Source organism: Ralstonia sp. A12 (assembly GCF_000801955.1).
In the GTDB taxonomy this organism is placed as follows: domain Bacteria; phylum Pseudomonadota; class Gammaproteobacteria; order Burkholderiales; family Burkholderiaceae; genus Ralstonia.
Genome location: NZ_JSZO01000032.1, coordinates 1 through 57022, shown reverse-complemented (window position 1 = coordinate 57022; position 57022 = coordinate 1). Strand labels below are relative to the sequence as shown.

The window sequence follows — 57022 nt, the reverse complement described above, 5'->3', positions numbered from 1 at the left end:
CTTGCATCGATGGCAACAATGAAACTGTCCTTGGTGACGAGGATGAGCCGATCCTGCCAAATCGCAATCGAGCGCGTGATAAGACTACCGAGCACTTTTTCGGGGGAAAGCGCTCGGCGATACTCCCAAAGGAGATGACCATTGGTCGCGTCGAGCGCTTGAATGATATCGTCTCCGGTAGCGAAGTACATGACACCATTGTGAACAAGTGGCGTTGACTCCATCAGACCGCCGTCGCCAAACTCCCGAGACCATACCATCCGAAGTTTTCCGACATTGCCGCGGTTAATCTGAGCAAGTGGGCTGTAGCCCCATGAATCTAGTGTGCGCCGCCACATCAGCCAGTCGCCACGAGGCGGGTGCTGCAGCATCTCGTCCGTCACTGGCGCAAACTCGGTGAACGGCCTTTTCGAAAAGGCGGAATTTGCGATGGCCGTCAGCATGACCAACAAAACCGCTCGCAGTACAAGAGTTTTCATGTTGTGCATTTTTCTCCAAGCTCCGAGCCGCACGAGAAATCGTGGCGGTTTGTTTAAATTAACATTAGCCCGTCAATGGCATAGCAGCGAATCTGAAAGTAATGACTAACAACTGTTAGTATTTTTCTCAATGATTGTCTTAAGAACGCAGCACCGTCCGCAACCTAGTGATTCGTTCGATGCTAAGACATGTAGCGACTTATCTTTAAACACCGCCTTCTGACCTAGTCCACGTGGAGGCTAAGTGCGTAAGGCTTACTGACACCCAACATCACCCCAGCGCACATCAATAGTTCAGGCTCATTCAAATTTATTATTTACATATGACTGCAAGATAAAACTAGACTAAGAGGAGCCTGCCCGCTGCTTTGAACCGAGCAAAATTTTCAATTTTCCTCATCTGCGGCATGGCAGTAGTCGCGCGATCGGGGGCGTGTCGGCGTCTTCATGCTGGACCGAGCCAGTCCGGCCAGCGTTCGCCGGGTGGGCGATCGAGCGGCCCCTGCCCCGCGTCGCGCCAAACGAAGTGGTTGATGTCTAGCAGGTCGCACGCGAGGGCGGCCAATCCTGCGCCGACAGGGTCAGTTCGACTGGCGCTGCGCGCGTCGGATGTCGCCTTCGATCTTCAGTAACAGGGGCACGCGCGATAGCCAGCCGCATTGCCGTACGACTGGTGGGACGCCTGGAACCGCGGGTGGCATCTTGCGCAGGTTCCGGTCAGCGATCAGCCTCAACCAGCGATCTTGGCCATCGGGCACGCAGCAGTGCACCTCGACCGGCGGGTGGCGGTCCAGGCGCAGCACCGGCAGTCAGTGCTCGAACAGCTCCGCGCGGACTTTGAACGTGACAACCGGGATAGCAATGCTGCAACGTGGCGCGCGAAAAAGGGGGCCCAACAGAAATTCAAGGTTACTCAATCACCACTAGCGGCGTACGCTCACACCCGACGCCACAGTGAATAAGTGGAAAGTACCCGCCCAAGACCATTGGGTTGGAAGAAATCTGGAGCGCCTGCGGCGCCAGCCGCAAGGCCGGCGCCCAGACTGCCAATTAGCTCGGCCGCTTACAGGCCGCCACGCGGTTCACGGAAATCGTACCTCCACCGTCGCTGTGGGCCCACACCACATCACCAGCGGAGGTGGTAACCATGTCCTCGAACGTGTCGATCGGCAGGTTCGTCGTCACGGGCCCTTCCACCGTCTTGCCCGTGGAATCCGCTACTGCAAGCACCAGCTTGCCGCCGGATTTCCAGCCCATCAGCAGCTTATCGGTGCCATAGGCGGCCATGTATGGGCGGAACGGATACGTACTGTCGATTGACTTCGCCGCCGCAATGGTCCGCAGCGGGTGCATGACCGAGCCGCTATTAGGTAGCTTCGCCAGCTTGAGCGACAGCGTGCCATTGACCAGCTCGATGTAGTTCAACCAGAAGCCGCCGCTCACAGGAACCAGGCCGCCCAGCGCCCTCTGCGACGGATCGGTGTCGTTCAGCCATTGCATGGTGTCTCGCACACCTGCGGGCGTGGCCATGTGGGCATATTGCATCGCGTTGGGATACGCATCCCCATGGCAGACGGCTGCCCATTGCGCGCCGTTGTAGCCGGCACGCACCGACCAGCTATGGCTGCAGCCCCAATCCCAGCCGCCCGACATCAGCACGCCCGACGTAGCGTTCACGAACTTGAGCGTATCGCCGGCATGAATGTCCACTTCACCCGTCACATTCGGCCGGGCCGTCGACATGGCGGAGCGGTAGTACACCTCGATGGTCTTGCCATCCGTGGCCAGCCGCGCGGAGTGGCCGTACCACCAGATGAACTGCGCGCCCACGCTGTCCACATTGGATTTGTTCGTTAGTGTGGTGCGGGCCACCTGACTGCCGTTGGCGCGCAGGAGCACCAAGTCCATCTTGCCGCAGATAGCGTTGCCTGTCGTGCTAGTGCTGTAGCAATACTTGGGGGAATAAATGTCGGGGTCATTGGCCACCACGGCTAGCGCGAGCCCGCCATTGGCCGTAGTCAAGGCGGCTTGCACCTGCAGGCCATCCACGCTGGGCAGCGACCGTGCAAGCACGTCATTGGCCGTCAGAGTCGACAGGCGGACGCTGTTGGTGACCGTGTCCGTCCAGGCCAGTACGGAGGTGCCGTCGGCACGCGGCGCGATCACCGTCGGCGTGTATTCGTCGCTGGGTGACACACTGCCGCCCACTGCCACGCTGGTCGTCTTGACGCGCTGGGCCAGCGTATCGCACGTAGTCGTCGCGGCCGTGGTGGCCGACCAAGTCACCCCCGAGCACATCAGCGCCGCAACACTTGCCAGCAACGAAACAGCCGTCTTCTTCATGAGTCATTCCTTTTTTCGGACAAGAGACTGTGCAAGCTAGTCCACCGGCGGCCCAAATACCCTCAACTTTTTTCAAGCATGGTTGAATCGTCCGTCGTCGAGTGTTTTTCCTTGCCCAAGTGGAAACGCGGCGAACGCCACCTACTCCGTCTTGGCATTGTCAGTAAGCGTACTTGGCCGACTGAAGTCGAGCTTTACGCTGTGCTCATGGGTCCATCGGCCCATGGCCCTCGAGATGAACTGACTGTCGTTGTTCGCCTGGATGCCTCGCTTCTGATGAATGTCGGCGACCTGGACACGGCAGCGCGTTACCAGCTTCCGCTTTCCATTGTTGTGTTGAACGATGATGGATTGGGCCAGAAGCGACATGCGCCCTCCGCCAAGCATCTGCCATCCGAACTCGCGACGCTCGCCGCTCCAAATTTTCGAGTATTCGCGAGAGCCGCCGGCGACGCCGGCGTGCATTGCACACGCGCCACCGACCTCTAACTTGCCGTCACGGCACTTGCCGCGCGGAACGCGCACTCCGGTCTGCATCTGCTTCAGATCGACATTCGAGAACCCGTATTGGCAGGTGGAAGGCGCTGATCGAACGAGCCCTGGGCGCAGAGCAGGGACATCACCTGGGCTACCCGCCCTGACCCTGAGCAGCTAACGGACCGGCAGCGATTGTGTTTGGATCGTTCTCGAAGCGCTAGCGTGGTGGAGCCCGCACTGGATGAACGTCGTCCCTCGCTCGGAATTCAAAGCTGACTCCAATCCCGGGCCAGAAATTTGCGCAAACCAACAGGCATAGCTCCACCGGCATGGTGCAGCGAGAATTGTTGAGCATCTCGCCAACCCTCGCTCCCTACAATTGTTCTTGAGCGGTGCGCCTTGAGGCACTGCTGCGCAGTTCGCATCCTATTCGAGCCACCAGATGATTGATCAAAACCAACTCGATGCGCTGAACACGTCAATCAGCGAGAGCCTAGCCAATGTCTCCAAGCTCGGCGCCCGCGTTGTTGTATTGAGCCGCTTTATTGCCGCGGCCTTTCCATATATGCCCACCAACGAATGCGCCGCTATCGAGCAGGCGTTCCGGCGCGAGATCAACGACGCCATGGCGATAACGAGTGACAATCCTGTTTCAGGCGTCTACGAGGCCACGCTGCTGTATGAGGTGAACCTGCTGATCGCCGCATTGAGAGCGCGCTCGAAGATGCTGCAGTAATCAGTCGCTGCTGCTCCAGACATTACGCCGGCTGAGAGCCAAAGCGTTGCTGAATCAACGCCGGCGGATATCGGTAATTCCAACGCAGTTCGGTGCCGGCCGCCACGCACTCGGTCGCAAAGAATGCGCGGATGGAGAACCGCCGCCCGCAACGCGATCCCCCTGGAAACACTGCGGCCTCCATGTTGTATCCGGATGCCGCCTGGCGGTCAGGTCGATCGCCTTCGTAGGCGAACACCGTGTTGGCCATCGCCAGGATGTTCTCTCCGTCGATCCACGACTCGACGCTACCCGCCGAGGCGGACAACACAAACGCATCGTCGATACACGTGTAGTACGTGGCGGGCGTCATCAGTCGGCCACCATAGACGCCCACACATTCGCCAGCAGCAATCTCCCGAACGGCAAACACTCCACGCTCGCCCACCAGCGCCTGCTCGCGTGCATCTCGCAGGTCGCCAAGCCCTAACGGTCGGCATAGCAGCGTATCGTGGTACAGCGCACCGCGCGTGTCAGGTGTAGCCTCGGCGCGTAGATAGGGCCATACGGTCTCGGCCTGATAGCGGCGCGGACTTCCAGCCAGCTGCCCGCCGCCTTCCAGCGTTGCAATGACGATTGGCTGGTTCAGTTCGTTTCGAAACGGATAGCGTCGATCGATGTCGGGCGAATACGGCAGCCTCGCAATGGCGTGCGTATGCTTGAAGGCGAATGACTGCTCGTGAAACGCTCGCACACACCGCATTACCACCTCGTCGTCTCGCTCGCCAGCGGCGAACGCCAGAATCTCGGCTCTGAGTGTTTGCGCAACTTGATAGAAGACCTCGTGCCGGGCGGCAATGCCCACCACCTTCCCCGCCTGCTGGATGGACAGGCGAATGCGCTCAATGAGGGCGTCGGCAGAAAGTGCTGGTGATAACGACATAGGCAACCTGGCAGGCTTGGCGAGTCATGTACCGGGAAACCATAGTTGCTCACGCCAATGCACGGTTGACATGCGTGCGAAGCGAACAACCGCAAACCGAATCCCATCGTTTGCAGCACCTCATCCTCAATAAAGCTCATCAAATCTGCCACATCATAGATGCACTGCGACGTGACCTGTCAGGTGCCACAGCAAAACGCGTCACCCTCCCTTCGTTGGGGGAATGGCACGGTTTGTGCATCCTCGACCTTCGTTTGACGACGCTAAAAAAAGGGGGCGGTGATATGAACGAAGCAGAACGTGGGCGCGCAATAGCCTCCTCGGACGACATGTGCCTGCACGGCGCGATTGACGGCGTTTCCCGGCGGCAGTTTGTGGTCGGACTAGGCGCGGCGCTCCTGGCCGGCTGCGGGGCAGGCAGCGGTGATGCGGCGACAACAATTACACCGCAGACCTCGGGGGGCACAAGCAGCTTGCCAGCGACGTTGACCACGCCAACGTCTGGCGCCGCCACGGTGCCGAGCTTCACACATCCGGGCCTGCTGCATACCGAAGCGGATTTTTCGCGTATGCGCATCAAGGTCGCAGCCAACGCATCGCCCTGGGTCGACGGCTGGAACGTGCTTATCACCAACGGCCACACCAGCCTGTCGCGCAATCCGAACCCGCAAACGGCCATCTACCGCGGCCACGACGGGGCTCATGCCGAGAACTACACCATCCTCTACAACGACGTCGCTGCGGCCTATGCCTGCGCGCTGCGCTGGAAGGTCTCGGGCGACACTGCCTATGCAGACAAGGCCGTGCAGTACCTCGACGCGTGGTCGTCCACGCTCACCACGCTCGGCGGCGATTCCAACGTCGACCTCGCCGCCGGCATCTACGGATATGAGTTCGCCAATGCCGGCGAAATCATGCGCAGCTACCGTGGCTGGAGCGCCAGCGGCCTGACCGCGTTCCAGACGATGATGCGCAAGGTCTTCTACCCCATCAATCACGACTTCCTCAATCGCCACAACAACACGGAAATCACGCACTACTGGGCCAACTGGGACTTGTGCAACCTCGCTTCGGTGCTCGCCATTGGGGTGCTGTGCGACGACGCCGACCTCTTCAACGAGGCCATCACCTATTTCAAAAGCGGTGCCGGCAACGGCTGTATCGAGCAAGCCGTGTACTACGTGCATCCGGGCTACCTCGGGCAATGGCAGGAAACCGGCCGCGACCAGGGCCACAACACGCTCGGCATCGCGCTGGGCGGCGCCATTTGCGAGATGGCTTGGAACCAGGGCGTCGACCTCTATGGCTACGACAACAACCGCTTCCTGGCCGGTGCGGAATACGTGGCGAAGGCCAACCTGATCCAATCGAGCAGCACCTACTACACCGTGCCTTACGTCACCTACCAGAACGTCGACGTCACGCAGACGGCGCTCGCAACGGGTGGTCAGGGCACCATCCGCCCGTGCTGGGCCCTCGTTGCGAACCATTACATCAACCGCAAGGGCCTTGCCGCCCCTTACAGCAAGCAGTTTGCCGATCAGATCGCGCCCGAAGGCGGTGGCGGCAACTACGGCCCAAACAGCGGCGGCTATGACCAGCTCGGTTACGGCACCCTCACCTGCACGCTGGATGCGGGGGCGCCGGCCAGCGCGCCAAGCGGTGTTACCGGCTACGCAAGCGCCGGCAATGTCGTGCTGTCATGGTGGGGCAGCAGAACAGCCACCAGTTACAACGTCAAGCGCGCAACGATTGCAGGCGGCCCGTACAGCACCGTCCAGAGCGGTATTACCGACTTGCTGACCTACACCGACACGCCGCCCGCCGCAGGCACGTACTTCTACGTCATCACGGCGCAGACACCCTCGGGCGAATCGACGGTCTCCAATGCAGTGAAGGTCATCACCTTGGTGCAGTTGCACACGCAACTGGCCTTTGACGAGGGCAGCGGCACGGCGGCGGCCGACAGCACCGGCAACGGCCACGCGGGCACACTGATCAACGGCGCAACGTGGGGCACCGGACGTAACGGCAGCGCTGTTTCGCTCAACGGCTCGGGCGCGTATGTGGCCCTACCCTCAGACCTGCTGACCGACTTGTCGGACTTCACCATTTCCGCCTGGGTGTTCTGGAATGCTCCGCAAACCTGGGCGCGCGTGTTCGACCTCGGCGCCGGCACCAGCCGCTATCTGATGCTCACGCCGCGCAACAATGCGGGCGTCATGAGATTTGCCATCACCGTCAACGGCCATGGCGGCCAGATCATCGACAGCACTGCTGCGCTGCCGACAGGGCAATGGGTGCACGTAGCCGTCACGTTGTCGGGCTCGACCGGCACGCTCTACGTGAACGGCACGGCGGTCAACACCAATACCGCCATGTTCCTTGCGCCCTTCCGCCTGGGCAACACCACGCAAAACTGGCTGGGTAAATCGCAATACAGCTCAGACCCGGCCTTCAACGGTTTGATCTCCAACTTCCGTATCCACCGCGGCGCGTTAAGCGCCACACAAATCGTGTCCTTGAAGAACAGTTGACCTTCAAAAGATATCTCAGCGATGAAAGCCATACTCTTGCTGGCTATGCTGGCCATCCTAGCAAGCACCACGGCCGCCCATGCAGTTGACGCCCCCATTTCCACGCAATGGGGCACCATGAGCGAACCGGCTCTGCCCGCGACGGTGTGCGGCGCGCCGCTAGCGGCCTCCATCATGCTGGTCAACGGCTCGGTGGATGCAGTGGATGGCAACCTGTCCAATTCACAGCCGGACGCCAAACGCATCCTGGCCACCATCGACGCCAGCCTGGCAGGCCAGGCCATTAAGCTGGTAGCCGACGCGGACGGTAAGACCGGCTTCCTGACTGGCCCGCTCAAGCTCAAGTCCGGTGTCTCGCAGTGGATCGACAAGGGCATCACGCTCTTCGCCTCACGCAATCCGGCCCACTATTACAACAGCCTGGGCACCTGCGGCACCACCACCACGACCAACGCAAGTCGTGCAAGCTGCTCATCACCGCGCACGATACAGTGAACAGCGGCATTGTCGGTGACGGCACGATCGACAGACACGGCGGCAGCCTCGTCACGAGCGGCCCGAATGCCAGCCACCTCACGTGGTGGGACATCGCCTATCTGAACAAGGCCAAGGGCCTGAACCAGTAAAACCCGCGCCTCGTGCAACTCCTCAACGGCAGCCATTTCACGCTGTATCGCGTGACGGTGCAGAACTCGCCCAACTTCCATGTCGTGGCGAAGGGCACGCCGGGCACGGCTGCACCACTGGATTGCTGGAACGTGTTCGTACCGCTGAAGTCCGTCGCGCCGAGCTTGCCGGCGTATTGCATTCCGGGCCATTGCCGAAACTCCGCCAACCCGATGCCTGCGCCTTAATCCATGACATCCGTGGCCCGCCCAATTTCCAGCGCTTCCCACCGCCTGCCCTGTCGTTTTCGCCGCCTCGCTGCCCTGCTGATCGTCCTGGCGGTCACGCTGGAGGCTCGCGCGCTTCCTGAAGACGCGCCGCACCAGTTCCATATCGAACGCGCGCCGCTGGACCACGTGCTGATGGAAATCACGCGGCTGAGCGGGCACCCGGTGTGCTTCGCCTCCAGCCTGATGAAAGAACGCGTGGCTGGCCCCATCAACGGCACCATGACCACCGAGCAGGCCGCGCGGGCCGCATTGCAAGACAGCGGGCTCGCGCTGGCCATCCTGCCCGACGGCACGCTCACCGTCGTCACCGCCACCGCAGGTGCCGGCACCAGAACCGATGCCCAGCGGCGCGAAATCGGCACACTGCCGCCAACAGAAGTGCATGCCGCCGTGAATCAGGACTTTGCGGTGTTTTCCACCAGCGCGATCACCCGCATGGAAATGCCGATGACGAGCATGCCGCATGCCGTCAACACCATCACCAACGGCTTGCTGACGAGCCAGCGGCCACCATCGCTGGCATCGGCCTTGGCGCAAACCGGTGTGACCTCGGTACTGACCTATCCCACCGCGCCACCGCTGTACGCCATCCGCGGCTTCATGACCGACACGCTCTCGGTGGACGGCCTGCCCGACAAGCTTGCTTCGCTGCGCCCGATGGAGGCCGTGGAAGACATCAACGTCATCAAGGGGCCGAATGCCGATGTAGCGCGGGTCGCCGTGGCGGGCGGCGCGATCAATGCCAACCTGAAAGCGCCGACCAAGGCCACGCAGCGTAGCGTCACCATGGAAGTGGGCTCGCATGCGGAACGCAAGGTCGTGACCGATCTGGCGGGCACCATCTGGGCGAACGGGCTGTCATACCGCGTGGTGGCACTCAACGACACCACGGCCAATAGCGACGGCGGCTACGCAGGTCACCACGTCAGCTACGGCCATGCCGCGCTCGGCTGGCACGACAGCGCCACGGACATTACTGCGGGGGCGGAAACGCTGTCCAGCCGGCAGCCGATCCAGCCGGCCACGTTTGCACTGCGTGGCGCCCCGGCGCGCATCCCTGCGCAAACCCCGCTCGGCAATGCGGGCGACCGCGTGCAGGGCAACGGCTCACGGGTGTACTACACGGTATCGCACAGCCTGTCCGACGATTGGGCCGTGCATTCTCGCGCCAGCTATGAATCCGTGTCGGAGGAGGCAGTCCAATGGCACCTGGGGTCGGCGTCGGGCAACACTGTGCCGAACAACATGTGGGGCCTGGGCTATCGCACGGACAGCCGCCTCTGGGCCATCTCCAATGAATTGACCGGTGCTTTCTCGCACGGCCCGCTGCGCCACACATTCAACCTGGGGTGGGACGAGCTTCAAGAGCGGCAGGATCTGCTCACGCCGGGTGGCTACGCTCAGGCAACGCAAGACCCGTTTGCACCGGTGCCGCAGCCGGCGGCGGTCTTCGTTCCGGGCACGCCGCTGTCGCAAACGGTGCGGCAGTCGATCTTCCGCCTGCGTGACCGCATTGCCATTGGCGACCGCTGGGAGGTGTCGACTTCCATTCGCGCGAATGACTACGTCGCCAAACTGACCCACGCGCAACAGCAAGGGCTGGCATGGACACCCGCCGTGGGCCTGCTCTACAAGTTGACGCCGCACACCGCGTGGTTTGCCGACTACTCGCGCGGCCTCCAGATCAACACGGGCTATTTCTACAACGGCAGCGCCATGCAGCCCGAGCGCAGCCGCCAGTTGGAAACCGGCCTGCGCTGGGAGAACACCGCACACACGTTGACCACACAGGCCGCGCTCTATCGCATTGATGCCCGCAACATCAGCCTGGCCGACGTTTCGCATCCGGGCTACTACACCCAGATCATCGACCAGACCAGCCAAGGGCTGGAGCTGTCCGCGCAAGGCACGGTGGTCCCCGGTTGGGAGACCGCGTTGTGGCTGGCGCTGTCTCGTGTGTCGGGCACGCTGCCAGGTGGCCTCCTGCCGAGGGCGCCCACGCGCGGCGGATCATTGTGGACGACCTACACCGTGCAAAGCGGCACGCTCGCGGGTACCGGTGCAGGTATCGGCATCAACGCGCAGAGCGGCGTCGACTGCTATGACGCAATGCTTTATCGCCTGCCGGGCGCCGTGCGCGTCGACAGCAGCGTGTTCTGGCATCAAAAGCAATGGCGTCTCGACCTATTCGCGCGCAACATCTTCAACATCCGCTCGTACGGCAACACGCTCACCGGCAACTTCATCCCCATCCTGCCCGGCCGCACGCTGGCACTGCGCGTGATGCACAACTTCTGAGCTTGCATCGCTCGCGCTAGTTGATCAGGTCCTTGGCGGCCTTGCTGCCTTCTTCCGTAAGCTTGGCCAGCGCGTTGGTGCGGTTGAGCGAGTTCTGCAACTCCGCGCTGCGAATCATGGTGTCTGCCTGCATTTGCATGATGCGTTCCATGCGCGAGTCGGCGTCCCCCTGTGCGCCGGGCAAGTCCATGCGACGGCGCTTGGCCTTGGGCTGCGCGGCGGCATCGTCACCGCTCAATTCCCGCGAACGCTTCTTGCCGCGCGCAGACAACGCGCCCAGTTCCCCCTGCGAGGTACGTGCCGTGCGCTGCGGCGCCTGAGGCTGCGGCATAGTCACCGGCGACGTGCTTGGCGCGTTGGTGATATGTGTTTGGACGGTCGATCCGCTGATCTTCGGTGGCAATGGCATGGCGGGCATCAATAAGGAACGCTTTCATGCTATGTAGCCCATTGCAGCCTTCAACGCGGTCGCGCGAAAGCGTGATCGCACGCGCGAAGTTTGCACATTCGCCCACATTCAGCCCGCGTCCCGTCTGCATTCCCAACGCCTTCCATTTCGCCTTAGCGATCAGAGCTTCGGCCCTTCCGGGTCGCATGATAGGTGGCATTCACTAACGTTCCACCAAAGTCGCCCGACGTGCCATTTCACCTTGCGAGTGGCCTGTCGGCACGCGGCTGCCCGGGGCTGCGCGGCCCGGCACGGGCAGCACGCCTCGGGTCATCCCGGCCCAGCGATCCGAATGGGAATCGGAAGTGGCGGCCACGCCGGCAGTTCTGCGGAACGCGGGCGCGGCGGCGCATCCCTCCTCCTTGCGTCGGCATCGCCACAGCCAGCGGCCTGGGGCGGTGTCATGCATCACGCCAGCCCTCTTGAGGTGACTCATGAACATGAAGGTCCAAGACAGCGCATCAATCAATATCTCGAACCAGTTCCAGCTCGACCAGCCCAGCCAAAAGGCGAACCAAGCAGAAAACCCGCTGCAACAGCTTGTGCAAGACATCCTGAAGGTACTTGAAGCGATGCTGCGCAATGCCACCGCGCACGGTAGCGGCAATGCGGGTGCGGGCGGTGCCGGAGGCCGTCCGGCTGACGGCGGAGGTGGCCAAGGCCCCGCTTCGGCACAAGGTTCGTCCGGCGACCGGGGGCCGCAAGGCACACAAGGCGCCAACAAGGGCCAGCGAGTGGGTGATGACAACAGCGACTCCAACAGCCAAGACCCGCTGCAGGCGCTCATGCAATTGCTCGAGAAGCTGCTGAAGTACATGCAACTCAGCGACCAACTGCAACACAAGTTCGACACCGGCGAAAGCGGCAAGGGCGTCAGCGGTGCCGGTGGCGCGGGTGGTGCTGGCAGCGGCCAGGGCAATAGTCTGAACGACATGCTGCAGATGCTCGACGAAGTGCTGCAACTGATGCTGCAGCAACTGCAAGGCGATGGTGCTGGCGGTGCGGGTGGCACGGGGAGCGGTGCGGGTGGCGCGGGGAGCAGTGCTGGCGGTGCTGGCGGTGGCTCGGGCGCAATCGGCGGAGACGGCTCCGGCACGACTGGTGGCGATGGCTCTGGCGCAGTCGGCGGAGATGGATCCAGCACGACCAGCACCGATGGCTCCAACTCTACCGATGGCATGAGCAGCACAGGCGGAACCGATGGCACAAACAGCACCGACAGCGCCAACGGCGTATACGGCAGCGCCCAGAACGGCAATGACGCCACGATCGAAAAACTGCTGAATATCCTCGACGAGCTGGTGCAACTGCTCGCCCAGCAACAAGAGCAGCAGATGGTGGGCGGCGACCAAACGCAAGGCGGTGGCGGTGGCGGTGCGAGTGGTGGTGGTGCGGCTTCCGCGGGTGGACCTACCGGCGCCTCGGGCGCATCCAGCACGCCAAACGCTCCGAGTGCGGACGGCACGGACAGCACCGTCAACAACGCCAACAATCCCACGGCCGAGCTGGAAACCATCCTTAAGGACATGATCCAGGTGCTGCAGCAACTGCAGTCTCAAAAGGCCGGCGGCAGTGGTCAGGGGCAGAACCAGGTGCAGAGCGCCTGACACCGAGCCTTTCATCCGGACGGCTCAGGTCGTCCATTTCTGCTTTCTCAAGCAAGGAGACTCAGCATGAGTATCTTCAGCCATATCAAGCATGCCTTTCAGCACCTGGGGCATGACATCGCCAAGATCGGCAAGGGCGTCGCCCACGCGGCCGAAAGCGTGGGCAAGACTCTCGTTCATGACGTCGAGGCCGTTGCCAAGCAAACCCTGGCGATGACCAACGACCTGATCCACATGCGCATCCAGAAAGCGCTGCACGATGCCGTGGGGGTTGGTGAAGCCACGTTCAAGGGCTTGCGCGACCTCAACAAGGCCGGGTTCGACCTAGCCGAAAAATCATTGGAAAACGCCCACCTGAACAAGGGCCTGGACAAAGCGCTGAACAAGGTAGACAAGGCGCGCGACTTCGTGAAAGACATCGAAGATCGCACCGTCAGGAGCATCGGCGACAGCGTCAACGGCGTGACGGACGGCAGCATTGCCGCAGCCAAGGCGGCCGCGCATGGACACGTCGGCGCAGCGTTCAGCAACCTGGCATCGGCCGGTGCCAGCGCACTGCAGATGGCATCCGATCTCACGCCAGAGGGCCTGGCCGCCAACGCCGCGGTGGCTACGCTGCAAAAGACCCATCTGGGCGGCACAGTGGTCGATTCCATGGTCGAAGGTGCACTGACGGGCGGTCGCGGCGGCCTGAAAGAGGCTGCCAAGTTCGCCGCCAAGGCCGAGGTGAGCGTTCAGGTGCAGAACCAACTGGACAAAGTGAGCAACGGCACCCTGCTGCTCGGTGCGGCAGCCGCCGGTGCGGGCGCGGCGGAAGACTTCCACGCCTCACGCAAGGGCCGGCACGCCGCGCCACCCGAAGCCCCGAGCACCGCCACGCAGCACTACACCGTCGAGGGTGAGCACGACGACGCAGGCCGCAAGGGCAAGAAGAAGCACGACGCCGAGGGCGACTCCAGCCACGGCAACGGCAATACCGCCACTCAGCCCAACTCGGCCAATCCCGACCTGCAGAACGCGCTCCTGCAACTGCAGCTTGCGCAACAGCAGTCCGTGCATCAGCGCATGTTGAGCTCCATCAAGTCGAGCGACGACGATGACGACGATGACGACGATGACGTCACGTCCAAGGCGCCCATCTCGGCCCCGCAGGGCTCTGCTTCAAGCGGCGTGAGCATCAGCACGTCGTCGAACAAGAAAGCCGCGTAAATCGCTTTTATCTGCATCATGTCGGCCCTGCGCAATACCGCGCAGGGCCGATCCGCCTGGCACCCCGCTTGCGCAGCGTAGACAACCATAAACGCAGCACGCGCCAGCGCGCGCGCATCGGACTCCATCGCCATGCCCAACGACATCCGCCGGTTCAGCACCCCGACCACGCCTCTTCACACGCAACGGAGCAACGCACAGGTGTCGCCCTATGCGACGCCCCTGCGCGAGGAGCCCACACAGCGGCCACGCCGTAGCGGCCTGCTTGGCTTGTTCGGTTTGCGCCGCTCACGCGCAAGCGCTTCTGCTGAAAACCCTGCAGCGGCGTCGGCACGACCTGCCGTTGGGGTTGCCGCGCCACGCACGGCGACCAGCACGCCACAGCATGCGTATGCCGGACGGACAGGGCACACCGCACCAAATAGCCCACCGCGTGCCGCAATACGAACCACGCAACCGACCACCGACCAACTGATGCGTCAGTTGTTGAACATCGACACCGCCAATCCGCATCAACCTGATGCAGTGCTCGGACGCCAGTTGGTTGCGTGGCGCAGGGCCATGCAGGCAGAAATCGGCCAATACCGCCAAGCCAGTGGCCTCAACACTTACGGCACTACCCCAGCCGAGCATCTCGACACAGCACTCCATCAAATATGGTCAGCTCGACCTTCGCGTGAAGCTCCTAGCCAGACCATCGACCTCGTGACCGCTTCCACGCCACGGCTACCGGACGAGATGTTCGAATTCATTCATCTCAAAGCGATCAGCGTGCTGGATTGCGGCTTGCGTGAGCTGTCGTCACGCATTGGCAACCTGAGCGCGCTGGAAAGCCTGCACCTGACGCACAACCCTGGTCTTGCAACCCTACCTGTAGAAGTGGCAACCTGCGTCACCTGAAGCATCTGACCCTCACGGATACCGGCGTCAGTGCGTTGCCCTCAATGGCACGACTGACCCGATTGGAGCGTCTTGCCGTTCATGGTTCTCCCCTTGCATCGCTTCCCGCCGATTTGTCCGCAGCGCGCCGCCTGCAAGCATTGTCACTCTCGGGAATCGAGCTCAGCGCTTTGCCCGAAAACATTGGCCAGCTCGGCAGGTTGAAGGAACTGGTGTTGAGCAGAAATGCGCAGTTGGCTTCTGTACCGGCCTCCATCGGCCAACTATCCCGCCTGGAACGCCTGGACCTGAGCAAGTGCCCCAACATCCGCTCGCTACCTGCGTCCGTCGGCCAACTGGCCGCGCTGAAAAAGCTCAATCTGACCGATTGCCCGGGCCTGACGGAGTTACCGGAATCGATCGGCAACCTGCCCAATCTGGACCGCGTTGACCTAAGCGGCTGCACCAATTTACGCAGCGTGCCGACATCGCTTCGCAATCCGCGCCCCGGGCTGCGGGTCGTGCTGCCTCCGCATTTGCACCTTCCCGTGAACGCCCGGGTCATAGGTCTGGGCCCGAATGCTGGCGCCGCGCACGCCTTCGCCAATACGCCTCAATCAGCCAGCAGCCGCAACGGGCGGCGCTGCGGCACAGGCACTTGCGAGCGCCAACCCACCCGCAGCGGCATTCGCCAACCTCCAGGCCGAAATGCGCAGTGCCCTCGAAGCGTTGCAAGGCAGCATGGAAACGCCGCACTATCGCCGGCTCCAGTCAGATCTCGCGAAACTACCCGCAGACTGGCAGAAGAAGCTAGCGCCACATATCGACGCACCCGATGTCCAGAAAATGGCGCGCTGGTTTTCGGACCAGGCACGCTCGACGCGCCGCGCGACCAACATTGATGCGCGCCTGAACGACATCATCCACGCCATCACGGCCCCGACGCCGCAGGCCGAAAGCCTGCGCAACAGCGTGAGCGGGCAGTTCTTGACGACCCAGCACTTCACGCTGGACGAGGTAGAAGGCGCCTTCTTTGCACATCAGGTGCGCTCTGGTGCGATGGATGCCGATGCTGCCATGAAAAAGGGCTTGGAACTGGCGGCCTGGACGGAACCCCATCTACCAGGCAGAGAGAACTATCTGCAAAACTGGCAGGCGCTGCATGCCTCGGCCATTGAGCACGATCCGATCGGCATTGTCTTGAATGCGCACTTCGAACGCGAGGTAGACAAGCTCAATGACCAACTCTTCCATAGTGCAGGCTCTCGTTCCGGCATCATGACCGACGCCGCATTCCAGAACGCGCCGATAGACATCAACACCCAGCGCGACGGTTGGTTGAAGCCGCTTCACAAGCGCATCGCCAATCAGTGGCTACATCCGAAATATGCGCAGACTGTCGCAGCGGCCTCAGCGCGCGCCTTGCCTACCATCAAGCAGGCATTGGAGGTCGATGCGAATGCGGTGCTGGATGCCATTGCGGCGGACCCTGTGATTCAACAGAGTGAAAAAGCCGCAAAGGATGCCTATGCCTCCCAAGCGCGGCACCGAGATCCGATTGCGCGAGCGACTGCTCGAGCGGAGGTGGATACCGGGTATGTGATCACCGTGACTGCCCGCTATCGGACCCTGGCAGAATCGGTTCTGAAGAACGCTGCCGGCGCAAGTGCTTCCACGTCGCATTGAACGTCCTGGAGGTGTCAGCCCCGGCAGCATCGCCTGCCGAGGCTTAACCATTTCGTGCGCTCCAACACAAATGCCCCCAGACAGCGAGGCATTTATGTCTCAACACCGCGCGCGCTACAGTGCAACCACCCGCGGCGTCAGCAGAAAGAGCCTCTGAAACCGCTGCCCCGTCGTCTGGTCATGGCGGAACAACGCACCCAGCACCGGAATCTTCGACAGCCCCGGCACGGCATCCACGCCCTTGCTCTGCTGGTCCACCGAATAGCCTGCAATCAGCAGGCTCTCCCCTTCGTTGATCAGCGCCTGCGTGCTGATCTCGCTCTTATTGACCACAGGCAGGTTGCCGACCAGTTGGTTGGTGATCTGTCCATCTTCGATGTGGATGTTCAGGCGGATGCGCGAGGTGCCGCCGTCCGTCACTACCATCGGCAACACCCGCAATGAAACCCCCGCCGAGATGTTGTACAGATCCGCCGATTGGTAGCCTGCCACCGGCACGTAGAAGTTCTGCTTGCTGTCCATCACCGCCTCAGTATTGTCGAGTGTGGCCACCTTGGGACTGGCGGTGATGCGCGCCTGGTTGGTTTGCTGCAGCGCGCTGATGCGCGCCATCAGGTAACGTGACGCGCCGCCGATCACCGCCGTCAACACGCCCCCGGTTGGCGTGGCCGCAATGGTCGCTGCTGCATTCGCCGTGGTCGACACAGCATCGAGCGAGTCGGGGTTGGTGAGTTGTGTGTTAGTGCCGTAGCCCGTTTGCAGGTCGACGTGGCTGTTGTGCAGGCGCCAGTCGACGCCCAGATCTTCCAGTGCGCTCTCGCTGATCTCGATGATACTGGCGCTGATCTCCAGCACAGCCGGACGCGTGTCCAACGATTCGATCAACGATTGGTGTGCAGCCATGCGGTCGGCTCGGTCGCGCACCAGCACGGAGTTGCTGCGGGGATCGGCATGGATGATGGGCGCACTGCCGCCATCATCCTGAAATGCGTCGGCACGGCCTCGAGTATCGGCGCCAGGCAACGGCGCCGCATTGCCGCCGCCAGAGTACTGGCCGACACCTCCGGCGGGCAGCGGTGCCTTGCCGGCGCGATCGTAGCTGTTGCCGCTTAAGCCGGACAGCGCACGCGTACCGCCACGGCCGGCGTTGGGCTCGCCGGGGGCTACGCTGTCTACGCGGCGGTCGCCTCCAGCCTGTGTACGCTCTGTACTCGGCGCGTTGTTAGCATACATGCTGTTCAGGATCGACGCGACTCCGCGAATTGTCACGCTTTGCCCGTCCACTACCATGGTGTGATCGGTGGCCCAGGCGTACCGCAGCGGGAACGTGCGCACCACGGTACGGTTCGCGTCTTCCCGGCCACGATCGATCAGGCGGGCGATGTCCTGCACCAATTCCACCAGACGCGGCGGGCCAGACACGACCACGCTGCCTGTCTCTTCGTCATACAGTACCGGGAAGCGCGGGTCGGTCACGCCCAGACGCGTGAGCGCCCGCTTGACCTGTGCGGTGGAAGCCCGTTGCAGCGCAATGGTGGCACTCTGCGCTTCGTTGGCGCCCGTAACGCGCAGCACTGCGCCGTCGTAGTACCACGCAAAGCCGAACGTGGCGGCCATGCGGTCCAGAAACTTCTGCGGGGCTTCGTTGAAGTTGCCCGTTACGCTGCCCTCAACCTGCGGCGAGATCCACGTCATCACATGTTGGCTTGCGCCCAAGTCGCGCAAGACGTCTTTCACGTCCTTGCGGTCGGCCGCATATTCAAACCTTTGCGACTGCCACGGGATCACGGCCGCCGCGGCGCTGCCTGCCAGCGACAGCACAGCGACAACCACCCCCATCACATGCAAGAACGCTGGCACGCCAAACAAGCGCCGGCACTCAGCCGGCGCGCCGCCGCTCCGGCTCGTATTTCGAGTCAGATGCATATTGCACTCCGTGAAAACAAGAAAGACAGGCCTCACGCATGCATGCATACGTCGGCCAGCGAGAGGCTCAGCGCCAGATGGTTTCGGAGGGCGCTTCGTTGAACTGCTTGCGGTAACCCTTGACCAGCGCCGAGCGGCTGCGGATGCCCCAGCGCGACGCGGTATCGATGATGTTCGACGGCCCCCGCCCCTCGTCCAGCAAGTCCGAGCGGATGCCTTCCAAGCGCAGCCGGCGGATCACCGAGCTGGGCGACATGCCCACTGCGTTCTTGAACGCAAGTTGCAGCGCACGCTCGGTCACGTTGATATGCGCGGCTACCTCACGCGTGGTCAGGTCGCTGCGCTCGATGTTGTCGATGATGTAGTGGTAGGCGCGGCGATACTTTGCAGACAGCCGTGCGCTCACGTCGTCAGAAGCGCGCGAGGCAGCTGGCGTGCTCTGCGTGACGCGGCGCACCCCGGGCGATTCCGTGCGCAGGCAGCGCAGCGCGTCCTGCATATAGGCGGTGTAGTACTTGAGCGCACCGGCGGCATCGCCACGCTGCGCGGCCACCTTGGCGCGGCAGTAGAGGTAGTCGAAGTTCCAGCGGCGTGCGCCGAACGAGGTGTCCCGGTTGCAGATCTGGTCGAACACCTTGCTCGCCACGTCATGCTGCTCGCCGCTGAGTGCAGCCAGCACCACCTCCACCTTGGTCTGCATCAGCAATCGGCTGCCCATGCGACGCGACTGGCCCATGGTCGCCATGAGCGGATCGATGGAGGTGCGATCCCCGTCGGCCATGCGGCGCAGCAGGCTGAGGTATTCAGCGCGGCGCTGGATCATTACTGGCAACATTGCATCAGCTGCGTCGTTGCCGGCCCATCCGCCACGGCCTCCGTGGTGGCGCAGCACTGCGGCCCCCACCTCAGCTGATTGCCAGAACGCATGTTCGAGCAAGCGGTTGGAGCAGCGGATGCCCGCCTGCACCGCAAACTCATAGACGATGAGGTCGAGCGTGGCAAGCCAGCCTGCGTCATTGTGCTCACTGGCCACGGCGCGGGCCGATTGCAGTGCTTCGTCAGCCGCATCCTGCTGGCCAAGCTGGTGATGCACAAGGGCCAGCCCCATCATGCCTTCAATGCGCTGTTGCGGCGTCGCACCGTCGTCTTCGGCCATGCGCGAGAAGCAGCCCGCCGCAGCGGAATAACGATCACGCAGCAGCGATTGCCAACCCGTGTTGCGGCAAGACACCACGCGCAGTTGATCGTCGGAATGGCGGATCAGCCGTTGGGCGGTGCGGTATGCCTCTTCGGCGTCTTCATCGCACTCCAGCAGCATCGACGCGTCTGCCATGGCCAGCACGCCGGCATAGTCGCCCGCATCCTTGCCTTGCTGGCCGCCGTGATGATCGACCAATTGATACGCCCGATCGAAATCCTCCGCGAAGACGGCCTTCGCATAGTCAGGCAGATTCTCTCGCGTTGCGAGTCCGGAGGCCAAGGCAAAATAGATGTTTCCCAGCATGTCGATGTTCCCTTGTCAGGTCGTAGCAGCCGGCGAATTGCTGACCGCTTGATGTCGGATTGCTCAGGACATCCTAAGAAATTACAGCCGCTACAATCTCAACAAAGCTACGTCGCGCGCTGAACAATCCTCACTGCGAAGTTTTCGGTTTTGACGACGTGCCGTCGCCCACCAATCCGTCCTTCACTCGCTGCAGCAACTGGCTGTAGGTGAGCGTGTCGCGCACCTGGCTGGACATGGCCACCACCAGCGCGGTCACCATGAGAATGGCTACTACGCCCTTGATGGGCTGGCCGAGGGACGCGGGCTCCAGCTTGTCGGCGGCGCGCGAAAGCAAGCCGATGCCTGCGTCGATGAGGAAGAGCGTCATCATCACGGGCGCCGCAAGCTTGACCGCCGTGGAGAAGATCGAATCGGTCTGCTGCAGCAGAAAGCTCTGCGCCACAGCACTCATGTCTGGCAACGTCGCACCGAGCGGCCACCAGCGAAACGAATCGAACACGACCCCCAGCAGAAACAGCATGCCGCCTGCCGCATAGAACAAGGTAACCGCCAGATTGAGGAGCGTATTGCTGATGGGGGTATTTTGATCACCGCGCAGCGGGTTGCTCATCTGCACGTTGTTGAAGCCTGCCATGTTGTCGATGATGGTGCCGGCAGTCTGCGCCACCCAGAACACCGTAGACGCGGCATAGCCCAGGCACGCTCCCAGGAATATCTCCTTGCCGGCAAGCAGGAACCACTTGGCTGCGCTCAGTTGATCCGCCACGCTGGGCGGTTGGGCCACCGCCACGATGATAGCGAGCGTGTACACCACACCGTTGCGCGCCATGCCCGGCAGCATCTGGTCGCTGGTAGCCGGCAGGATGGCGAAGATCGTCATGATGCGCACGCACGACAGCGCGAGCAGTGCAAGGATGACCTCCGCGCTTTCATCAACGGCAAACCAGGCATGCAGGACGGTATCGATGGATTCCATATGAATGCGTGAATGTCGTCGTCAAACGGATGCCTGCAGGTGGCGCGCCCGAGCGAGGAGCGCTTCCACGGCCTCTTCCTCGGTGGCGAGCTCGCGCTCGGTGGCATCTTGCTGGTCAATTCGCTCGGCGGTCTTGCGGCATTGCTCCAGCATGGCATCCAGCCGCGCCAGGGCTTGCCGGCGTGCTTGCAGTTCGGCCTCACGTTCGGCAACGGCAGCGTGCGCGGCCGCGACGGCCCGTTCGGCTTGCATGACCATATTGTCAAGCTCGCCCCGAAAGGCGTCGTAGCGCAGATAGGCATCGGCCAGCAGCACTGGGGCGGCAATCAATGCGTCCGTGCGGCTCACGTGAGCGCGCAAACGGTCGTGTGCGCGCTCACAGGCGCGCACACGATCTTGCAGCGCAGCCAGGGCATCAGCCACAGCCTGCTGCGCCGCATTGATCTCGGTTTCCACACGGCGGCGCTGGCGCGTCTTGGCTTCGATCAACGTGTGCCACACGTGCGAGCGCTTGCGCGTCATGCCTGCGCCACCTCGTCAAGCAGTCTTGCCGTCTCGTCAGGGCTGCACCACTCGTCGGTGCGCTGGCGCAGGAAGTCTTCCATCCAACCGTTCCATTGCACCGCCGCGTCAGCCACCGCATCGCTTCCTTCCTTGTACTCGCCCATCTGCAGCAGCGTCGCCACCTCGTTGTACTTGGCAAGCAACTGACGCATGCGCCCGGCAGCGGCGCAATGGTCCGGCGGCGCCACCTGCGTCATCACGCGACTCAGGCTGTTCAGGATGTCAATGGCCGGATAGCGGTTGCGCGCGGCAATGTCGCGTGACAGGATCAAATGCCCATCCAGAATACCGCGCACCTCTTCGGCCACGGGGTCACTGCCGGATTCGTCTTCGGCCAGGACGGTGTAGAGCGCGGTGATAGAACCTGTAGCGCTCATGCCGGCACGCTCCAGCAAGCGCGGCAGTTCAGCAAACACCGATGGCGGAAAGCCGCGCCGCGTAGGCGGCTCGCCGGCAGCAAGGCCGATCTCGCGCTGGGCGCGCGCAAAACGCGTGAGTGAGTCCATCATCAGCAGCACGCGCAAGCCCTGGTCGCGAAAGTACTCCGCGATGGCCGTGCCGACGTGCGCCGCCTTGGCGCGCTCTACCGAAGAACGGTCCGACGTGGCGCACACCAGCACCGAGCGGCGCATGCCCTCCTCGCCGAGGATCTGCTCGATGAACTCGCGCACCTCACGACCGCGTTCACCAATCAGCACGATCACGTTGACGTCGCAATCTGTGCCGCGCGCCAGCATGCCGAGCAAGGTGCTCTTGCCCACGCCGGCCGGCGCGAAGATGCCCATGCGCTGGCCTTCGGCCAAGGTTGCCAAACCGTCAATGACGCGCACGCCGGTGGCGAGTGGTAGCTCGACCAACCGGCGCGACATCGGGTCGGGCGCCTGCGCAAACACCGGCACGTAGCCGTACACATCCAGCGGCGGCCCGCCATCGGCCGGACGGCCCAACCCGTCGAGCACGCGCCCCAGCAAGCCGGGGCCGATGCCAACGGAAAGCGTGCGCCCGCTCGGCACCACGCGGGTCGAGCGCGACAGGCCCACCACACCGCCAAACGGCGCCAGCAGCGCAAAGTGTTCGCTAAAGCCGACGACCTCGCCCTGCTGCAGTTCGGTACCATCGGGCGTGGTCAGCGTGCACAGTTCGCCCAGCTTGACGTCGACGCCGCCCACGCGCAGCAAGGTGCCGGTGACTTCCACCACCTTGCCAAAACGCTGGACGGTCGCCACGCTGCGGATGGCCTCGTCCATAGCGTCGATCAGCGCGGTTTTGGTCATGCCTCGTCCTCGTCGAATGCGTCTTCGTTGTTGGCATAGGCTGCGCTCGGCACCGCCAACTCGGCAGGTGGCCGGCGTGGGCTAGACAGCGCCTGCCGCAACGCGGCCAGTTGCACATGGAGGCTCGCATCGGCAACGCCGTGGTCCCACTCGCACTGACACTGTCCGGGCTCGGCCCGATCATCGGCCAGCACTTCAACAGCGGCGTTAAGCGTGCCGGCTTGGACGGCCTTGGCAAACGCCGCGCGGGCTGGCTCGATCTCATCTGCGCACACGCGTACCGTCAGCCGTGACTGGCTTTGCAGCACGCGGCCAAGCGTAGCGGCCACGCGGGCGAACAATGCTTGCCGGTCGGTTTCCAGGACCACCTGCTCTACCGCCTGCATGACGGTCGTTGCAAGGCGATTTTCTTCGCGGCGGGTTGCTTGCGCATCGTCAAAGGCGCGCGCGACCATCGACGCGTGGAAGTCTTCCAACGCGCGACGCTGGCCTGCAGCGTAGCCCAGCTTGGCGCTGCGTTGCGCGCGCAGTTCGGCATGGTGAAGCATCTCGTTCGCAGTTGCCTGGGCCTGGGCCACGATGGCCTCGGCCTGAGCGCGGGCATCTGCCATGGCGGCGTCGCGGGCCCCCTCTACGGCTTGCCAAGCAGCATCCAACTCCACCACCCGCCGGTAGTCTTCGGCGCGAATCACATCCGAGCCGATTCCGAGTGCGGAATCGTGCCTCAGCCAAATAACCATGACAACTCCGGAAAGAGGATGGGCAGCGCCGCCATGAAGGGAGCTGTCAGCGCGCCGAAAATCGGGGTACTTGCGCATACAGGCAGCGGCACTTGGATGCCGATCGTCAATTGCATCAGTTGCGCCAGTGACGGGTCCGTCACACTGCCTTCGGCAATCAATGCCTGCAGACCAGCTTGAGCCAGTTGTGGCACGTCGAGCGCTGGAAGCGGGCCGCCCGCATCCTGTGCCCAATGCTCGCGTGCGGTCAGTCCCGAAAGCGCGGGCAGGCCCAACACGGCGGCCAAGCCGGACAGGTAAGCACCGTCAATGCATCGCGCAAGCGCGCCGCGCCTGGCGTAGAACGCGCGAGCGGCCAGCACGCGATGGAGGTCTTCCGGACCGAGGACCGCGAGCCGGTGTGCATGCGCGAGCAATGTCGGCAAGCCCACCTGCCGCACGCCCAGTACCGTACAGACTTGCCGCCAATCCTTGGCCAATTGCACTGGCAGATCGTGCGCATTTGCTGCCCAGGTCGAGGTATCCAGCGCGCAGGGGAGCCCGCGCAGCCGCTCCTGATAGGCGTGCAGCATGCGCAGGATCATGATGGAGGCAGGGTCTGGCGCCGCGCTCGTACGACTCATGCTGTTGCGCGCTTCTTCCAGCGTGCCGGGAGCTTGGCTTCCAAACCGGTGCGTGCCGCATCAAGCCGCGTGCGCACGGCCGACAGCCTCGTCGCTGTGCGCCACAGCATCAGCATTGCGGCCAACGCCCCCGCCATGGCGCCGAGCGTGCCCCACGATACGCCGGCCGGTACGCGACTTGTGACACTCACCGTTGCGGACACATCCGCGGTGCCAGGCACCAACGTCACGCTCACGTTTTCGTAGGTCAGGCCCTCCACGCTGTGCACAACCAGGTTCTTGATGCTGGGCACGAGCGACGCCACGTTAGCGTTGGGCCGATATTTGATGAACACCGAAGCACTGGAAGGTTTGACCACTGTAGCGAGCGGGTCGTTGTTCGGCAGCACGATCTGCACGTTTGCCACCGCCACACCGTCAATGCGCGACAAGGTCTGTGACAACTGCTGTGATACGCCGTAGATAAAACGAACGCGCTCTTCCGTAGGGGTGGAGATCAACCCGTCCTTCTTGAAGATGTCACCCAGGCTGGCGTACTTCTCATGCGGCAGGCCGTGACTGTGCAGCACCTCCATCGCACGCGCAAACGCATCCTGGTCGACCATCACGGCCCAGGTCTTGCCATCGTCGGGGGAGTTCTTCTGCGTGTCGATGCCGGCTTGCAGCAGGACGGTCAGCATGTCGTTGGCATCGGACTCGCTCAACTGCGCGAAGAGCTGCTTGTTGCAGCCGGCCAGCATGGCGCTAAGCACAAGCAATAACGTCAGCGCCCCGTGCCGCATGCGGCGGGATGAAAGATCGGCACGCATCATTGGTTCCGCATCAGGGTCTGCACAGCGTTCTTACCAGAATGCGCGATGGTGCTGCCCAGTTGGATCTTGGTCATGGTGGCGGCGCACTCCATCTGCAGGCGCACGCCTTCGGCCACCACTTCCTGCATCGACATGCCGCGCTCCGCTTCAGTCATGGCCTCCACGCGCGCCATCGTGGCCTGCACGGCGGCATCCTCCTTCTTGACCAGTTCTCCAATGGCGGATGGTCCCTTGGGGTGATGCTGGCTATGCTTGGCGCTCTGCAGCAGCGACTCGAAGCGCGCGACGAGTTCAGGTGCCGGTGCCGGCACCACGGCTTCGCCCGGGGTAGTGCCGGTAACAGGCGTGCTGGCGCTAACAGGCGCGATGGCGGTCGGACCTTGGATCATGATGGGCTCCCGGAGACGAGGGTTAGACGCGCGTGAAGTAATGCGAGCTGTGGTAGACACTCATGTCCACCGCTTCAACTGCGGGGGGTACCTCGCTTACACCGGCATTCAATTCTTCCTGAACGCCGATCAGCGTACGCACGAGCGCCACCGAATCGGGGTCTTCATCACGTGCGAGCACCTCGTTAGCGTAGACGTGCCATTCCTGGTCACCCAGTGCGTTCAGGCAAAGCGCCATCATGGCTGAGGCAAACGGCACCACGCTCTCTGCACGTTGGCCGTTGTGCAACTCGCGCAGGATGCGCGCAGCATCGGCGTACTGGTGGTGGCCCACCAGCAGCCAGCCTTCCACCAGGTCAAGCTCGCGGAAATTTGGGCGCAGCGTGCGTAATGCGGTCAGCAACGACTGCGCGTTGTCGAACTGGCCGCTACGGGTGGCGTACATCAGGACTTCCAGCAGCCCGCCCAGGAGGCGGTTGCTGCATTGAATCGGTTCCATATCGCGGGGTTCTCCATATCAGGACAAGTCAGCACCGGCTTAGATGAGAAACCGGCCAAACTCGGGTGGAACCATAAACGCCGGCATGCACCAAGCCGGCCAGCCGGGCCGAAAAAGAACGCCCCGCCGCGAAGTCCGATCCGTAAGCCGCGTCTGTGACCCGCCAGTCGGTCCGGCTTTCGCTCCGGATTCCGGTTCAGCTTTCGGGCTGGCGCACTACGCTTCGTGCGCAGCGCAAAGGCATGCGGCTCGCCTCGGCACAATTCGACCCATCGCCACGGCCGTGTGTGCCGGGCCTCCTCCGTCGACAGCCAGGGCCGAACCATGTCGGACGAAAAAACCGAGCAGCCCACAAACAAGAAACTCAAAGACGCGCACAAGGACGGCGAAACCGCCAAGAGCGCCGACCTGACCGCCGCCGTTGTACTGCTGACGGGCTGTCTGCTACTGGTCATGACGGCCTCGCTGCTGGGCGAGCGATGGCGGGCGCTGGTCGATCTTGCGCTGGATGTAGATGGAAGCCGACACCCTGCAATGACGCTCAAGCAGACCATCGGTCACGTCGCACTGCAGCTCGCATTGATGACGCTACCGGTAAGCCTCGTCTTTGCTCTGGCCGCATGGATTGCCACCTGGGGGCAGACCGGAATCGTGGTGTCGACCAAGCCGCTGGAGCTCAAGATGAGCGCCATCAACCCCGCATCGGGCCTCAAGCGGATCTTCTCCATGCGCTCGATGATCGATCTGCTCAAGATGCTGGTGAAGGCGCTGGCAGTTGGGGCCGCTCTATGGAAGTTGGTCCTGATGCTGCTGCCGACCATTGTCGGCACTCCTTATCAGCCGATCTTGGACATCGCGCAGATCGGCATGTCGATGCTGGTGAAGCTGCTGGGCGCCGGCGGCCTGCTCTTCCTACTGCTGGGTGCAATGGATTTCGGCATCCAGCGCTGGCTGTTCATACGCGATCACCGCATGAGCAAGGACGAAGTCAAGCGCGAACACAAGAACAGCGAAGGCGATCCTCGCATCAAAGGCCAGCGTAAGCAGATCGCGCGCCAGATGGTGGACGAGGCCAAGCCGGAGCAAACCGTGGCGGGTGCGCAGGCCGTGATCGTCAACCCCACGCACTACGCGGTGGCGATCCACTACGCGCCCGAGGAATACGGGTTGCCGCGCATCACCGCCAAGGGCATCGACGAAGAGGCGCTCAAGCTGCGCGAAGAGGCCCAGGCGCTGGGCATTCCTATCATCGGCAACCCGCCGCTTGCACGCGCCCTGTATCTCGTGAAGCTGAACGACCCCGTGCCAGAAGCACTGTTTGAAACCGTGGCCGAAGTGCTGGCCTGGGTAGGCGAGATTGGCACCACGGAGCCCGGCGCCAGACACGCAGGCCCCACTCTTTCAACCTTGAACTGAGGCTACCAATATGGCCAAGGGATCCGCTGTCTCCGAATTCAGCGGCGAAATCGGCATCGCCGCGCTTGTGGTCGCCGTCATCGCGTTGATGGTGCTGCCATTGCCCACCATCCTCATAGACTCGCTTTTGGGGCTGAACATCACGCTTTCGGTCGTGCTGCTGATGGTGACGATGTACATCCCGGCAGCAACGTCGCTGTCGGCGTTTCCGTCTTTGCTGCTGTTCACCACACTGCTTCGGTTGTCGCTGAACATCGCCTCCACCAAGTCCATCCTGTTGCATGCGGATGCTGGCCACATCATCGAGAGCTTCGGCAAGCTGGTGGTGGGCGGCAATCTGGTGGTGGGGATGGTGGTGTTCCTGATCATCACCACGGTGCAGTTCATTGTGATTGCCAAGGGGTCGGAACGCGTGGCGGAGGTTGGCGCTCGCTTCACGCTCGACGCCATGCCCGGCAAGCAGATGAGCATCGATGCTGACCTCCGTGCCGGCCACATGAGTGCCGATGAAGCACGCCGGCGCCGCGCGCTGCTGGCAATGGAAAGCCAACTGCACGGCGGCATGGATGGCGCCATGAAGTTCGTCAAGGGCGACGCAATTGCGGGGCTCGTCATCACGCTCGTCAACATCTTGGCCGGCATCGTGATCGGCATCACATATCACGGCATGACCGCTGGCGAGGCCGCGAACCGCTTTGCTGTGCTGTCGATTGGCGATGCAATGGTGTCGCAGATCCCCTCGCTGCTGATCTCCGTCGCGGCCGGCGTGATGATCACCCGCGTGTCGGACGATGATCACGGCACCAAGCCGAGCTCGCTCGGCAAGGAGATCGTGCGCCAGCTCTCCACCAGTGCGCGCGCCATGTTCACCGCCAGCGCACTGCTGGCCGGCTTCGCGCTGGTGCCGGGGTTTCCGTCGTTTCTGTTTGTTGCGCTGGCAACGGTAGTGTTTGGCTTTGGCTACACGCTGCGCAAGCGCCTGAACAAGGGCAGCACAGTGGATTCGGAAACCCTGCCTGCCCTGCTGCGCGAAGGCTCGAAGGACAAGGCACCCACCATCGCCGACAAGGCCCCCTCCTTTACGGCGCCCTTGGGTGTGCGGCTTGGCACGCGGCTTGCTGAAGGCCTGGACATCCCCAAGCTCGATGCGGCATTCCAGCGGGGTCGCTATGCGCTTGCGGAAGAGCTTGGCCTGCCGTTTCCGGGCATCGCCGTGTGGAAAAGCATCACACAGCCCGAGGATGCGTACGAGGTGCTGGTGCATGACATTCCGGGCGAGATGGTGACCGTGCCGGAAGGCCGCGTGTCGGTGCCAGCGCTGCCGGCGCCGCTCCGTGCGCTGGCGCCGGCAGTACCTAGCGCTCCGCTGCACGCCGAGCAGGTAATCGTCGATCACGTTGTGCACGTGCTGCGCAAGAACGCGCATCTGTTCATCGGCCTGCAGGAAACCCAGTGGATCATGGAACGTGTGACCACCGAGTACCCGGGCCTGGTGACGGAAGCGCAGAAAGCCGTGCCCGCCCAACGCATGGCGGATGTGCTGCGCCGTCTGCTGGAAGAGCAGGTGCCGATTCGCAACATGCGCGCCATTCTGGAAAGCCTCGTGATCTGGGGACCAAAGGAGAAAGACACACTGATGCTGGTCGAGTACGTGCGCGGCGATCTCGGCCGGCAGATCGCGCACCAGGCCACCAGCGGCTCACGCAAGATGCCCGCCATCCTGCTGGACCCATCTGTGGAACAAACCGTACGCCAAGCAATCAAGCCCACGCCGGCGGGCAACTTCCTGACGCTGGACCCGCAGCAAGTCAACTCCATCGTCACACAGCTTGAACACATGAGCGGGAACGCGCCGCAATCGGCAGCAGCCCCGGTTGGCGCGCTGGCCATCGTCACCTCGATGGACATCCGCCGCTATGTCCGCCGCATGATCGAACCGCGCCTGCAGACGCTAAACGTGTATTCGTTCCAGGAACTGGGCGCGTACGTTGATCTACAGCCGGTCGGCAAGCTCACGCTGTAAGCGGCCATGACCACATCTGTGCGCCTATGGCGGGCGCCGCCCACCCCACCCCCGATCCAAACGGGCGCACCAGGTCGACGCGCAATCGCACCATGCAGCGTCGATGCGCGCCCGGGCCTACCGGTTGAGCTCAACGCAGCCGACCGTTCCCCTTGGGTAGTGGCGGAGGGATATGGCGACTCCGCGCACGAAGACTCGCCTGATCACGAGCCCGCCACGCACGAGCACACGGATGCTCAACCCGAGGATACGGCGCCCGAGAACTCGGCTACGCAGCATACCTCGGCCATGGCCAACCACTTGGTCCGCACGTGCTCCGAGATCAGTGCGGGGAACACCGTCACCGAACACCTTGCGCAATTGCTTTCTAAGTTCTGCGGCTCGCGTGTCGTCAGGGCCGCCGGCGAGTGCTGGGAGCTCACACTGAATCTGGACCCGCGCGTCCTGCCCGATACGCGGCTCACGCTGCAACTTTCGCCCCACACGCTATGGCTTCGCTTCCATGCCGGACACCCCAGAGCACGCGACTTACTCTTCGAACATGGCGATGCGCTGCGCCAACGCATCTACGTTTTGCTGGCGCAGTGCATCGATGTGGAACTCGAAGTGTGGTAGCCGACATCACGCCCAACCCGATACCTCGCGCCGACTCGCTATGAACACCGCGCTCACGCCATCCCCGCTCGATGCGCATCTGCGTGCGTTCACGCCGGCCCAGGCTGCGCTGACGCGGCTGATCGGCACGCCATTCCCAGGCAGCAATGCCAATCATTGGCACCTGCACCTTGCCGAGCGCGCCGCGCCGATCCAAGCGCCGCTGCGCTTGACCCTCGATTCGTCGCTATGTGTGGCCGATGTCGTTGTCGACGGTGCGAATCACCCAGCGCTGCACGCCATCGCCCAAGAAACCGACGAGGCACGCCGCACGGCCCTGGCCGGGCTCTGGCTTGCGCCAATGCTCGATGGTTTGTCTGCTGCCGGCCTGAACGATGCGGTATTGACTGCGTTGGTGCCAGAGCACGTTGGTGCGCCACCGCGCTTCAGCGCTGGGCTACCGATGCGTCTTGAGGGGCCGCATGGCGATATGGCTTGCCGCATCGCTGCGCTTGACTGGCGTGCCGCGCCGCCGGCGCCACCAGTGGCCGACGGGACAATTGTCCTCGCACAACTCGGCACGGTGGCCCTGCCCACAGGCATCCGCATCGCCAGCCGTCGATGCGCCGCCAACACGCTCTCCTCGCTGGCACTAGGCGACGTGCTCCTCGGCTGGAGCGGCAATGCCTACCAGTTGCAAAGGGACGAAGGCACCGTGCACTTGACATTCGGTGATGGGCGCCAGCCGCGCTTCATCACCCATGCTCACTACAAGGAAGGAACCATGACGATTCTCGATATCCCCGTGCTCGCAGACAACGATGCGCCCACAGCAGACGAGATTGCATACGCGAGTTCCAGCGAAACCGCAGACGGCATTGCGGTGGGCGGGTTGGAAGTGCCCGTGCATCTTGAGCTGGCCGTGATGAGCCTGCCGCTGGCCGAGCTCGCCGCGCTGGCGCCGGGCCACGTCCTGCAACTGCCGGTCTTGCTGCGCCATGCCACCGTCCGGTTGGTCTGCCATGGGCAAACGCTCGGCCACGGCCAACTCGTGGCGGTGGGCGAACACCTTGGCCTGCAAATCTCGGCGATGAGTGCCCGCCATGCAGAACATTGAGTTCGCCTCGCTCATCATCGCGGCGGTGGCCATTGCGCTGCTGCCCTTTGCCGCAATGGTGGTCACCTCCTACACCAAGATCGTGGTGGTGCTCGGCCTGTTGCGCAATGCGCTGGGCGTGCAGCAGGTGCCACCCAGCATGGTGCTCAACGGCATCGCCATGATCGTGTCGTGCTTTGTGATGGCGCCAGTCGGCATGGAGGCCATGCAGCGCGCGCACATGCAGCTCAATGAATCCAGCGCGAGCGTGAGCCAGGTCATGCCGCTGCTCGACGCTGCACGCGAGCCCTTCCGGCTGTTCCTGGACAAGCACACGAACGCGCGCGAGAAAGCATTCTTCATGCGCTCCGCGCAGCAACTGTGGCCCGCAGCCAAGGCGGCGCAACTCAAGGAGGACGACCTCATCGTCCTCGCTCCCGCGTTCACCTTGACCGAACTGACGTCAGCATTCCGCATAGGCTTCCTGCTATATCTGGTCTTCATCGTGATCGACCTGGTGATCGCCAACCTGCTGATGGCGCTGGGCTTGTCGCAGGTCACGCCCAGCAACATTGCCATTCCGTTCAAGCTGCTGCTGTTCGTGGTCATGGACGGTTGGTCAGTGCTGATTCACGGATTGGTCAACACCTATCGCTAAAGGCGCCGTCATGGACTACGACAACATCACCCAGGTGACCAGCACGGCACTCATGCTCTGCCTGCTAGTATCGTTGCCCGCCGTGGCGGTGTCGGCCATCGCCGGGTTGCTCATCTCATTCGTCCAGGCCGTCACCTCACTGCAGGACAGCAGCATCTCGCATGGGCTCAAGCTGATCATCGTGTCGGTTGTGATCGTGGTGGCTGCACCTTGGGGGGCGGCGTCGATCCTGCAGTTCGGCAACACGGTCTTGCAGTCGCTCTTCCAGTAGGGGCGTGTCATGACACGAATCTCCGCCGCGTCGTCGGGCCTCTATCCGCCTCTTGATCCCGTGCAGACGCAGCCTTCCGTCTCAGTCCCTCCCCACCACCCCAGGCGCCATCGGCATGGTGTGCATGGGCACGATCACGAACTTGCGGAGCAACAGCTCGAAGCACAGTCGCACCACCACAAGCATCTGGCACAGCTGGCCAAACGCGTGCGTCGGCCACGCACCGGCAAGCGCAGCGGCGCGGGTTCACCAGAAGAGCCCATCACCGACAACGCGTTTGAAGAGCTGCTGCTCATGCTGGAAGAGCACGCAAAAAGGGTGGCGCCACTGGTGATCGGTGTGGCCCAGCAGCACAGCCAGAATGACGGCGAAGACGACCAGGCCCGAGACCAACGCAGCATGCAAGGCCGGCGATCCCTGCTGATGCACTACCTGCAGGAGCCGGCGGCCGAGCGGCCATCGGTTCAGCCCGGCAAGCCTGTGCGGATTGACCCAGGCACGGACGTGGCCGCTGGGATACGGCCTGAAATGCAATCGTTAGCGTATCAACGGCTTGAGCAGGAATTGCTGGCCGTGCGGCATGCTATGCAGACAGGGCACCCGATGCCTCTGCGCATGGCGTTTGACATCGTGCGCCAGTACCTGAAGACGGCCCCGCTGGAAGGCGCGCCCTCCACGCTGCAAGCCGTGAAGGAACGCCTGCTGGCTACCACCACAAACACCACCCTGCGGCCCACCGCCATCGGTCCACTGACTGATCGCGAAAAGACGTTCAACCAGCTCTTCCCGCTGCTCCTGCTGAGTGCTTCGCGCCCGCGCACCCGTCGGGAATACGGCGAATGCGTTGCGCGCGGCAGCGCCGTCTCACGCCGCTGGACGGTAGATATCTGGTCTTACTGCGCGGGGCTCGGCCTGGCGCTGCCCCCGCTTCCTGATTCCACCATGTAATCACCATGAACAAACACATTCGCGTGTTGGCAGGCGCGCACGCTGGTGCCTGCCTCGATCTGACACCGGGCCACTGGATGGTCGGCAGCGGGCCAGAGGCCAGCATCCGAATTGCCGACTGGACCGCCGACGCGCTTTCCCTGCGTGTTGATACCGAGAAAGGCATCCTGATCGAATCAGACGATGGTGATCTCGCCTGGGAAGACCTGTCACCGCGCCGTTTTGGAGACGTCATTCTCTGCGTGGGCCCTGTTGGCGAGACTTGGCCCAGCGATCTGGCACTGCTGCAGCGCGTGCTGTCGTCCTTGCCAGCCATCACCAGTCATCATGGTGCTGCGCCTGCGGAGTCCCCAACGGCAGATGCGCGCGCTGCGGCGCGCCCTCGTGCACGCAAGGGATGGATGGGCGTAGCGGCGGTCGCACTGCTGACGCCCTGCGCACTGCTCCTGGCCTCGACACGCGAAACCCCGCAGGCAGCGCGCGCGCAGGAGCCGGCGCTACCGCCCCTGATCGAGCGCATACGCGCCTGCCTGGCGCAGCACCACATCGATGGATTGCAGATCGAGCAGCGCGACACCAACATCACCGTGCACGGCATCGTCGGCTCCGCGGCCGAAGAGTTGGCCACGCTGCGCGACCTGCGCACGGTGTCGCCGGAAACCCATACCGACTTATCGATCGCGCCGGAGATTGTCGAGAACCTGCGCGAATCGCTGCAGGAACCAGGGTTGCGCATTGCATATCTGGGTGACAACCGGTTTTCGATTGCCGGCGCCGCCTCGCATCCGGAGCGCGTACGCGCCACCGCCGAGCATGTGCGCAGCGACCTCGGCAGCAACATCAAGGACATCGTCCTGGACGTCACGCAGGCGCGCGCACGCGACGCCAAGACCGATGCCACATCCGCCCTCTCGGTCGATGAACTGCGCTACGTCGAGAGCTCGGACGGCACCAAAGACTTTCTCGCTGCTCAGCACTAACTTTCCTCACTCGTCTGGAGACGCACATGTTTGATCAATTCACGCTCGACATCATCGATACGTTTGACGGCATTCAAGCCTTTGTCCGGCGCGAGGGTGACAAGGATTTCGACCCGCTGCGTAAGGCCGTCGAAGCCCTCCAGCAGACCGCCACGGACATGGAGCAACGCGCCATCCGCGCCACCAATGCCGCCTCGCGCGAGCAATTCCGCTTGCTGGCGCAAGGCTTTGCCGCTGCAGCGGATGCCTGCGGCCAGGTCAGTTGATCACGCCGTCCACGGCGTGTTGGCTGGGGAACGGTACCGTGCCGTTCCCCTTTTTGTTTGCATGCGCGGCGCATCTACGTATGAACCGCGTGAGACCAGACAACAACAGCCAGCACACTTCGCTAGTCGACATCACCTTTCGCCTTCTACCCAACAACGCACGCTGCTCTACGCCATCATAGACACACGGCGAACACAACAACTGCAGGTTCGCCGAACCGAATCGACGACATCCTTCCTCTGGGCTGTTGTTGAAAACCCCGGCTCTCACCCGAGACCACCTACTCACCACCATACAGGAGTTTGCAATGTCCGCTCTGACCACCGCCTCGACCGCCGGCAACCTGGCCGCTGATGCTTCGTACACCTCGCAAATGGAAGGCGTCACTAAGGAAGGCGAGGCCGATATGCTCGAGGCTGCCAAGCTGCAAAACGAACTGAACCGCACCAACATGTACGCCAAGATCCTGGAAGCGGGCCCGAAGGCCGCCAAGGACCTGATCTCGTAATGATCGGTTCGCGACGGCGCAGCCTGCACCGTCAACGTTCGGAAACGGGGCCGCGCCGTTTCCGAACGGTTTTTTTTGGAGGGGATGTTCGCGCGCACCCCTTCTCCTCCTGTCGTGCCTCTCTCGGCCTGTTGCCTCACGTGAACGCCGTCACACCGGATCCTGTTCTGAAAAAAAAAGGACCTGCCATGACGCCTCTCGGCCCGACGACCTTCCCCAACTCAGTGGCAGACTCCCGGAAAACCTCGTCCGTCACACCTGCGCCATCCACCGCATGGCTAGCCAATCGGCTCCCCGACGTAACCACCGATTGCCCCACACAACTCGAAAGCATCACCGCAGCCGGCCGGACCGACATGTTGCTCGCTGCCCGGCTTGAAGATGCGCTCAACCGCGAACAAGCCCTCGCCAAGCTACTCGAAGCTGGCCCGAAGGCCGCCAAGGACCTGCTCGTCTGAACATGACCACCGAACGCCGCGATGTGCTCATCCGCGACATGTGCTCCCATCTGGAGATTCCGGATGCCGACGCGATCATCGCTACCGGCAGGCTCACAGTGGAAGGGTTCGAAGTCATCATCGACGCCGTTGAAGAAGACACCGAGGCGTTCTATCTGAATTTCGACTACGGCATCGTCACTGGTGGGCGCACGCTGCGCGTGTTCCGCCTGATGCTGGAGGCGAACCTCACCATCTACGCGCAAGATCATGCGCAACTTGGGCTCGACGGTGATACAGGCGGGATCATACTGATCGTGCGCGTGGCCTACGACCCAGATCTGGACGGCGAACAACTAGCGGAACTGCTTAGCCACTATGCCGAGCACGGCCGCTACTGGCGCAACAACATCCTGCAGACCACGGACGATATGTTTGAGAGTCTCGCGAACGGCACCTACGTGTGGATCCGCGCCTGATGCACGCCCACACAGCGCAGTGAGAACTGCCGGCGCGCCCGCAAGGCACGCTGGCTAACGTATTCCACTACAGAGCCAACACACTCCCCTGCTGATGCGGATTGACCCTTCTCAAGCCGTCGATCCAATCGGCAGTCGGCAAGCCCAGCGTCGATTGCAACGTCTCGGCGCGGGCCTGCAGCATTGCCCACTCGACCGAGATGGGCGGGCCGTTAAATGCCAGTGCAACGGTGTTCTCCACCATCGAAACCGGAAAGATCAGCACGCGGTAATCAAACGCGCGGCAGATCCGTTCGATGTTGCGCGCAAAGTCGTCGTTCGAACAATGCAGATTGATGGCCATCACACCCGGCGCGCGCAGCACGTTGCGACACGCGCGGTAAAACGCCTCCGACTGCAAAACCGGGCTGCCATCGTGAGCGCCGTCGTACACGTCCACCTGCAGAGCATCGACCGCGCCGTGGTGCACGGGGTCCATCACCCAATCCAGTGCGTCCTGTGCGAGCACCTGCAACCGATGGTCGTCGGGCGGCAGGTCAAACAGATTGCGTGCCGCTTCGATGACCAACGGGTTGAGCTCAACGGCTGTCACGCGTGCGTGCGGCAGCTTGCGATAGCTGAAGCGGGTCAACGAGCCCGGGCCCAGCCCCAATTGCACAACACGGGGTTCCGGCAGTTGCGCCGGCTCCAGAAACAGCAGCCACGCCATCATCTGCTGCACATAGGGCAACAGCAGGCGATCCGGCTCCGACACCAGGATCGCACCCTGGGTGCAACGTTCCGCCCCCGCAAAGTGCAGGAAGCGAACGCCGTCGTGCTCTGAATGGCTGACAGGTGTGTATGAAGGTGCTAGCGCGCCGACGCGGCCGACGGAGCTTTCGTTGGGTGTCATGGATGGGGAGAAAGAAGCGTTTGTCTAAGCGGTATACACAAGCGAGGCTGTGCACGGTCCGAGGCTGCCATACTGCGCGGCAAGAATATGCCGGAGCTTCGTTTCTGCAGACAGCGCATCGCAGTTTCTCAGCAACTCACGCGATTGAGCGATCGCTCGGCTTCGTGCGCCCCATGACCGCTTCGTGAACGCGCACGCCCGTCATCGCGCATCGGCGTACGCTCGCGGCACTAAATGCGAAAGGTGCGCGCTGCAGCCATGCGTAGGCTCCATCGGCATCGTCAACTCAACACCATGTCCGCCTCACGCACGCCGCATCTTCCACACACAAGCATTCCCCGGCTTCGTGCCGACGATCCGGACACCTTTACCGCTACCCCCATCCGAATCGGGGCCTATCAACTGTGGTTCAGCTGCGATGCGGCCGCCCCGTCCGATCGCGTGACGGTCTGCATCGATCTTGGCGAGCCGCCCGATATCTGCCTGGATGATGCCCTGCACGTAATGCTGGGCCTGTGCCTGCATCTGCCAGCGTCTTTGCGGGGCACCGTGGCACAACATCCGCACACTGACCAGCTGATCTATCGCTTCGCCTATCCGCTGCACGACGACCCGTCAGGCGCACGATTGGTCGAGGCCCTGGCCACGCTAGCCGCCGCCACTGCAACCTCAGCCGCGAGGTGGGCAATGCACTGACCCTGTGCGCGCCCGTTTCGCCGCAGTGGCAATCGATTCGCACTGCGTGTCAAGCTGTCATGCATCCAAGTCAAAGTGGTGCCTCAATCCATCATGTCCGGTGCTTGACCGTTCCAGCCCATGCCACGGCCATCTTCGTCGCCTCTCAGCTCGCCTGCCTCACACACAGAGTACGAGCCACTGCACGACTTCGCTTCATGCGCGCCATCTCCAGTTTCCGGCGGAGGAAGTGGAGTTACCGAGCCGCGCAAGAAGGGGTGGCTCAGCAATCTGAAAACGCGGATCCACACCAAACTGCCCAGGAGTGACGAAACCGAACTGGCCACGCTGCTGAGTGATCACAAGCGTTCGGGCTCCTCGCTGAACACCGTCAACGATTACAAACCGCCCATGCGCGGCACGTTGACCGTCACGCCGCAGTCCACCCCGCAACCATCTGCGCATGGTGCATCCCCAGCGGCCCCGCCGAATGTGCAGGAGGCAAACGACACCCGCCGCGCAGCGCGTTCGCAGCGCAAGACGGCCACAATGATGCTGCGTGCAGAACAAGGTGCACAGCGGCTGCGCGCGCGCGGTAACGCGCCCGCCCCGCAGGCGCCGACTGCGCACGCTGTGGTGGTCGTCCCCACCAGTGCCGAAGATTTTCGCCGGGCCGTTGGGCAACTATTCCCCGCAGCCGGCAACGCCGCAGACCGCGAAGCGCTGATCGCAAGGCTCGCCCCGCTTGGCGCGCTGCCCGAAGACACGTCAGTCACAACCGGCCGCTACATTCGCCCCATCCTTGCCGCACAGGCGCTGGCTGCCGGTAGCGCGGGTAGCGCCGCGGATGCACTGCGTGTGCTCCGGCATATCGAGCAAACGGTGCGTTTTGACTCCGCCAGTTTTCACCCAGCAAGCTCAGAGGCCCACAGCCCAAGTTCGACGCGCTCAACCAATTCGTCAACGTTCGGCCTCGGACACATGTTTGACGAGGGCAGCGCGCCGGCATCGTCGCGACACTCCAACGCATCAGACCTTAGGCTCAGCCACCTCTTCCAAGATTCCGAAGTCTCGCCACGCGGCTCCGGGGGCAGCCTAAACCGGCATATTGAGCAGGGCAGCCCTCAGGCGCTGTCACGGACATCCAGCCTTTCGGTGCAGTACGGATCGGAAGCGGCATCGGTCAGCTCAACGCTGGCACCAACGATACAGCCGCTCAAGCAGCCGCTCAAGCAGCCGCTACAGCAACCACTGAGCGAAGCGTGCGCCATTGCCGCGGCGTGGCGCACGGCGCAGTTGCTCTCGCGCACGCACCATGGCTTTGAAACGCTGAGCAACCTGATGCATGAACCGCCCACGCCCGAGCTGGTACAGACAGCGCGCACCTTTCTGCAAGCGGCAGACCATTTGCATCCGAACACAACGACGGCATCCGACCCAGCGGCGCTGTTGCACGCGCACGCGCCAAGCGGCGACCCACGTGCCGAATCATTCGCCGTGACCGTACTGCACGCCGCCGCTTGCAGGTTGCGCGGCGAAGCCGTGAGTCCGCCGCAGGTGGGCGCACTGTTCGCATGGCGACAGGGGTTTCGTGAAGATGGGCCGGGCTCCGATCTCGCCAATACCAAGGCACGTCTGGCCAAGTTCGTGGGGCGCAGCATCCCGCGTGTGGAGAAGCAGGGTACGCGCAGCCATTTCTGGCAGATGATCGGAAAGAAAAAGTCGCCGCTGTCTGCCGCCGCGCTGGGCGTGCACGGGGCTGACCGGGCAGGCCTGGTCAAGGAGATGGATACCTATACGGGCGCCCTGCGTACGTTGATTGATACACTGGCCACCGCTGGCGATGCTGCCACGACGCCGCGCATTGCGCACCCTGGAGACCTCTGGCGCACCGCGATCCTTCGGCACTGGCAAGCGCTGGCGGCAGACAACGCGCCGCTGAGTGCCTACGCGCTCACGCCGGAAATACTGCGTGCGCTGCAGCGGCAGGTGGGTGCATCGGTCGACCGCCTGCAGCATGAAATGTCTGCGCCCACCGCTATTGCCCGCACAGCGGGAAGCAGCCCCGCTCACCAGGAATTCGCCCAACTGGTGACTCAGGCCGGGCTGACCGACGACGCACAAAGCGAGGTCTGGGCGCAAGGCCGGTTGCGCAACCTCGCCATGCCACAGGTCATCAGTGCACAGGCGCGTTTTGCCCAGCTCGTCAACCATGCCGGGTTAGTGGGAGAGCCGCCCGCCTATCTTGTTGGGCTGCAGCCGTCGGCCTCGCTATTGCGCTACTGGGGTGGCTATGCCGAGGAGGCTGCCTCATCTCCGGCGTTCGGCACCGCATTGGAAGCAGCAGGCAAGCTTGAGCACCACAACGATCTCAAGCTGCAGACGCCCACCATTGAAGGCGCGCGCCAAACCATTGAAACGCTGATCAAGTCCATGGAGTCAAGCAACAAGGTGCGGCTGGCCAACGGCGGCTGGATAGGCCTCAGCACCTCGGGTGTGTCCACGGGCTTGTCGCATGTCGGTAAGGCGTTGCCGGTGCCGGTCTCGGTGCAGCTTGATGCCAACATTGGCACGAGCCGCCATGCCGTGGTCGAAATTGGCCGCAGCACGCACGGGCGCGACCTTTTTCTTGGCACTGACCGCGCCGTGCGCGGCTCGCTGGGCGTCGGCGCGTCCGTAGGCTACGACATCAAAAGCAAGCACTTGGGGCACCGGTTGCGCCTGGCGCTATTTGGTCTCAAGTTTACGCCGGTGGACATGGAATCCAGCACGCCACGAGGCGTGATGATCCGCACCCCCCGCCCCACCATCCGCCCGATACAGGGTCACGACGATTGGGAAGTCATCAAGTACGACGACAAGCGGGCCGAGCAAACGCAGCTTGCCGTCACCAATCTGCTCTTCGAGCATGCCGCCGCCAGCCGTGACCACCGGCCCGAGCCCGACGCGCTCTGGAACGCCCTGGCACAGTATGGCGACGACAGCACCGGCATTTCCGTCGGCTGGGTCGACCAGACCAAGCGACGCTCGCGCGCGGCGATGGAGGTCAGCACCGGCATTAATGTGCGCGTGACAAGTAAGGCCACGCCGTTTCGTATTGGCCCGTCAGCTCGGCTGCGCGCAGAGAAGACCATCAGCAACACCGCAGCCACGCTGGAAACCGCAGGCACGCTTCGCATCGAGCAGTTCAGTGTAAGCACGAGCCACAAGATCACCGCGCGAGCCGGCGTGGCATTCTCGGTGGGCGACACGTTCAATACAGCATCGCCCAACGACAACGCATCATCCAAGGCGGGCGAACGCGGCAAGATCACGCAGTCGTTCACCGGCGGCATGCCGCTAAGCTACAACTGGAAGCTCGCTGAAGGCGGTCACACCACCAAGGTGAAGATGGTCTACCACAACGGCAAGATTGCCGACCGCGTCTGCTACTTCGATACCGAATACCGTAGCGCGAAGGAATACCTTGCCGTCGTGCGCAGCGAACGTGACGCCTGGGTCCAGATGCTGGCCCACAAGCCTGGTGGCGCGCTGGGCAAGGCCACGCGTGAGTTCGAAGCTTACTGCGAAACCGTTGAGAAGCACGCCCGCCCCAACCAGCGCTATCTGCACCGGCATCGGCTACGTCCGGCGACGGCGCGCCAGATTGAAGGCCACCTCGATCTCGCAGACCTGCACCGGAGCATCGACCCCAACTCCGCCAATGTACAGGCATCCGAGGCGCTGGCGCAGGCGCTGCTGCACGCCCCCGAGTCGCGTCTGCCGGAAAAGCTGGCCATCGTGGAGCAGGTTTCCACGAGCAGTAGCCTGGGCCTAACCATGGCCGTCCAGATGCGCTCGAACAGCGCGGCGGAAGGCACGCGCGAGCTTGCGGCCATCAAATTCGGTTGATCGCAATTCGTCTGGTTGTATGAAAAGTCCCTGGAATCACGATTCCAGGGACTTCTTGCATCCGATTTTCACATGAGAGATACAAAACTAAATCCGCCATCCGCATGACCAAAGCATGCTGCATGGACGGAATAAAAAAATCTCAATCTGATCTGAGAGCAATTTCACTCTTTGTAGGGATGTTTAGCGAAGTTGTGAACGCTATCCTAGGCCCGTGTTTGAAGCCGCCATCTGCGAGACGCGATCGGGTCGCGGTATGACACGCAAGGAGAAGCACTATGAAGTTCGCCATCTTGACATCCAATCCATCCAGCTTTGCCTACGTTGCAAGCTGCATGGCCGCCCAAAGCACGGAATGCGTGCGCTTTGACGATGCGCTGTCGCTGCTGCGCGCGCGGCGTACGGAAACGTTTGAACTGCTCATGATCGATGCACAGCAGTTCCGCACCGCCGGCCAGCTCGTCCTGTCTTGGCGCGAGTGTAATGCCGACATGTGCTGGCCCACGCTCGTATTTGGGCAGTTTGCTGATCGCGAAGACATGGCACAGGCTTTCAACGCCGGGGTGGACGACGTGCTTACCGGCCACTTCACCGCCGAAGAACTGCGGGCCCGCGTACAACGCGCGTTGCGCCGCGTCAAGCCACTGCGCCAGAACGCGGGGATCCCCGTCGTGGTGGGACCGTATCAGCTTTGCCGCCTGACCCGTACGGCAACGGTGAACAACATCCCCATCCGCATGACGGCGCGTGAATTTGCCACGGCGTGGCTGCTCTTTTCTGCGCCAGGCACCTTCCTGTCGCGCCAGCAGATTGCCTCCGCCGTATGGGGCGCGGACGCGAGCATCGTAGAACGCTCGATGGAGCAGCATATCTATAAGTTGCGCAAAAAGCTCCAGTTCGGGCCGGAGACCGGTGTTGACCTCAAGACCGTCTATGCGCGAGGCTACCAACTGACTGTTCAGACAGCAGGCAACGAGCCCACCGTCTCCGCGCCGAGCACCGTCCTGACCGCGTGAGTGGCTTTTCGTACAAACGTTTGTGCGCCGCAAAGACAGATACATCTGCAGCGGACGGATTTTGCTCGGTTGCAATCATCCCAAGGCAGGAAATATTCAGCACCGGCTTAAAAAATATTGTCTTGTTAATTGTTTCATTACTAATGACTTCCGCGCGCACGGATTTCACCTACACAATGCTGATACAGCGCAGCCAATTCCGTCCGATTGCGCGCCTGTAAGCGCATCAAAATTTCGCGGACATGCGATTTGACGGTCTCCACGCCGATATGCAGCGTCTGCGCGATGTCCGCATTCGATTTGCCCGAAGCCGCCTCGTGCAGGATGTCGCGCTGACGCGGCGTCAACACTGACAGCGCAGTGCTCTTGCGCGACGCGGCCGCCAGCGCCTGCCGCCGCGCCTCCAAAATGCGCCCAAGCATGACGTGCGCTTGCTCCAGTGTCATCGGCTGGGGTGGCGGCAATGCACCCACAGCCTCGACCAGTTCGCTGAGGTCGAGCAGGATCACGCCGGCAGAAGCAATCGACGTCATCGAGGCGTGCCGTACATTCATCGTAAGAGGCGCTCCCCGTGAAGAGTGCCAACGTGGCGCCGTATCGGGCAACGTGGAGAGATACCGGCTTTCGGCTGTGGTGTCGACCGCTTCTGGCTGCATGTCGTTCTGGACCTGGGCGTTCATGTCGTCCTTCGCTCTGGTAGAGGCTTTGCAACTTGCAGATAGGCGCGCGCGAACCCGTTCGCGATGACGCCCTATCTTGTTTGTGCAACCAACTAAGAAGAACGGAACTCGAATCGCAAAAAATGGGATTGCGAGAACGCCTCATACCGAGCCGATGCGCACCCACACGCCCGCCAACTCGCGCACCCGGATGGGCAGCGTTTCGGCCAGCACCTGCAGGGCACGGCGTACGTCAAGCGGGAAGCGGCCGGTCACGCGCAGGGCTGCAACGTCGGACTGCAGCTCGATCACGCCGCGGTGGTAGGGGCGCAGTGCATTGATCACATCGGCAAGCGGCTGGCGCTCGACTTCCACTATGCCGCGCGTCCAGGCGCCAACGGAATGGGCCATCAAGGCGAGCGGTTCGATACCGATGGGCCCCACGCGCCGCACCTCGCCTGCCTTGGCAAGCGAAACGGCGCCGGCAGGCGTGGACAACGCTGCAGAGCCTTCGAGCACGGCGACAGTCATCAACCCTTCCGGCTCCAGCGTCGCGCAGACTATGCCGCCGATACATTTCGCCGCCCCTGCGGACGACCACAGGTGAAACTGCGCCGAAGGCGAAGCCGCCGCCAACACGCTACCGCAGCGCAAGCGCACGTCATAGCCTTGCGCGAGCGGTCGGGCATCCACCGCGCTGCGGGCATTCAGACGCAATTGGAATCCGCCGGCGAGCGTGAAATCGCGGCGCTCCATGGTGGCCGTACGCATATCGGCCCCCAGGTCGGATAGTGGTGTCTGCAGATCGACCAAAGCTGCAACGCCCACGCCCACACCGCCAAAGATGAGCGCACGGCGCACGTGTCGCATTGGCGAAGGCGGGGACTCAAGCAGGCGTCTGGCAGCGTGGCGATGCTCGGTCGAGACGGGCGGCAAGGATACCGAGCCCAGCCCGCCCTGAAGCCGCCGCATAGCGGCCGCATGAGCGGGGTCAGCCTCTTGCCAGGCGGCAAAGCGCTGTCGGTCTGCATCCGACGCCAGGCCAGAACGCAGCAATACCAGCCACTGGATGGCCTGCTCGGCAATCCGGTCATCCAGGGGCTGCTTCACGATGCGTCGGCCAGATAGCACAGGCGTATGGCCTGGGTCATGTACTTCTGCACCATGCGCACCGACACCCCCAAGCGGGTGGCGATCTCAGGGTAGGTCAGCCCATCGAGTTGGCTATAGAGGAACGCGCTACGCGCCTTGACAGAGAGCCCATCAAGCACGCTGTCAATGGTGATCAACGTCTCGAGCATCAAGGCCCGCTCTTCGGGTGACGGCAGTGTCGCCTGCGGTTGCGTGGCGGCCCAGGCCAGATAGGCCTGTTCGAGGTCACGACGCCGCCACACCTCGTATAGCAAGCGCCGCGCGATGGTAGTGAGTAGCGCGCGCGGCTCGCGAGTGTCCTGCCAGTCGGGCTTCTGCAGCAGTTGCGCAAACGCTTCTGATGCAATGTCCTCGGCGCCAAAGCAGCAGCCTGTCTTGTGCCTCATGCGGCTGTTCAGCCAAGCGTAGTGCTGTTGGAACCAGTCAGATGCCAGTTCGGTGGCTGGCTGGCAAGCTTGCGTCATGGCCCCCCTCCGCGAGAGTCAGTGCGGGCCGTCCATGGGCAAACGGCGCTTCCTCAGGCCGGAGCGAGAAAAGTCCCCACCGGCGTGGGAGCATTTTACCCATAGCGGATATTTCAGATGGACGTTTTTTCGGTTTACACCGCGGCATTTCGGCGCCCCTGCAACATCGTCGTGCCCACGGTGGCATCGTTCTCCAGCGCGCCCCGGTTGCTGCACCTCATTGCATTAACGGCCACCACGCCGCCGCTCCATGCCCTCCAACGACTCCGACCCCACGCCCCTGTTTGACGACGACTCTGACCCGACGCACGCGCTGCGCATCGGCACCCGGCGCGTCTGGCTGGCCTACGACGGCTATACCGAGCCTGATACGCTCATGGTCTACGTCGAACTCGGCACACGCGACGCGTTGGCCGTGGCCCCCACGCTCAACCTGCTGCTCAGCCTGTGTCTGGAGGTGGAAGGCGCGGCGCGCGGCAACGTCGTGCGGCATCCACACACGAGAGAGATGATCTACCGATTTCGCTACACGCTCGATGACGATCCTGAAGCCGCCGGGCTGATCGACGCCATTGCCGCGCTCACCATAGAGCTAGATGACGGCCACGATCCTAGCTCGTACTGAGTCGCCGACAGGCAACTGACGGGCCGACTTCGGCTGTCAACACACGGATTTGGTCCCCGTGTTATGCGCCGACAGAGGCTGGCTACGCTTGCGAGGTTCAATTGCGCTGGGGTGAGGTTGCTTTGCCCCGGCATGCCAACCTCGGGGCCTCCCTCATGATCAAGATATTCTCCAGAACCTCCGGCGCGACGCCGCATGCAGAGACGACACCCAATACAACCAAGTTGTAACCGTCGATACCCGGCGTGCGCAAGACTTCGCAACCGCCTGGCGGCCTGCGTGAGCTTGCCGACAACGTGACAGCGCGCCGGCGGACGAAGAGCGCCGCATCGTTCACCGACCCGCAATTCGTGGTGGACCGGCTCGATTTCGGTGGACAACAACGCTAAACAAATCGCTCTGAGTGCCGAAGCGCGCTTGATTTATGCCGATCACCAGGTCAACCCGAGCCGCACCGGCAAGTTCTGGCGGTTCATGTTTACGGCCCAGGGCGGCGCGCCCGTGACCGGCATACTGCTCAACAAGGCCAATGAGGCCGCTATCGAAAAATACGCGCCCAACCTGCAGCTGCAGGACGAGAATTTGACCTGCATGAGTTGATCTGCCAGACGCAGGAGCTACTGCTCAACAGCACCGACGACACCAGCATCGTCGTCAAGATGCGCTAGGCACCGGACGTGCAGAACGCGCCGATGGGTTTGCAATACGCCCTCGTGCTGCGCAACAAGAACGGCGGGATGAGCTTGTCCATGACAGTTCCCACGCCGTATGGCGCGTTCACACCGGCCGTGTCACGCACCGACGGCACGCAGAGCTACGCCGGCGAGGTGATGGGCTCGGACACGAGCTATCTCATCATGCAGCACCCGTTCCTAGCCAAGATCGTGAATGCCGAAGCCAACCGCGAAGACGCGGCGCTGCGGCAAGCCTTCGATGCAGATCCTGTACAGCGTGACCGCAATCTAGCCAACCCAAACCCGATGGGCAACGACGTGGTGGAAAAGTACGCCGCAGCCGCCGCAGAATACCGCCTGCCCGTAATCAAGAACGAGTTCGTGCTACCACGCGGCGGCACCTTTCCCGCCTGTGGCTAGGTGTCGACTCAAGTAGCTGCACATGCGCCAGCGCTCGACCGCCAAGGGCGAAGACGCGTTCAAGCTGACCGAACCACTGTCTGGCGAAATCAACGTCAGCCATCTCGATCTGGTCGCCTTGCGCACACGCCTGCAAGGCATTGTCACGATCGAGGAGCACACCGACCATCTGTCAACTCGAGCGAAGGTCGTCCGCTGCTGGACACGTGCTCGAAGATCATCAGCAACACGCACGCCATCAACTCGGCCGCGCTGTTCCACACCGATGAGCTCAACACCGGCATCCAGACGCTACTGCGCGCCCCGAAGGGGCTGCAACGCGAGAACACCCGCACCAAGGCCGCGCTCCGGAACAAGCCGCAACCGACCGACGCCGTCGGCCAGTTGCGCGCGCGTCTGCAGCCGGCTAAGACGTCAATCAAGCAGGCCAACCTGACGGAGCTGCAGCAGCTCGGCAACCTGAACAACCCGCCGATCGGCCAAAAGGCACAGCGGAAAATCGAACGCCACAAGGCGCTGCTGGGTGACGCCTTCCCGGTCGACGACGGCCACGCGCAATCTTAGGCCTCCGCCCAGCCGCCAGCCCACATGTTCCGTAGACTGGCGCTTTTTGCTCTCCGCAGGCTGGCGAGCCAACTTTGAAACCACCGGGAACAACAAGGCCGGCATCAGCCGGCCCTGAGTGAGACACGATTCACTCGGCACCTTAGCTCGCGCGTAACCAGGCCCGCGCCATCGCTGCGTCCCTGAGCGCACCCTCCTCATCCGCCCCGACATAGCGCGCGACCTAGCCTTGCAGCGGTGCCCAGTGTGCAAACTGATGAATAGCATCGTCGATGGGGCTGCCGCCGGTTCCATGCTCCAGTAGCGCCGCAAACGCCTCCGTGCGCAGCATTCGGACAGCCTCGTCCTCGGGCAATGCGCGTTCGCGCAGCCGCTCGTTTATCAACAAGGTCATGAGCGCACTGAGCGGAAGGCCGTCATCGTCCAGGTTGCCCAGCGCGTAGAGCTCGTACGCGCGCTGGAAGACATGGCTGCGCAGCACGGTCGAATCGCAAAGCCCATCGACGAGGAGACTCAGGCGGCGGCTGTCGCGATGTGCACGCACCGCATCAAACGCAATCGCGCTGATGTAGCGTTCGATCCAGATACGCAGGGCATCGCTTCCATACTCGGCGTCATACGGCCGCAGGCGGGCGCGCCAGCTCGTGCGCAGTGGAGTCCAATCGGGCGAGGTGCTGGAGGCAACTGCGGCGGGTTGGGCCGCAGCCGCTCGCAGCGCGGCCAGGCGGGAAAACAAGTGCGCCGGCACATCGATACGACACGTCAACGACAGATCGCGCAACGTATCGGGCAGATCGGCCAACGCGTTACAGCCACGCAAGTCGAGATGCGTCAACCGTTTCAGGCTGCCCACCGATGGCGGCAACGCGCGCAGCGATGCGCAATCCCGCAAGCGCAGCGTGCGCAGCGCGGCGCAGTTGCCGATGCTCTCCGGCAAGGCAGCCAGCGCCGACATACCGGAGCCGTCCAAATAACGCAGCCGATGCAAGCGCCCAAGCGACGTGGGCAGCGCGGCCATGGCTCGGTTGTCGCGCAGGTCCAGCCGCTCCAGCATAGCGAGGTTGCAGAGCGTATCCGGCAGTTCGGCCAGCACGGGGTTGCCGCACAGATTCAGTTGACGCAATTGGGCGAGCTGCCCCAGGCTGATCGGCAGTTGCAACAGATGCCGGTTCGACGCTAATGTGAGCGTGTTCAGCCGTTCCAGTGCGCCCAGCTCCCCCGGCACGATGCGCAGATCGGTACCCTGCAGCACCAGGCGCTCAAGCCGCGGCAGTTGCGACAACGATGACGGCAGTGCGCGCAACGGCGAATCCAGCACCACAATCTCTTGCAGCTGCAGCAGCATGCCGATGCGCCCAGGGAGCGCCGTCAAGCGCTGATTCCGTGAGAAATGCAGCACGCTCAGGTTGACCGGCAAACCACCGGAGGCTGGCCACTCGAAGAGATCGCAATCGTGAATGGTCAGGCGTTCGAGGTGTTCGGCCAAACACAGCACGGCCGGCAAGCGCATCACCGGAATACTGTCGAGCACGAGGTGCCGGTTCTTCTGTTGCATAGCCAGCAACATGCGTGTGCCGGCCAGCGCCAGGCCCTGCGCCATGGGTCGGGTTGCGTCGGCCAGTAGCGGGCCGCTGTAGCGGTTGAGACGGCGCGCCATTTCCTGCTGCCAGCCCGCAACGGCCTCGCACACGGCCAGCCAGCCGGTCGCATCCGTGGACGGCACGGTCACGCGCGATGCATGGCCATGCAGCAGGGACTGCTGAATGCGCTGCGCGTCTCGTGCCGCCACTGCCCGCAGTTGATGTTGTCCACGCGAAGGCATTGGCATCAGTTGGCGGTCGTGAGGTGGCATCGGCGTGTGAGACCGAGTAACGACTGGCGACTGGCGAGTATGGGTGACCCGTACACGCAGCAGCGCACGCCGGAATGCACGCGCCAGCCGTCCCGCAACCGAATTTGGCGCCTCAACCTCGATCAATTCCGCACAAGACTGCCCGACTGGGCCTGAAACCGCGGGGGCACTACCGGAATGTAATTGCATGATTTCGCCCAAAGAAATGAAATGGCAATCGACGGCAGGTAACAAGCCCTCGCCGCCTGTTCGCTCATCGTATGGGGTGCTGCTCCACCGGCGGCAAGCCTGCACGAACCGGTTGCGCCCGTGCCGAACCTCGCACGCCAACGGGAGCAAGAGCGCCGCTTCGCTCCGAGGCTGATGGGTTCGCAGTGCGCTGCGACACCATCTGACGGGCACTCCTATGATCGGCGCATGTTCGTCGCCGGAGATTCGCAATGCCGACCAAAACGCCCCGCGTCGTGGCCGCGCGCGCGTCGCGCCACCACCCACACCACGCAGTAGGTGATGTGCTGTGACACGTATCACACGTAGCAACAACAACGTCAAACTACCGCGCACCGCTGCACCGGCGGGCAACCGCATGCGTGCCCATAGCATGTCTGGCCGGCCTGCTGCCGCCGTGCCTCGCTGGATTCCGCTGGTCATTGCATTGCTAGCGGCCTTGCCATCCAGCGCACTGGCCGACTGCATTGACGATGCCGCCGCCTACCACGGCGTGAACGCGCAAGTACTGCGCGCCATCGGCTACCAAGAATCACACTTGAACTCGCAGGCGCACAACTGGAACCGCAACGGCAGTGAAGACCTGGGCATGTTCCAGATCAACACAATCCACCTGTCGGAACTGGCCCGATACGGAATCGGCCGACAGATGCTGTACGACCCCTGTGTGAGCGCCTATGTGGCAGCGTGGCACCTTGCCCGCAAGGTTCAACTGCATGGCAACAGTTGGTACGCCGTCGGCGCGTATCACTCAGAGTCGCCGGGAGAAAACGGCATCTACGCCCGCGCCGTCGAAGGCATCCTGAACCGCAGGCTCGCGGCGCGCACGCCAACGCCGTCGGCTCAACTTGGTCCGCGAGAAGCCGTGCGGAAACCCTTGCAGGATTCCGCCGAGCCCATGCGCCCAGTCGTGCTGGGGCACGCGCCAAACCGCGCAACCGAAAAGCAAAGGCCCTCAACCAGCATGCCGCAGATGCCAGCGGAAGACCATTGGCTCGACGCCATGCTGGCCAACCTCAATCAGAACGCCAGCGTGCGCGATCGCTTCACACGATAGGCCGACCAGGCATTCACCGCGCGCCCCGGCAATCCTCGAATATTCTCCAGCCCATTAAGAAGCGGCAGGCACGGTCGTGATCTCCGGCATCGCCAAACACAACAGCGAAGTGAAGGCTGCACCCATCGCTCAGCACGACCGGGCGGCTGTCATGGGCCAGATCTAGGCGCCCCCTCAAGAGGGTTCGCTGTATTACACCGATGCCTGGCAGGCCTACGCCGCCTTGAGGCCACGAAGTGGCCGTGTGGGGATTCGCACAGAGAAAGGCAAACCGGTCGGCCCCGACCACATCAACCGCATCGAAGACTTCTGTAGCTACGCCAAGAACTGGCTTTATCCGTACCGTGGCGTGTCCAGTAAATTCTTCCATCTTTATCTGGCTGGAACCCGCTACCGCTCCAACCACCGAGCGCAAGACCTGAAGCCCTTGCCACGCAAGCTTCTGCAGGCGACTCCCACCTTCGAAATCAAGCCCATTTTGGTCCGGTTTGGGTAGGAATTACCTTGTCTTTCAGGTGGCGGAACGTTTGCTGAGCGACGTCGCCCAAACCAGAAGAAGTTTGCGTTGATCTGATCCATGCCATCGGCTTCTTCTTGCCTAGCGAGGTCGGTTTTGTCGATCAGGTCCGTTACCCATGCTCACTTCATGACCGGACAGATGGGGGTACTGTCAAGCTTCGGCAAAGGAGCGACTGCTTCGGATTCAACACACAATGCGTAGCAAATGATGTCGCACAGTGATGACGTAAGGGTGTTGCCGATGGCATGCCCGCTCGTCATCCTGAAGAGGACTCGCTCATGCTTAAGATTTCGTCTTGTGAGCCCCAGGACATGCGCCATGGTGGCTACGACAACAACGGACAACCTACCAGCTCAACCGATATGGTTCAGCAGGAGGCTCGCATCCTGAGACACGAAGGCCGCCCCCACAAATGGCAACAGCGCCTGCAGATCGAGCAGGCGTGGCCGCACCAAGACCATCACAGTCGTCGCGCGGCTCACACATGCTGTGCAGCGTTCGCGCCAGCTAGTACTGGGCACCGACGAGCCGGCGGCAACCAAACTGGCTTCTACACAGGATGCGCAGCGGATGAAGTCGACGCCGTTGACGCCGACGCACCCGTCGGAGGAGGCAAAGACTGGCCGTGCTTCCGCGAAAAAAAAAAGCGTGCGAACCTCGCCTCGGACACGCGAGCATCAGGTATCACGCCGCTATCGAAGAAGGTCATTTCGGTCTCGGATACTCCTTTGAGCAAGCCCACTGCGGGCCAGCAACCGCCCAATCCAACGGGCATCGTCGACGTAGAAAAGCCGATTGTTGTGCACGCAGGCGAGGTCTTCGATGGCAAGGGCCGGTATTCCGCCCCACTTCTGCGTCGGGTGACTGCGGCACCAGCGAGGCGCAGAAGCCAGCGCTCGTCGCGGAGAGCGGTGGCGGGCTCAAGAACGTGCAGTATTCGGTGGCGAAAGGCATCCACTTGATGGGTGATGTCAGACTGGACAACATGGTAAACCGTGATGTGGGCGAAGACGCCATCACCATCGGCGGTAAGGAGAACCGCGAAGCTGACGCCGTGATGGCTGGCTTGAAGGCGCCTGAATTGGGAGCGCGCGACCGACGCGCAGATTTCCAATTCATCGTTTTACAAGGCGCATGACAAGGTGATCCAGACCAATGGCGATGGCAACGTCAAACTCAAGGGGCTGTCGCAGATGACATCGGGAAACTGGTGGTAAGGCGTGGTGGCTACCCGGCCACCACCCACGTTGACATCGACGACTCCACGTTGCTCGCCGTCAAATACGACGCGTTCCGTTTTGATGCGCGTAGCTCGATGTTGAGGATTCGCAATACCAACACAGGCGATTCTCCGCTCGATGCAATGCTAGGAGATACGAAGAACGTCAGCGGTGCCAAGACGGTTCCTGAGTCGGTCGATCTGGCTGGCATTCTGGACCGTCGCGAGACGCCGAACACCTATTGGCACATACTTTGTGCGCTCAAGAAAAAAAAGAATGAAATTGACATCGAGTTTTCTATCTCACATCGCCACGACTCCAGTCGCGCAGCACGGTGCATCGACCGGCCAAACTTCTCAGCAGGAGCCCAGAGTCGACTACCAGCCTGAGCTCCATGGCGATCTCGACGCTTTCGAACACTCCACGCAGGGGCGCCAGTTAAGGCAGCAGTTCCAGACGGGCATTCGGCGACTTGCTACGTTCGCGGATGAAACGCAAAGCGCACGAAGGGCGAGGACCACCCAGAACCTTAAGGTTTTCTCGGAGCGTATTCAGGCTGGCCGTAGTCACTACGGTGATCACATTGGGAACCTATACGGCGAGGGCAAGCGCGCCGTGGACAGCATTGTCGATGACCTCGGGAACACCCGCATTCCTTTAGCGACCCGGCAGATTGCCGTCGACAATTTGGCGGACGGGGTGATGCTCTGTTCGGAGGGTGCAGTCAGCAATCTAGTCGACGAAGCGCGGAAACTGCGGCTTGCCGGCGAGGGACTCCTTGGGCATGTCCGGAAGATCTGGGAAACGATGGTCAACCAGGCGTTACGCGACTTCGCGCGAGAAAATCATCGCGAACATCCGAACTATAGCGGTCTGGAGATTCACTTCGTCAACGGTTACCGCAATGCCATTGCTAGGGATTTTGGCTTGCCGCCAATCCATGATGCTTACATTCCGACGCCGGACATCCAACCCTATTTGCAGGCGGTTAAAGGGTTTGTAGAGCAACGGGCCGGTGCCAATGCGGTGCTTACTGTCCTAGCCGACGAGGCGTTTTCAGAGATCGATGCGCGCTACCGGCCACGTTATGCAGAGCAGAGCGATTCTTCTCGCGCCATTGAACTATCGGAACAGCAGGTTGGGGAGTTGTATGCAGACTTTGAAGCGACGCTGAAGTACGGTCTGGAGATGCGCTTCGGTCCTTTGGACCCTGCCGTGTTGGCGCATGCGCTGCCGCCCGATCCGTCAGTAGTGGGCTTCGATGCGGACGAGGAGCCACCAACCCGATATCGGCTGATCGACGGCCCAGAGGTCCTAATGGATCGCATCGCGCACAACCTGATGAACGCGGGCGTCTTTTCTCAGCAGCAACTCGCCCTAGTGAATGCACGGTACGCGCCGACTTCGAGCACGGCATTCAAGCAACTGACTCCAGGCGCGATCCTCGTGGAGGAGAAGCACGCCTCGGGAGATGTCATTCAGCGGGGCGTCCATGCTGAGGATCTTGCCCACCTGCCCATCCAGGTACCTGTGGCGCCGGCGAGAATCAGGGCCGTGCTGCTGGCTGCGAAGGACGAAGCATCGCTGCGGCGCGTTCCTTTGGAGCGCGTTTGGCAGTTATGTTCGGCTTCAGCTTCGACCAATCCCGGGGCGAGGCCAGAAGAGCTGATCAAGCAACTGACACGCCTTGAAGTGCGCCGCTATCGAGAGGCCAATCCGGCGGTGGATTCTGCACTGTCCAACCGGGTTCTGGATGCTCTTCACGGTCAATCGGCCATCATATGGCAGCGCGCGCTCATACACCTGCTGTCTAACGGCGGAGGGGCTATTGCCAATGAGGTGGCCAATAGATTGGCACCGCGCATGGGACATTTGCCAGACTCGCTGAGGTGGCATGACGGTGCAGGTAGAAATGTGCTGCACCACGCAATTTTGAGTGGCGCCTACGGTATCGCTGAGAACATGCTGGAGTATTACTCGCATATCAACGATGCAGACAAAGACGGGTGCACACCACTGATGATGCTCGCCGAGCGCGGCAATGTCGCGCTGGTGCAGTGGCTGCTCGAACGCAATGGGAGGTGGGACTACAAATCAAACGCGGGAATGACTGCAATGATGTACGCTGCCGCCAACGGACACGTTGAAGCACTGCGCGCACTGCTCGAGAAGGATTCAGAGGTCAACGCCCGGCTGGAACGCAAGATGAGACCGCTGATGCTTGCTGCCGCGAGCGGGCACGTCGAGGTCGTCGAAGAACTGCTCAAGCACGGAGCCGACCCTCATGCACGCAATATCGATGGCAAGCACGCGTTGCATTTTGCGGCTGAAAACGGACAGTCTGGCGTTGCCGAGCTGCTCGCGACCTGCATGCGGCCCCGCGACATCAATGCCGCCACCGTGGATGGCAGCACGGCCGTCATGCTGGCTGCCGACCGAAGTCACGTTGGCGTTATCGCGCTGCTCGGCCCGAAATCGGACCTGCGACTAACCGACAAGGCAGGCCATACCGCATTGATGCGAGCCGCTCTTGGTGGAAAGGCAGAAAGTGTGCAGGCATTGCTCGTCGCGGGTGCTGATGTCAACGGCGTAGGGTCAATGAAAGAGCACCGAACCGCGTTGATCTTGGCGGTCACACGCGGGCACAGCGAGGCCATGACGACCCTGATGGAAGGCCAGGCTGACATCAACCGCAAGGGCAACGCTGGAAGAGCAGCGCTGCACGAGGCGGTGCTACATCGCCAGATCGGTGCCGTGCAATGGCTGCTGCGCAACGGTGCCGATGCGAATCTGCGAGACAAGGAGGGTTACACCCCGCTCGTGCATGCGATAGATATCAATGCCGCCGAGATAGTCGCGTGCTTGATGCAGGCTGATCCCGATACGAAGTCGTTGGAGCGCGCGCGGCGACATGCCACGCGTACCAAACGACCGGAACTGCTTGCACTTCTAAACCGACCGTGACGCACCTGTCGTAGCTACTGCGTAGAGCGTGCCATGCACTTTGGACGACAGGGACAGCTGGAACGAGCACAAGCATGGCAAAGACGACGCAATGCAGGCCGGCGCTTGTTTGAGGCAAACGCTCGTAGTCACGGCGGGTCTTCCATTTCAATTCCTGAAAATCAGGCCGGATTCCCTACTTCTCAGCGGTACTGTTTCCTGGTGTAGGGTCAGTCGACCATCGCCTCGCCCAAGCGTACCATGCGCGCTGGTGCCCAATCTGGATTGAACCGCAGCGGTCCCTGCGGGAACAGCAGCACCACGGTCGAGCCTAGCAGGAAGCGCCCCATCTCCTCGCCTTGCTTCAGGGTGATGTTCTGGTCGCGGTAGTCCCAGTGCCGCACGCTGGAGCCGCGCGGTGGGTTGACCACGCCGTGCCACACTGTTACCACGCTGCCGACGATGGCTGCACCCACCAGCACCAAGGCGAACGCGCCGTGCAGTGAGTCGATGTGGCAAATGACGCGCTCGTTGTTTGCGAACAGCGCGTCAACACCGCGCGCGGTGGCTGGGTTCACCGAATAGAGCTCGCCCGGTACGTAGCTCATCGAGAGCAGGCGGCCGTCACACGGCATGTGGACGCGGTGATAATCGCGCGGGCTGAGGTAGATGGTGGCGAACAGGCCGTCGTCGAACTGACGCGCCAGTTCCTCGTTACCGGCCAGTAAGGCGCTGCTGCTGAAGAGCTTGCCCTTGGCCTGGAAAATCTGGTCGAGTTCAATGCGGCCGAACTGGCTGATCGCGCCGTCCACCGGGCAAATCAATCGCGTTGTCGCCATAGGGCGCACGTCGGGCCGCAACGCACGGGTAAAAAAGTCGTTGAAGGTGGCGTAGGCACCGGGCTCGCTCTGCGCGGCTTCCGCCATGTTGACGTCGTAACGGGCGATGAAGCGACGCACCACCCAATGCGTCAGCATACCGGCGCGCCTGTGCGCCAGAAAGCCGAGCAGGCGGGTGATGAGGAGTTTGGGCAGCAAGTGTTGAAGCTGGACGAATAGGCGCTCGAACAAGGATGGTTTCCCTAGGTTCAGTCAAGCGACAAAGTATGGCCTATTCGTCGCCTTGGATGCAGGCATTTCGTCTGATAGGTTCCAGTTTTGGAGCTCACCTCGTGCCGATAGGTGCCGTTCCTACGTCACGCTGTCGTCCGAACCTTATACCCACCTCTCAATCGTCGGAGCAGCATAGTGTTGTCGACAAGTCGTTGGGTCCTGCCGGCAATCAGGCTGAGTCGATTCTGTTGTGCATGCTGCTGTGCGATCAGAAATTGAACGTAACTGGCTGCCCCAAGCGCGTGCTGACGCTCCGGGGATTCGAGGGAGTCATGCGCCTCAGCATCTGCAGCGGCCAGGGCGAGCGGTGCGTTGGCATCAGGGTCGAGCGCCCGCAATGCATCGACTCCGTTGCAAAAGGCATTGAGCACGACACCCTGATAGTTTGCCGCCGCAGCATCAAGCGCGGTCAGTGACGCTCGCTTTTCGGCGGACAACCTCGGATTGCAAACGGCTGGGTCAATTGGTCCAGTAGGCTCCATACAGCGGGGCCGCTGCCGAATAGCCCTCCCGTGCTCAATGCCTGGGAGCCGAGGCTGGCGCTAAGGTTGAGTGGTGGACATCAGCGCTTGTCCTCAACCCTCAAGTGTGAGGACTCCATCTTTGGTGTGGGCGCCTGCGCTTCCCCTGCTCCCGAAACCTCGGTGTAGCAATGCCTTGCGCTTCCGTAGCCAGTGTGCGACCACCGCATTGATCTTTGCTTTGTAGGCTCCCAGCGCGACGACCGCCCCCAAACAATCGAACAGATAGATCAGTCGAACGAATAGTGCAATCGCGTCAGAACGACGTCGAGAAGAACCTCGGCGCCCATCAGGAGCTGTGCGTCATCCGTGTGTTCACGCGGGTTGTGGCTGATGCCGCCCCGGCTGGGAACAAAGATCATCGCAGAGGGTGCAATACGGGCGATCATTTGGGCATCGTGGCCGGCCCCTGATGTCATTCGCTTGTGGCTATAGCCCAGTCGCTCCGCGGGAGGCCTCAATCTCTGCGGCAAGTTGGCCATCGAACACCACGGGCTCGAAACGCACGAGTCGCTCGGTGTTGATCTTGACTCCCTCGTGGTCTGATATCTCGTTCAAGAAGATGGCAAGCCGATTCTCGGCCGCTTGCAGACGTTGCTCGTCGGGATCGCGCAAGTCGACGGTCAGGGTAGCCTTGCGGGGAATCACGTTGATTACGTTCGGCTCGAAGCGCATGCAGCCCACAGTGGCCAGGGTGGTTCCATCGGAGCCGTTAGCCAGGTCCCGGAGAAACGTCGCGATCGCGGCGGCGGCCCAGCCGGCGTCATGGCGCAGACGGGTTGGCGTCGTGCCCGCATGATTCGCGTTTCCCTGTATGTGTTAGCGCCAGCGCCACTGAAGCAGCAAACACCCACACGCCCGTAATACCGACCTGCACCGGCAGGAAAACGATGCCGGCGCCGATGGCCATACCGATGCACAGGATCACCCAACCCACGTCGTAGCTAGTGAACGGTACGTCCCGCACCGGTCCAGATGAGGTGTTCAACTCCGCGTAAGTACGCAAGCTTGTCTCCTTGTTGATGGGCGCAAA

Annotated in this window: 58 protein-coding genes and 3 pseudogenes (1 of these 61 cut by a window edge); 37 read left to right on the top strand and 24 right to left on the bottom strand. The window is 62.4% G+C overall.

What is annotated here, in order from left to right; genetic code table 11:
* Both PI87_RS24270 and PI87_RS24260 read right to left on the bottom strand, forming a co-directional pair.
* Window positions 1-479 carry the 5' end (the start) of a pyrroloquinoline quinone-dependent dehydrogenase gene (locus tag PI87_RS24270; protein WP_039600296.1) on the bottom strand. 1264 nt of this gene lie to the left of the window's left edge, so 479 of the gene's 1743 nt are visible here — the first part of the coding sequence; the start codon lies at window positions 477-479; its stop codon lies off the left edge, out of view.
* Between the two features lie 1050 nt (window positions 480-1529).
* On the bottom strand, window positions 1530-2822 hold the full coding sequence (locus tag PI87_RS24260; RefSeq protein ID WP_039600287.1) for a hypothetical protein: 1293 nt from the start codon (window positions 2820-2822) through the stop codon (window positions 1530-1532).
* 78 nt (window positions 2823-2900) lie between these two features.
* Between PI87_RS24260 and PI87_RS29980 the strand changes: the two genes are divergently transcribed.
* Both PI87_RS29980 and PI87_RS24250 read left to right on the top strand, forming a co-directional pair.
* Window positions 2901-3311, top strand: a complete 411-nt coding sequence (locus tag PI87_RS29980; RefSeq protein ID WP_084210083.1) for a thiamine pyrophosphate-dependent enzyme — start codon at window positions 2901-2903, stop codon at window positions 3309-3311.
* Between the two features lie 430 nt (window positions 3312-3741).
* On the top strand, window positions 3742-4035 hold the full coding sequence (locus PI87_RS24250; protein ID WP_039600285.1) for a hypothetical protein: 294 nt from the start codon (window positions 3742-3744) through the stop codon (window positions 4033-4035).
* Between the two features lie 22 nt (window positions 4036-4057).
* Here the strand turns inward: PI87_RS24250 and PI87_RS24245 are convergent, their stop codons facing one another.
* A complete protein-coding gene (locus PI87_RS24245) occupies window positions 4058-4957 on the bottom strand; it encodes a type III effector protein (RefSeq protein WP_039600284.1) in 900 nt (299 codons plus the stop codon).
* Between the two features lie 329 nt (window positions 4958-5286).
* Between PI87_RS24245 and PI87_RS24240 the strand changes: the two genes are divergently transcribed.
* Genes PI87_RS24240 through PI87_RS24230 form a run of 5 tightly spaced genes read left to right on the top strand, consistent with a single transcriptional unit; the run spans window position 5287 to window position 10688 of the window.
* Complete coding sequence (locus tag PI87_RS24240) at window positions 5287-7494, top strand: LamG-like jellyroll fold domain-containing protein (protein WP_232314084.1); 2208 nt, start codon at window positions 5287-5289, stop codon at window positions 7492-7494.
* Window positions 7495-7515: 21 nt separating this feature from the next.
* Complete coding sequence (locus PI87_RS29975; protein WP_157003229.1) at window positions 7516-7989, top strand: hypothetical protein; 474 nt, start codon at window positions 7516-7518, stop codon at window positions 7987-7989.
* Window positions 7986-8120 (top strand): hypothetical protein, encoded by a 135-nt coding sequence (locus PI87_RS29970; protein ID WP_442965518.1) that lies wholly within the window; start codon window positions 7986-7988, stop codon window positions 8118-8120. The genes PI87_RS29975 and PI87_RS29970 overlap by 4 nt, the downstream gene beginning before the upstream one ends.
* 12 nt (window positions 8121-8132) lie before the next feature.
* A complete protein-coding gene (locus PI87_RS29965; RefSeq protein WP_442965517.1) occupies window positions 8133-8348 on the top strand; it encodes a hypothetical protein in 216 nt (71 codons plus the stop codon).
* 3 nt (window positions 8349-8351) lie between these two features.
* Window positions 8352-10688, top strand: coding sequence for a TonB-dependent siderophore receptor (locus PI87_RS24230; protein ID WP_442965516.1), 2337 nt, complete (start codon window positions 8352-8354; stop codon window positions 10686-10688).
* A gap of 16 nt (window positions 10689-10704) precedes the next feature.
* Here the strand turns inward: PI87_RS24230 and PI87_RS24225 are convergent, their stop codons facing one another.
* Window positions 10705-11019 carry a hypothetical protein gene (locus PI87_RS24225; protein WP_157003228.1) on the bottom strand — a complete coding sequence of 105 codons (315 nt, stop codon included), beginning with the start codon at window positions 11017-11019 and terminating at the stop codon, window positions 10705-10707.
* A gap of 551 nt (window positions 11020-11570) precedes the next feature.
* On the opposite strand from PI87_RS24225, the gene PI87_RS24220 reads away from it, so the two are divergent.
* The 4 genes from PI87_RS24220 (at window position 11571) to PI87_RS24210 (ending at window position 16517) form a co-directional block, all read left to right on the top strand.
* Window positions 11571-12743, top strand: a complete 1173-nt coding sequence (locus PI87_RS24220; protein ID WP_039600281.1) for a hypothetical protein — start codon at window positions 11571-11573, stop codon at window positions 12741-12743.
* Window positions 12744-12809: 66 nt separating this feature from the next.
* Window positions 12810-13952 (top strand): hypothetical protein, encoded by a 1143-nt coding sequence (locus PI87_RS24215; RefSeq protein ID WP_039600280.1) that lies wholly within the window; start codon window positions 12810-12812, stop codon window positions 13950-13952.
* Between the two features lie 474 nt (window positions 13953-14426).
* A complete protein-coding gene (locus tag PI87_RS29260) occupies window positions 14427-14852 on the top strand; it encodes a hypothetical protein (RefSeq protein WP_157003227.1) in 426 nt (141 codons plus the stop codon).
* A gap of 558 nt (window positions 14853-15410) precedes the next feature.
* The gene (locus PI87_RS24210; RefSeq protein ID WP_039600279.1) at window positions 15411-16517 is read left to right on the top strand and encodes a hypothetical protein; all 1107 of its coding nucleotides are present in this window, start codon (window positions 15411-15413) and stop codon (window positions 16515-16517) included.
* A 114-nt stretch (window positions 16518-16631) separates the two neighbouring features.
* On the opposite strand, the gene sctC is transcribed toward PI87_RS24210, so the two are convergent.
* The 10 genes from sctC to PI87_RS24160 all read right to left on the bottom strand — a co-directional run bounded on the left by sctC (window position 16632) and on the right by PI87_RS24160 (window position 25827).
* On the bottom strand, window positions 16632-18443 hold the full coding sequence (sctC, locus tag PI87_RS24205; protein WP_084210082.1) for a type III secretion system outer membrane ring subunit SctC: 1812 nt from the start codon (window positions 18441-18443) through the stop codon (window positions 16632-16634).
* A gap of 67 nt (window positions 18444-18510) precedes the next feature.
* Window positions 18511-19947, bottom strand: coding sequence for a helix-turn-helix transcriptional regulator (locus PI87_RS24200; protein WP_039600277.1), 1437 nt, complete (start codon window positions 19945-19947; stop codon window positions 18511-18513).
* A 130-nt stretch (window positions 19948-20077) separates the two neighbouring features.
* Window positions 20078-20926 (bottom strand): type III secretion system export apparatus subunit SctT, encoded by an 849-nt coding sequence (gene sctT / locus PI87_RS24195; protein WP_039600276.1) that lies wholly within the window; start codon window positions 20924-20926, stop codon window positions 20078-20080.
* A gap of 21 nt (window positions 20927-20947) precedes the next feature.
* Window positions 20948-21448 (bottom strand): type III secretion protein, encoded by a 501-nt coding sequence (locus PI87_RS24190; RefSeq protein ID WP_039600275.1) that lies wholly within the window; start codon window positions 21446-21448, stop codon window positions 20948-20950.
* On the bottom strand, window positions 21445-22764 hold the full coding sequence (gene sctN / locus PI87_RS24185) for a type III secretion system ATPase SctN (RefSeq protein ID WP_039600274.1): 1320 nt from the start codon (window positions 22762-22764) through the stop codon (window positions 21445-21447). The genes PI87_RS24190 and sctN overlap by 4 nt, the downstream gene beginning before the upstream one ends.
* The gene (gene sctL / locus PI87_RS24180; protein WP_052321732.1) at window positions 22761-23504 is read right to left on the bottom strand and encodes a type III secretion system stator protein SctL; all 744 of its coding nucleotides are present in this window, start codon (window positions 23502-23504) and stop codon (window positions 22761-22763) included. The genes sctN and sctL overlap by 4 nt, the downstream gene beginning before the upstream one ends.
* On the bottom strand, window positions 23489-24127 hold the full coding sequence (locus PI87_RS24175; RefSeq protein WP_039600273.1) for a type III secretion protein HrpB4: 639 nt from the start codon (window positions 24125-24127) through the stop codon (window positions 23489-23491). The genes sctL and PI87_RS24175 overlap by 16 nt, the downstream gene beginning before the upstream one ends.
* Complete coding sequence (gene sctJ, locus PI87_RS24170; protein WP_442965515.1) at window positions 24124-24936, bottom strand: type III secretion system inner membrane ring lipoprotein SctJ; 813 nt, start codon at window positions 24934-24936, stop codon at window positions 24124-24126. The genes PI87_RS24175 and sctJ overlap by 4 nt, the downstream gene beginning before the upstream one ends.
* Complete coding sequence (locus PI87_RS24165) at window positions 24936-25328, bottom strand: type III secretion protein HrpB2 (RefSeq protein WP_039600272.1); 393 nt, start codon at window positions 25326-25328, stop codon at window positions 24936-24938. The genes sctJ and PI87_RS24165 overlap by 1 nt, the downstream gene beginning before the upstream one ends.
* A 22-nt stretch (window positions 25329-25350) precedes the next feature.
* Complete coding sequence (locus PI87_RS24160; RefSeq protein ID WP_039600271.1) at window positions 25351-25827, bottom strand: HrpB1 family type III secretion system apparatus protein; 477 nt, start codon at window positions 25825-25827, stop codon at window positions 25351-25353.
* Window positions 25828-26151: 324 nt separating this feature from the next.
* Between PI87_RS24160 and sctU the strand changes: the two genes are divergently transcribed.
* From sctU to PI87_RS24100, 12 genes are all read left to right on the top strand, one after another.
* Window positions 26152-27243, top strand: coding sequence for a type III secretion system export apparatus subunit SctU (gene sctU / locus PI87_RS24155; protein ID WP_039600270.1), 1092 nt, complete (start codon window positions 26152-26154; stop codon window positions 27241-27243).
* Window positions 27244-27253: 10 nt separating this feature from the next.
* Window positions 27254-29266, top strand: a complete 2013-nt coding sequence (locus tag PI87_RS24150) for an FHIPEP family type III secretion protein (protein ID WP_039600269.1) — start codon at window positions 27254-27256, stop codon at window positions 29264-29266.
* Window positions 29267-29272: 6 nt separating this feature from the next.
* Complete coding sequence (gene sctP, locus PI87_RS24145) at window positions 29273-29881, top strand: type III secretion system protein SctP (RefSeq protein ID WP_084210081.1); 609 nt, start codon at window positions 29273-29275, stop codon at window positions 29879-29881.
* A gap of 40 nt (window positions 29882-29921) precedes the next feature.
* Window positions 29922-30977: a type III secretion system cytoplasmic ring protein SctQ gene (sctQ, locus tag PI87_RS24140; protein ID WP_039600267.1), complete on the top strand. Its 1056-nt coding sequence runs from the start codon at window positions 29922-29924 to the stop codon at window positions 30975-30977.
* A complete protein-coding gene (sctR, locus tag PI87_RS24135; RefSeq protein WP_039600266.1) occupies window positions 30964-31614 on the top strand; it encodes a type III secretion system export apparatus subunit SctR in 651 nt (216 codons plus the stop codon). The genes sctQ and sctR overlap by 14 nt, the downstream gene beginning before the upstream one ends.
* A gap of 10 nt (window positions 31615-31624) precedes the next feature.
* Window positions 31625-31885, top strand: a complete 261-nt coding sequence (gene sctS / locus PI87_RS24130) for a type III secretion system export apparatus subunit SctS (protein WP_039600265.1) — start codon at window positions 31625-31627, stop codon at window positions 31883-31885.
* A gap of 9 nt (window positions 31886-31894) precedes the next feature.
* Window positions 31895-32833: a hypothetical protein gene (locus PI87_RS24125; RefSeq protein WP_039600264.1), complete on the top strand. Its 939-nt coding sequence runs from the start codon at window positions 31895-31897 to the stop codon at window positions 32831-32833.
* 5 nt (window positions 32834-32838) lie between these two features.
* Complete coding sequence (gene hrpD5 / locus PI87_RS24120) at window positions 32839-33813, top strand: HrpD5 family protein (protein ID WP_039600263.1); 975 nt, start codon at window positions 32839-32841, stop codon at window positions 33811-33813.
* Window positions 33814-33839: 26 nt separating this feature from the next.
* A complete protein-coding gene (locus tag PI87_RS24115; RefSeq protein ID WP_039600262.1) occupies window positions 33840-34079 on the top strand; it encodes a hypothetical protein in 240 nt (79 codons plus the stop codon).
* Between the two features lie 308 nt (window positions 34080-34387).
* Entirely contained in the window at window positions 34388-34588 is a 201-nt protein-coding gene (locus PI87_RS24110; protein ID WP_039600261.1) for a hypothetical protein, read from the top strand.
* A 188-nt stretch (window positions 34589-34776) separates the two neighbouring features.
* Complete coding sequence (locus PI87_RS29250; protein WP_039600260.1) at window positions 34777-35046, top strand: hypothetical protein; 270 nt, start codon at window positions 34777-34779, stop codon at window positions 35044-35046.
* 2 nt (window positions 35047-35048) lie between these two features.
* Entirely contained in the window at window positions 35049-35504 is a 456-nt protein-coding gene (locus PI87_RS24100; protein WP_039600259.1) for a CesT family type III secretion system chaperone, read from the top strand.
* Window positions 35505-35571: 67 nt separating this feature from the next.
* Here PI87_RS24100 and PI87_RS24095 read toward each other — a convergent pair whose 3' ends face one another.
* Window positions 35572-36396, bottom strand: a complete 825-nt coding sequence (locus PI87_RS24095) for a hypothetical protein (RefSeq protein ID WP_084210080.1) — start codon at window positions 36394-36396, stop codon at window positions 35572-35574.
* 294 nt (window positions 36397-36690) lie between these two features.
* Here PI87_RS24095 and PI87_RS24090 point away from each other — a divergent pair, with 294 nt between their 5' ends.
* From PI87_RS24090 to PI87_RS24080, 3 genes are all read left to right on the top strand, one after another.
* Window positions 36691-37092: a hypothetical protein gene (locus tag PI87_RS24090; protein ID WP_052321728.1), complete on the top strand. Its 402-nt coding sequence runs from the start codon at window positions 36691-36693 to the stop codon at window positions 37090-37092.
* Window positions 37093-37482: 390 nt separating this feature from the next.
* Entirely contained in the window at window positions 37483-40962 is a 3480-nt protein-coding gene (locus PI87_RS24085; protein WP_052321727.1) for a hypothetical protein, read from the top strand.
* Window positions 40963-41240: 278 nt separating this feature from the next.
* Window positions 41241-41978, top strand: a complete 738-nt coding sequence (locus tag PI87_RS24080) for a response regulator transcription factor (RefSeq protein WP_039600258.1) — start codon at window positions 41241-41243, stop codon at window positions 41976-41978.
* A gap of 140 nt (window positions 41979-42118) precedes the next feature.
* On the opposite strand, the gene PI87_RS24075 is transcribed toward PI87_RS24080, so the two are convergent.
* From PI87_RS24075 to PI87_RS24065, 3 genes are all read right to left on the bottom strand, one after another.
* Entirely contained in the window at window positions 42119-42658 is a 540-nt protein-coding gene (locus PI87_RS24075; protein WP_039600257.1) for a helix-turn-helix transcriptional regulator, read from the bottom strand.
* 141 nt (window positions 42659-42799) lie between these two features.
* The gene (locus tag PI87_RS24070) at window positions 42800-43747 is read right to left on the bottom strand and encodes a DUF4880 domain-containing protein (protein WP_039600256.1); all 948 of its coding nucleotides are present in this window, start codon (window positions 43745-43747) and stop codon (window positions 42800-42802) included.
* On the bottom strand, window positions 43744-44253 hold the full coding sequence (locus PI87_RS24065) for a sigma-70 family RNA polymerase sigma factor (RefSeq protein ID WP_039600255.1): 510 nt from the start codon (window positions 44251-44253) through the stop codon (window positions 43744-43746). Before PI87_RS24065 ends, PI87_RS24070 begins: the two co-directional genes overlap by 4 nt.
* A 250-nt stretch (window positions 44254-44503) precedes the next feature.
* On the opposite strand from PI87_RS24065, the gene PI87_RS24060 reads away from it, so the two are divergent.
* The 5 genes from PI87_RS24060 (at window position 44504) to PI87_RS29240 (ending at window position 46536) form a co-directional block, all read left to right on the top strand.
* Window positions 44504-44878 carry a hypothetical protein gene (locus PI87_RS24060; protein ID WP_039600254.1) on the top strand — a complete coding sequence of 125 codons (375 nt, stop codon included), beginning with the start codon at window positions 44504-44506 and terminating at the stop codon, window positions 44876-44878.
* Between the two features lie 245 nt (window positions 44879-45123).
* On the top strand, window positions 45124-45267 hold the full coding sequence (locus tag PI87_RS29245; protein ID WP_157003224.1) for a hypothetical protein: 144 nt from the start codon (window positions 45124-45126) through the stop codon (window positions 45265-45267).
* The gene (locus PI87_RS24055) at window positions 45251-45478 is read left to right on the top strand and encodes a hypothetical protein (protein WP_157003223.1); all 228 of its coding nucleotides are present in this window, start codon (window positions 45251-45253) and stop codon (window positions 45476-45478) included. The genes PI87_RS29245 and PI87_RS24055 overlap by 17 nt, the downstream gene beginning before the upstream one ends.
* A gap of 149 nt (window positions 45479-45627) precedes the next feature.
* Window positions 45628-45972, top strand: a complete 345-nt coding sequence (locus tag PI87_RS24050) for a hypothetical protein (protein WP_157003222.1) — start codon at window positions 45628-45630, stop codon at window positions 45970-45972.
* Window positions 45973-46536: a hypothetical protein gene (locus PI87_RS29240; protein WP_157003221.1), complete on the top strand. Its 564-nt coding sequence runs from the start codon at window positions 45973-45975 to the stop codon at window positions 46534-46536. It begins immediately after the preceding gene.
* 223 nt (window positions 46537-46759) lie between these two features.
* Here PI87_RS29240 and PI87_RS24040 read toward each other — a convergent pair whose 3' ends face one another.
* Complete coding sequence (locus PI87_RS24040; protein WP_157003220.1) at window positions 46760-48364, bottom strand: leucine-rich repeat domain-containing protein; 1605 nt, start codon at window positions 48362-48364, stop codon at window positions 46760-46762.
* Between the two features lie 541 nt (window positions 48365-48905).
* On the opposite strand from PI87_RS24040, the gene PI87_RS24035 reads away from it, so the two are divergent.
* From PI87_RS24035 to PI87_RS24020, 6 genes are all read left to right on the top strand, one after another.
* On the top strand, window positions 48906-49673 hold the full coding sequence (locus PI87_RS24035) for a lytic transglycosylase domain-containing protein (protein WP_232314081.1): 768 nt from the start codon (window positions 48906-48908) through the stop codon (window positions 49671-49673).
* Window positions 49674-49860: 187 nt separating this feature from the next.
* The gene (locus PI87_RS24030) at window positions 49861-50169 is read left to right on the top strand and encodes a transposase (RefSeq protein WP_269746667.1); all 309 of its coding nucleotides are present in this window, start codon (window positions 49861-49863) and stop codon (window positions 50167-50169) included.
* 649 nt (window positions 50170-50818) lie between these two features.
* Window positions 50819-51331, top strand: coding sequence for a pectate lyase (locus PI87_RS28795; protein WP_198139620.1), 513 nt, complete (start codon window positions 50819-50821; stop codon window positions 51329-51331).
* Window positions 51332-51335: 4 nt separating this feature from the next.
* Window positions 51336-51410 carry a hypothetical protein gene (locus PI87_RS29960; protein WP_442965519.1) on the top strand — a complete coding sequence of 25 codons (75 nt, stop codon included), beginning with the start codon at window positions 51336-51338 and terminating at the stop codon, window positions 51408-51410.
* A 50-nt stretch (window positions 51411-51460) separates the two neighbouring features.
* Window positions 51461-51802, top strand: a complete 342-nt coding sequence (locus tag PI87_RS29490) for a hypothetical protein (protein WP_198139619.1) — start codon at window positions 51461-51463, stop codon at window positions 51800-51802.
* Window positions 51803-52028: 226 nt separating this feature from the next.
* Entirely contained in the window at window positions 52029-54377 is a 2349-nt protein-coding gene (locus PI87_RS24020; RefSeq protein WP_039600249.1) for an ankyrin repeat domain-containing protein, read from the top strand.
* Between the two features lie 34 nt (window positions 54378-54411).
* Here the strand turns inward: PI87_RS24020 and PI87_RS29735 are convergent.
* The 5 genes and pseudogenes from PI87_RS29735 to PI87_RS29485 all read right to left on the bottom strand — a co-directional run.
* Window positions 54412-54510 (bottom strand): annotated as a pseudogene (locus PI87_RS29735) (IS5/IS1182 family transposase); the annotation flags it as partial.
* Between the two features lie 76 nt (window positions 54511-54586).
* Window positions 54587-55426, bottom strand: a complete 840-nt coding sequence (gene asd, locus PI87_RS24015) for an archaetidylserine decarboxylase (protein WP_039600248.1) — start codon at window positions 55424-55426, stop codon at window positions 54587-54589.
* A 125-nt stretch (window positions 55427-55551) separates the two neighbouring features.
* Entirely contained in the window at window positions 55552-55905 is a 354-nt protein-coding gene (locus PI87_RS29225; protein WP_157003219.1) for a hypothetical protein, read from the bottom strand.
* Window positions 55906-56219: 314 nt separating this feature from the next.
* Window positions 56220-56805, bottom strand: a pseudogene (locus PI87_RS24005) (M20/M25/M40 family metallo-hydrolase); the annotation flags it as partial.
* Window positions 56753-57022 (bottom strand): annotated as a pseudogene (locus PI87_RS29485) (hypothetical protein); the annotation flags it as partial. The pseudogenes PI87_RS24005 and PI87_RS29485, both read right to left, overlap by 53 nt.

Bases quoted from the DNA above. Each gene is read 5' to 3' on its own strand.
- PI87_RS24260 (WP_039600287.1), bottom strand. From the start codon at position 2,822: ATGAAGAAGACGGCTGTTTCGTTGCTGGCAAGTGTTGCGGCGCTGATG.
- PI87_RS29980 (WP_084210083.1), top strand. From the start codon at position 2,901: ATGGTTGAATCGTCCGTCGTCGAGTGTTTTTCCTTGCCCAAGTGGAAA.
- PI87_RS24250 (WP_039600285.1), top strand. From the start codon at position 3,742: ATGATTGATCAAAACCAACTCGATGCGCTGAACACGTCAATCAGCGAG.
- PI87_RS24245 (WP_039600284.1), bottom strand. From the start codon at position 4,957: ATGTCGTTATCACCAGCACTTTCTGCCGACGCCCTCATTGAGCGCATT.
- PI87_RS24240 (WP_232314084.1), top strand. From the start codon at position 5,287: ATGTGCCTGCACGGCGCGATTGACGGCGTTTCCCGGCGGCAGTTTGTG.
- PI87_RS29975 (WP_157003229.1), top strand. From the start codon at position 7,516: ATGAAAGCCATACTCTTGCTGGCTATGCTGGCCATCCTAGCAAGCACC.
- PI87_RS24230 (WP_442965516.1), top strand. From the start codon at position 8,352: ATGACATCCGTGGCCCGCCCAATTTCCAGCGCTTCCCACCGCCTGCCC.
- PI87_RS24225 (WP_157003228.1), bottom strand. From the start codon at position 11,019: ATGCCGCAGCCTCAGGCGCCGCAGCGCACGGCACGTACCTCGCAGGGG.
- PI87_RS24220 (WP_039600281.1), top strand. From the start codon at position 11,571: ATGAACATGAAGGTCCAAGACAGCGCATCAATCAATATCTCGAACCAG.
- PI87_RS24215 (WP_039600280.1), top strand. From the start codon at position 12,810: ATGAGTATCTTCAGCCATATCAAGCATGCCTTTCAGCACCTGGGGCAT.
- PI87_RS29260 (WP_157003227.1), top strand. From the start codon at position 14,427: ATGCGTCAGTTGTTGAACATCGACACCGCCAATCCGCATCAACCTGAT.
- PI87_RS24210 (WP_039600279.1), top strand. From the start codon at position 15,411: ATGCTGGCGCCGCGCACGCCTTCGCCAATACGCCTCAATCAGCCAGCA.
- sctC (WP_084210082.1), bottom strand. From the start codon at position 18,443: ATGCATCTGACTCGAAATACGAGCCGGAGCGGCGGCGCGCCGGCTGAG.
- PI87_RS24200 (WP_039600277.1), bottom strand. From the start codon at position 19,947: ATGCTGGGAAACATCTATTTTGCCTTGGCCTCCGGACTCGCAACGCGA.
- sctT (WP_039600276.1), bottom strand. From the start codon at position 20,926: ATGGAATCCATCGATACCGTCCTGCATGCCTGGTTTGCCGTTGATGAA.
- PI87_RS24190 (WP_039600275.1), bottom strand. From the start codon at position 21,448: ATGACGCGCAAGCGCTCGCACGTGTGGCACACGTTGATCGAAGCCAAG.
- sctN (WP_039600274.1), bottom strand. From the start codon at position 22,764: ATGACCAAAACCGCGCTGATCGACGCTATGGACGAGGCCATCCGCAGC.
- sctL (WP_052321732.1), bottom strand. From the start codon at position 23,504: ATGGTTATTTGGCTGAGGCACGATTCCGCACTCGGAATCGGCTCGGAT.
- PI87_RS24175 (WP_039600273.1), bottom strand. From the start codon at position 24,127: ATGAGTCGTACGAGCGCGGCGCCAGACCCTGCCTCCATCATGATCCTG.
- sctJ (WP_442965515.1), bottom strand. From the start codon at position 24,936: ATGCGTGCCGATCTTTCATCCCGCCGCATGCGGCACGGGGCGCTGACG.
- PI87_RS24165 (WP_039600272.1), bottom strand. From the start codon at position 25,328: ATGATCCAAGGTCCGACCGCCATCGCGCCTGTTAGCGCCAGCACGCCT.
- PI87_RS24160 (WP_039600271.1), bottom strand. From the start codon at position 25,827: ATGGAACCGATTCAATGCAGCAACCGCCTCCTGGGCGGGCTGCTGGAA.
- sctU (WP_039600270.1), top strand. From the start codon at position 26,152: ATGTCGGACGAAAAAACCGAGCAGCCCACAAACAAGAAACTCAAAGAC.
- PI87_RS24150 (WP_039600269.1), top strand. From the start codon at position 27,254: ATGGCCAAGGGATCCGCTGTCTCCGAATTCAGCGGCGAAATCGGCATC.
- sctP (WP_084210081.1), top strand. From the start codon at position 29,273: ATGACCACATCTGTGCGCCTATGGCGGGCGCCGCCCACCCCACCCCCG.
- sctQ (WP_039600267.1), top strand. From the start codon at position 29,922: ATGAACACCGCGCTCACGCCATCCCCGCTCGATGCGCATCTGCGTGCG.
- sctR (WP_039600266.1), top strand. From the start codon at position 30,964: ATGCAGAACATTGAGTTCGCCTCGCTCATCATCGCGGCGGTGGCCATT.
- sctS (WP_039600265.1), top strand. From the start codon at position 31,625: ATGGACTACGACAACATCACCCAGGTGACCAGCACGGCACTCATGCTC.
- PI87_RS24125 (WP_039600264.1), top strand. From the start codon at position 31,895: ATGACACGAATCTCCGCCGCGTCGTCGGGCCTCTATCCGCCTCTTGAT.
- hrpD5 (WP_039600263.1), top strand. From the start codon at position 32,839: ATGAACAAACACATTCGCGTGTTGGCAGGCGCGCACGCTGGTGCCTGC.
- PI87_RS24115 (WP_039600262.1), top strand. From the start codon at position 33,840: ATGTTTGATCAATTCACGCTCGACATCATCGATACGTTTGACGGCATT.
- PI87_RS24110 (WP_039600261.1), top strand. From the start codon at position 34,388: ATGTCCGCTCTGACCACCGCCTCGACCGCCGGCAACCTGGCCGCTGAT.
- PI87_RS29250 (WP_039600260.1), top strand. From the start codon at position 34,777: ATGACGCCTCTCGGCCCGACGACCTTCCCCAACTCAGTGGCAGACTCC.
- PI87_RS24100 (WP_039600259.1), top strand. From the start codon at position 35,049: ATGACCACCGAACGCCGCGATGTGCTCATCCGCGACATGTGCTCCCAT.
- PI87_RS24095 (WP_084210080.1), bottom strand. From the start codon at position 36,396: ATGACACCCAACGAAAGCTCCGTCGGCCGCGTCGGCGCGCTAGCACCT.
- PI87_RS24090 (WP_052321728.1), top strand. From the start codon at position 36,691: ATGTCCGCCTCACGCACGCCGCATCTTCCACACACAAGCATTCCCCGG.
- PI87_RS24085 (WP_052321727.1), top strand. From the start codon at position 37,483: ATGCGCGGCACGTTGACCGTCACGCCGCAGTCCACCCCGCAACCATCT.
- PI87_RS24080 (WP_039600258.1), top strand. From the start codon at position 41,241: ATGAAGTTCGCCATCTTGACATCCAATCCATCCAGCTTTGCCTACGTT.
- PI87_RS24075 (WP_039600257.1), bottom strand. From the start codon at position 42,658: ATGAACGCCCAGGTCCAGAACGACATGCAGCCAGAAGCGGTCGACACC.
- PI87_RS24065 (WP_039600255.1), bottom strand. From the start codon at position 44,253: ATGACGCAAGCTTGCCAGCCAGCCACCGAACTGGCATCTGACTGGTTC.
- PI87_RS24060 (WP_039600254.1), top strand. From the start codon at position 44,504: ATGCCCTCCAACGACTCCGACCCCACGCCCCTGTTTGACGACGACTCT.
- PI87_RS24050 (WP_157003222.1), top strand. From the start codon at position 45,628: ATGACAGTTCCCACGCCGTATGGCGCGTTCACACCGGCCGTGTCACGC.
- PI87_RS24040 (WP_157003220.1), bottom strand. From the start codon at position 48,364: ATGCCAATGCCTTCGCGTGGACAACATCAACTGCGGGCAGTGGCGGCA.